Source organism: Arcicella sp. GW458-12-2-14-TSB2 (assembly GCF_059423785.1).
The window spans coordinates 1-41,735 of record NZ_JBWKYN010000029.1 but is presented as its reverse complement, the minus strand read 5'-3'; the positions used below and the strand labels follow the sequence as shown (position 1 = coordinate 41,735).

General features: G+C 35.2%; 27 protein-coding genes and 1 pseudogene. 13 read left to right on the top strand and 15 right to left on the bottom strand.

Going from position 1 to position 41,735, the window contains the following annotated elements:
* The 3 genes from AC07XN_RS06505 to AC07XN_RS06495 all read right to left on the bottom strand — a co-directional run.
* Positions 1-2,393: ligand-binding sensor domain-containing protein (locus AC07XN_RS06505; RefSeq protein WP_494742453.1), on the bottom strand; the 2,393-nt coding region annotated here is incomplete at its 3' end.
* Positions 2,394-3,042: 649 nt separating this feature from the next.
* The gene (locus AC07XN_RS06500; protein ID WP_494742452.1) at positions 3,043-3,510 is read right to left on the bottom strand and encodes a DUF6428 family protein; all 468 of its coding nucleotides are present in this window, start codon (positions 3,508-3,510) and stop codon (positions 3,043-3,045) included.
* 69 nt (positions 3,511-3,579) lie between these two features.
* Entirely contained in the window at positions 3,580-3,909 is a 330-nt protein-coding gene (locus AC07XN_RS06495) for an ArsR/SmtB family transcription factor (protein ID WP_309918198.1), read from the bottom strand.
* Positions 3,910-4,009: 100 nt separating this feature from the next.
* On the opposite strand from AC07XN_RS06495, the gene AC07XN_RS06490 reads away from it, so the two are divergent.
* The 6 genes from AC07XN_RS06490 to AC07XN_RS06465 all read left to right on the top strand — a co-directional run bounded on the left by AC07XN_RS06490 (position 4,010) and on the right by AC07XN_RS06465 (position 8,313).
* Positions 4,010-4,333 carry an ArsR/SmtB family transcription factor gene (locus AC07XN_RS06490; protein WP_494742451.1) on the top strand — a complete coding sequence of 108 codons (324 nt, stop codon included), beginning with the start codon at positions 4,010-4,012 and terminating at the stop codon, positions 4,331-4,333.
* Between the two features lie 6 nt (positions 4,334-4,339).
* A complete protein-coding gene (locus AC07XN_RS06485; protein WP_494742450.1) occupies positions 4,340-4,804 on the top strand; it encodes an SRPBCC domain-containing protein in 465 nt (154 codons plus the stop codon).
* Positions 4,804-5,190 (top strand): DoxX family protein, encoded by a 387-nt coding sequence (locus tag AC07XN_RS06480; protein ID WP_494742449.1) that lies wholly within the window; start codon positions 4,804-4,806, stop codon positions 5,188-5,190. Before AC07XN_RS06485 ends, AC07XN_RS06480 begins: the two co-directional genes overlap by 1 nt.
* Before the next feature lies 1 nt (position 5,191).
* Positions 5,192-5,776, top strand: coding sequence for a YdeI/OmpD-associated family protein (locus tag AC07XN_RS06475; protein ID WP_494742448.1), 585 nt, complete (start codon positions 5,192-5,194; stop codon positions 5,774-5,776).
* A gap of 31 nt (positions 5,777-5,807) precedes the next feature.
* A complete protein-coding gene (locus AC07XN_RS06470) occupies positions 5,808-6,374 on the top strand; it encodes a DUF4256 domain-containing protein (protein ID WP_494742447.1) in 567 nt (188 codons plus the stop codon).
* Positions 6,375-6,540: 166 nt separating this feature from the next.
* Positions 6,541-8,313 (top strand): prenyltransferase/squalene oxidase repeat-containing protein, encoded by a 1,773-nt coding sequence (locus AC07XN_RS06465; RefSeq protein ID WP_494742446.1) that lies wholly within the window; start codon positions 6,541-6,543, stop codon positions 8,311-8,313.
* 70 nt (positions 8,314-8,383) lie between these two features.
* Here AC07XN_RS06465 and AC07XN_RS06460 read toward each other — a convergent pair whose 3' ends face one another.
* Positions 8,384-9,211, bottom strand: a complete 828-nt coding sequence (locus AC07XN_RS06460; RefSeq protein ID WP_494742445.1) for an SGNH/GDSL hydrolase family protein — start codon at positions 9,209-9,211, stop codon at positions 8,384-8,386.
* Between the two features lie 197 nt (positions 9,212-9,408).
* On the opposite strand from AC07XN_RS06460, the gene AC07XN_RS06455 reads away from it, so the two are divergent.
* A complete protein-coding gene (locus tag AC07XN_RS06455; RefSeq protein ID WP_494742444.1) occupies positions 9,409-10,503 on the top strand; it encodes a Fic family protein in 1,095 nt (364 codons plus the stop codon).
* 4 nt (positions 10,504-10,507) lie between these two features.
* Positions 10,508-11,824 (top strand): glycerate kinase type-2 family protein, encoded by a 1,317-nt coding sequence (locus AC07XN_RS06450; protein ID WP_494742443.1) that lies wholly within the window; start codon positions 10,508-10,510, stop codon positions 11,822-11,824.
* Positions 11,825-11,836: 12 nt separating this feature from the next.
* Here AC07XN_RS06450 and AC07XN_RS06445 read toward each other — a convergent pair whose 3' ends face one another.
* The 3 genes from AC07XN_RS06445 to AC07XN_RS06435 form a co-directional block, all read right to left on the bottom strand.
* A complete protein-coding gene (locus AC07XN_RS06445) occupies positions 11,837-14,344 on the bottom strand; it encodes a cation-translocating P-type ATPase (RefSeq protein WP_494742442.1) in 2,508 nt (835 codons plus the stop codon).
* Positions 14,345-14,357: 13 nt separating this feature from the next.
* Complete coding sequence (locus AC07XN_RS06440; protein ID WP_494742441.1) at positions 14,358-15,452, bottom strand: AI-2E family transporter; 1,095 nt, start codon at positions 15,450-15,452, stop codon at positions 14,358-14,360.
* 107 nt (positions 15,453-15,559) lie between these two features.
* On the bottom strand, positions 15,560-16,444 hold the full coding sequence (locus tag AC07XN_RS06435) for a diacylglycerol/lipid kinase family protein (RefSeq protein ID WP_494742440.1): 885 nt from the start codon (positions 16,442-16,444) through the stop codon (positions 15,560-15,562).
* Positions 16,445-16,503: 59 nt separating this feature from the next.
* Here AC07XN_RS06435 and AC07XN_RS06430 point away from each other — a divergent pair, with 59 nt between their 5' ends.
* From AC07XN_RS06430 to AC07XN_RS06420, 3 genes and pseudogenes are all read left to right on the top strand, one after another.
* Complete coding sequence (locus AC07XN_RS06430; RefSeq protein ID WP_494742439.1) at positions 16,504-17,490, top strand: App1 family protein phosphatidate phosphatase; 987 nt, start codon at positions 16,504-16,506, stop codon at positions 17,488-17,490.
* 61 nt (positions 17,491-17,551) lie between these two features.
* A pseudogene (locus AC07XN_RS06425) lies at positions 17,552-18,238 on the top strand (CoA transferase subunit A); the annotation flags it as partial.
* Between the two features lie 12 nt (positions 18,239-18,250).
* On the top strand, positions 18,251-18,946 hold the full coding sequence (locus AC07XN_RS06420) for a 3-oxoacid CoA-transferase subunit B (RefSeq protein ID WP_494742454.1): 696 nt from the start codon (positions 18,251-18,253) through the stop codon (positions 18,944-18,946).
* Between the two features lie 84 nt (positions 18,947-19,030).
* Here AC07XN_RS06420 and AC07XN_RS06415 read toward each other — a convergent pair whose 3' ends face one another.
* The 8 genes from AC07XN_RS06415 to AC07XN_RS06380 form a co-directional block, all read right to left on the bottom strand.
* Positions 19,031-20,737, bottom strand: coding sequence for a RagB/SusD family nutrient uptake outer membrane protein (locus AC07XN_RS06415; RefSeq protein WP_494742438.1), 1,707 nt, complete (start codon positions 20,735-20,737; stop codon positions 19,031-19,033).
* A gap of 142 nt (positions 20,738-20,879) precedes the next feature.
* A complete protein-coding gene (locus tag AC07XN_RS06410; RefSeq protein ID WP_494742437.1) occupies positions 20,880-24,020 on the bottom strand; it encodes a SusC/RagA family TonB-linked outer membrane protein in 3,141 nt (1,046 codons plus the stop codon).
* Positions 24,021-24,075: 55 nt separating this feature from the next.
* On the bottom strand, positions 24,076-24,954 hold the full coding sequence (locus AC07XN_RS06405) for a carbohydrate kinase family protein (protein ID WP_494742436.1): 879 nt from the start codon (positions 24,952-24,954) through the stop codon (positions 24,076-24,078).
* A gap of 32 nt (positions 24,955-24,986) precedes the next feature.
* Positions 24,987-26,315 carry a sugar porter family MFS transporter gene (locus AC07XN_RS06400; RefSeq protein WP_309918152.1) on the bottom strand — a complete coding sequence of 443 codons (1,329 nt, stop codon included), beginning with the start codon at positions 26,313-26,315 and terminating at the stop codon, positions 24,987-24,989.
* A 196-nt stretch (positions 26,316-26,511) separates the two neighbouring features.
* A complete protein-coding gene (locus tag AC07XN_RS06395) occupies positions 26,512-29,208 on the bottom strand; it encodes a substrate-binding domain-containing protein (protein WP_494742435.1) in 2,697 nt (898 codons plus the stop codon).
* A 155-nt stretch (positions 29,209-29,363) separates the two neighbouring features.
* Positions 29,364-30,896, bottom strand: a complete 1,533-nt coding sequence (locus AC07XN_RS06390) for a glycoside hydrolase family 32 protein (RefSeq protein WP_494742434.1) — start codon at positions 30,894-30,896, stop codon at positions 29,364-29,366.
* A 312-nt stretch (positions 30,897-31,208) separates the two neighbouring features.
* Positions 31,209-34,685 (bottom strand): PAS domain S-box protein, encoded by a 3,477-nt coding sequence (locus AC07XN_RS06385; protein WP_494742433.1) that lies wholly within the window; start codon positions 34,683-34,685, stop codon positions 31,209-31,211.
* A 339-nt stretch (positions 34,686-35,024) separates the two neighbouring features.
* Entirely contained in the window at positions 35,025-37,472 is a 2,448-nt protein-coding gene (locus AC07XN_RS06380; protein WP_494742432.1) for a glutaminase family protein, read from the bottom strand.
* A gap of 277 nt (positions 37,473-37,749) precedes the next feature.
* Between AC07XN_RS06380 and AC07XN_RS06375 the strand changes: the two genes are divergently transcribed.
* A complete protein-coding gene (locus AC07XN_RS06375; RefSeq protein WP_494742431.1) occupies positions 37,750-40,815 on the top strand; it encodes a ligand-binding sensor domain-containing protein in 3,066 nt (1,021 codons plus the stop codon).
* Positions 40,815-41,603, top strand: coding sequence for a response regulator (locus tag AC07XN_RS06370; RefSeq protein WP_309918135.1), 789 nt, complete (start codon positions 40,815-40,817; stop codon positions 41,601-41,603). Before AC07XN_RS06375 ends, AC07XN_RS06370 begins: the two co-directional genes overlap by 1 nt.
* Positions 41,604-41,735 lie beyond the last annotated feature (132 nt).

The following is a 41,735-nucleotide window of genomic DNA, read 5'->3' as shown; positions in this document are numbered from 1 at the left end:
ATATAAGCATAATAAGTACGCCAAAATGGTGGATGAACATTAATAAGAATAGTTTTTTCGGGAGTTTGCCAAGTTCCATCCTCACTTTTTACTTTCAACCTAAAAATATATTTCCCAGGGTCTAGGTTAGTATAAACCGCCGTCGTCACTGAACCTACATTGTTCCACTCTTTATCAAAGCCCTCAAGCTGATAAGTATATTGGTTTTCATGCGGCGCAGTGTAATTTAAAGCGACAAAGTCTAAAGAAAAATTTTGTTTATAGCTTAAGTTGATTTCTTTGGCTAAAGTAATATCCTCTTTAAGTTCACTATTTTCAGTAGGGTTAGCTCGTTTATTATTAATTTTTATATCAGTAATTACAACCGACGGAGTTTTAGTATTTTGAAATAATTGAATAGGGTTGAAAAAATTAAAGCCATCAAGCCCCCCAAAATACATTTCTCCTGTCTTTGTTTTGATTCCAGCACCTATATTGAAGGTTGTATTTTGAATACCATTTCGATAAGTAAAATTCTTAAATCTTTTTTTACTTAAATCAAACATCGAAATTCCTTTGTTAGTACTGAGCCACAACTTTCCAGCGTTGTCTTCTAATATTTTATAAATAACATTATTAGAAAGTAAGTGTTCTTCTCCATACTGCTCAAATTTTCTTCTTTTTTTATTGTACAAGCATAATCCTTCTCCCCACACACTCACCCATGTTCTATTGCGTTTATCTGAGTAAATGCTTAGTATTCTATGGATGGGGAAATTTTCGTTCTTTTGATTAAATGCACTCAATGTCTGTTTGTCTGCATTATAAATAATAAGACCACTTCCATTTGAGCCGACCCAAATATTTCCTTCTTTATCTTCTTCTATGGCTGTAATGTAACTATTTAAGGTATACTGTTTTTTAAGGTGTTCATCAAGTATATTCTTGAAAGGAACAAATGTATTTGACTGGGCTAAACAAATATATAAGCCTGCGCCATTTGTACCAACCCATAGGTTACCCTTCGAATCTGCCTTTAGGCAATTAATCAAGACAACAGATTTATTCAATTTGTCTTTAATAGCAAACAACGGTTTTATTTGATGCGTTTTTTCATTGATACTAACTATACCATCGTTGGTAGTGCCAATAATCAAATCGTCTCCTTTTTTTTCTAAAGCCAAAATGTTTTTAATCTTCCCTTGAGAGGAATAAAGAGGAACATCATAGAAAACGTTTTTTTTAGTATCAAAGATATTAAGTCCTCCCCCATCTGTACCAACATATAGGTTCCCAGAAGCAGCTTCTGCAAATGCCATTACCGAAGACCCTTTTAATCCATATGTTTCATTGGGCAAGTGGAATCTATGCTGAAAAAAGGCTAAATTTTTATCATATTTATTTACGCCTCCATTAACGGTAGCAAACCAGTTTATACCGTCTTTCCCGATATAAATGTCTTTTACCTTATAGCCAGCAAAGCTTCCAAACGGGTTATTTTTATCTGGCAAGAGGCTTTTTATTCTTAATGCTGTGCGGGTTGTAATATCAAAAATCGACATACCATTTTCTGTACCAACCCAAAGATTACCATCCGCATCAAAAATAATTTTATTTATGATGTTGTTGCTAATCGTTCTCTCATCAGACTCAATACTTTTAAAACTCTCAATCTTTCCTGTGTTGGGGTTCATTACATCTAAGCCTAAGTTGGTACCTATCCATAGGTTCCCGTTTCGGTCTTCCGTAATGGCTCTGACGGTATTGTCAGAAAGCGAATTAGAATTATTGTTTTGATGAACATACTTTTTTATTACCCTTTGATTACGATCAAGTAAATATAAACCTGATTGCGAACCAACCCAAATCTGTTTTTTACTATCTTCAAATATACAAAAGACCAATTCATACCCTACTTTTTTACTATCTCCCTTATGTAAACTAATAGCCTTCGTTTTTCTTGTTTTAGTATCAAAATAAAAAAGTCCATTATATGTACCAACCCATATATTACCCGAATGATCAGAAGAGAGCGTATGTATCCAGCCTGTTTTTGTAAAATCAAAATTGGTGAATTTGTCTGAACTTCTATTATATAATGCCAATGTTAGCTTTGTTCCTATCCATAAATTTCTGTTTATATCTTCGGTAATAGCCATTACTTCTCCTCTTCCTATACTTTCTTTTTCATTTTGTTTATGCCTGTAAACGGTAAAATTTTGTCCATCAAATTTGTTAAGTCCGTCTTCAGTACCAAACCACATAAAACCTAATTTATCTTTATAAATAGCATAAACCGTATTTGAAGCAAGCCCATCTTTGCTATTAATATTGATAAAGTTATAGTTTTTTACTTGCCCAAAAGATTGTTGGAACAGCAAAAGTAAAAAAATAAGGAGGTATTTATTTGTCATGATTAATCGCGTTATTCATTCAATAATAGGAATACTATCTTTCTGAAAAACAGTATTTAAAAGAAGCTATATAAAACAACAAATAATTATCAAACTTAAATATTGATTACATAAACTAAAAATGAAATGTGTAAAATAGACACAAATGTAATAATACATATTAAAACACTCATCTTATTGTTTAAAATAATATTATAAAAATATAATTTTATATCTTTTCCAGAATATCCAAACCTTATTTTTTACTTTTTCTCAAGGAAAATGTGCGTTTAACCAACACTTCTACAGCGTTTTTGCTAATTAAAGCACTTATGAAGATTCTGTCCAAATCTAGCGTATTAAGGCTGGTTTAGTAAGAGTTCGGTTCGATAATGTAACACTAAATAGTGCTTTACATATATTTCTGTAGAGTAGATATGTTTTTGCGTTAAGAAAAAAACAGCGCTCTACGGAATTATAGACAGACAAATGGTGTGTGAGGCAGATGATAGAGATAGGTTTATTAGCAGTTAATGAGAATATTAAAATTCAATATGAGATTATACAAAAAAATATTCTTTATTCTTAGCGAGTTACGTAAGTACTTCGCTAAGAATAAAACTAATGGAACATAAGAAAGATAGGATACTTGATTACAAAAATCAATGCTTTAACAACAACCTGAATTAGGAGTACAACAAGCATTACTTTTTAATTCTCCTAAGTTTATTTTTTGTTTTTCAGTAGGAATTCCACAGGCATCATTTGCCAAACATGCTGTTTGTTTATTCTTTAAAATAAAATGGTTTCCATTAAATGCTAAGGCATATTTACAGATAGTTTCGGCTTGATATTCTACTTCAATTTCAGCATCCTCGATACCTAATTTTTCTTCAGAAAGCTTGATGATGTTAAGCAGCTTAGTTGGTTTCAATCTATGCTCATAATCATTTGCATCCCATAGTTGGAAATTGACTACCTTCTCATTTCTTATGGTTCCACCACAATCAATAAAATGTTTTGTAATCATGCCTATTTCTGTCACGTGAAAATGTTCTGGCACAAATGTGCCACCCTCTAATTGAAACTCCACATTATTCAATGTGGGTAAGATTTCTTTGATGTTTGATAATTTCATAAAGCGTCGATTATTAAGCATAAAATGTTATATTGCAATATTACGATATTAAAAGTCTAAAAAAATGCATTAACAGCATTCATTAACTTTTACATTTTGTTCAAAAAATAGATTAAACAACTCTTGAACCTCATGCCATTTTTTTTCTTCTATACAATAGCAAACTGATTTTCCTTCAATGGTTCCCTGAATGATACCAATATTCTTCAACTCCTTTAAATGCTGAGAAATAGTTGCCTGCGCTAATCCTAATTCATCAATTAAATCATTACAAATACAGGCTTTCTGATTGATAATATGCTGAAGTATTGCTATCCTTGCAGGATGCCCTAACACTTTGAATAGTGATGCCAAGTTGTTCTGCTCGTCTGTAAATATCTCTGTTTTAGTAAGTCCCATTGATTATATTATTATATCGCAATATTACGATATTGTTTTTAATTATGAAAATGTTTTCTTGTTTTTTTTCAAAAAAATTATGTAGCCAAATAACTACATAATGAATTTACGCAGAGATGTTTTTCAGGCAATTGCCGACCCGACTAGAAGAACCATATTGTTATTGGTGGCTTCTCAATCAATGACAGCAGGTACGATAGCCTCAAATTTTGAAACCGCCAGACCTACTGTATCAAAACACCTACAGATACTTGTCGAGTGTGAATTGCTTGAACAAGAACAAAATGGTAGAGAAATTTACTATCGCTTGAATCCAGAAAAAATAAAAGTAATCGCAGACTTTATAGAGCCATTCCGCACAATGTGGGATGATAGGTTTAATAAGTTAGAAGCTCTTATGAAAGGATATAAACCAAAGGAATAAAATAATATGGAACCCAAAACAAAAATCATTGCTGAAGAGGGCAAACAGGAGTTAATGGTTATAAGGGAATTTGATTTGCCAGTAGAATTACTTTTTAAAGCCTATGTTGAGCCTGATATTGTTGAACAATGGATGGGGACAAAAGTTTTGAAACTAGAAAATAAAAAGCATGGTAGCTGGCAATTTGTAACCACCGACCCTAAAGGAAACAAGCATGGCTTTAATGGAGTGATTCATGAGTTTAGTTTAAACCAAAAAATCACTAGGACATTTGAAATGGAAAATACCCCTTTTGATGTCCAGTTGGAGTTTTTAGCATTTGAGAAACTTACTGAAAATACTAGTAAACTGAGTATGCATATTGTGTACAAATCTGTTGCCCTTAGAGACCAGATGTTACAGCTACCTTTTGCGAAAGGCATCAACATGGCTCATAACCGACTAGAAGATATTGTAAAAAAAATGATATAATGAAGACGAAGAGAAACAAAATCATCTATTGGATTGCTACTAGCTGGTTGTCACTAGGAATGCTATCAACTGGGGTAGTACAGTTATTGAAAATGAAAGAAGAAGTAGATGCTATTACCCATTTGGGGTATCCTGTTTATTTTCTGACAATATTAGGAGTTTGGAAATTGTTAGGAGTTGTAGCAGTGCTTATCCCAAAGTTTGCATTGCTGAAGGAATGGACTTATGCTGGCTTTTTCTTTGCTATGTCAGGAGCAATACTTTCACATCTAGCATTAAAGGATGCTGTAAATGAAATATTTCCTTCGACGTTATTACTAGTGCTGACAATAGTATCGTGGTATTTTAGACCTGCCAATAGAAAAATTATTCCAACAAATAATTAAGATGAATCCAAAGGTTGATTTTTACTTTAATAAAGCCGAAAAATGGCAAAAGGAATTAGAAAAGTTGAGAATGATTGTACTTGACTGTCTACTGACTGAAGAATTGAAATGGGGTGTACCTTGTTACACTTTTCAGAAAAGCAACATCGTTTTGATACATGATTTTAAAGAATACTGTGCACTTTTGTTCTTCAAAGGAGCTTTATTAAATGATGCAAATGGTATTTTGATTCAGCAAACAGAGAATACACAGGCAACACGCCAGATTCGGTTTACGAATGTGCAGGAAATAGTGGAATTAGAATCTATCATCAAAACGTATGTTTATGAAGCCATTGAAGTAGAGAAAGCAGGACTGCAAGTGACGCTTAAAAAAACTTCAGAATTTTCTATTCCTGACGAATTTCAACAAAAATTAGATGAAGCTCCTGAGTTAAAAACTGCTTTTGAATCCTTAACCCCAGGCCGACAGAGAGCATATCTTCTTTATTTTGCTGCACCGAAACAAGCCAAAACTAGGGAATCAAGAATTGAAAAATATACGCCACATATTCTTAAAGGGAAAGGCTTAAATGATGAAAATTAGCAACGTTATTGCTGTATCAATATAAAAAAACATGAATGTCAATAAAAATGCTTTGTCTTCTGAAGAATGTACAAAATTACTCAGTGTGTTGAAAGTACGTTTTGAGAAAAATATGAACAGACATCAAGGTATTGAATGGGCTAGCATACAAGCCAAATTAGAAGCAAATCCTGAAAAATTATGGTCGCTTCATGAAATGGAAGAGACTGGGGGTGAACCAGATGTTGTTAGTTATGATGAAATTACGGGCGAATATTTTTTTTACGATTGCTCAGAAGAAACGCCCAAAGGTCGTAGAAGTATTTGCTTCGATGGAGCAGCGCTAGCGTCAAGAAAAGAACATAAACCAGCAAATAATGCTGTAGATATGGCAACTAACATGGGTATTGAAATTTTAACAGAAGAGCAATATCGTGCTTTACAAAAACTTGGAAAGTTTGATGCAAAAACATCTAGTTGGATACAAACGCCTGCTGCTATTCGAAAACTTGGGGGTGCTCTTTTCGCTGATTTTCGCTATGGTACGGTCTTCATATATCATAATGGTGCAGAATCTTATTACGCCGCTAGAGGCTTTCGTGGTTCATTGAGGGTTTAATTAATAATCATCTCCTACCCTACTCTGCCTAAAAATATATAACTAAAATGAATACCCATAGAGCCAGATAGCATAGTAAAAAGGCTAATGTGTCAATATCAAGTAAGTAAATAAGTCGAGTGTTAATCTTTTACAAAAGACAACCTTTTACTTTTATCCTTATAATATGGAACATATTACACGACAAACTTTTTTACAACAATGCTTTGGATTAGGAACATTGGCAGTGCTATCACCAATAATGACTTATGCTCAGCATGAAAGTACTTCTGACGAAAATTTTCACCAACAAATAGTTCAAGCTAATAATAAAGAAGTTGCCAAATTATTAACTGTTTTTTCATCTGATATAACGGAGATTCGTAGACGATTAGGGTTTGATTTAGCCAATTTAGCTGCAGGGTATGCTGAATCAACCTCACAATATTATCAAAAAGAGGAATTGGTCATAGCAATGACCAAAATTATCCGCTTTATCCTGAAAGCTCAGCAAACAGATGGTACGCTTAATTTAGGTAATTTGGCCTCACCACCCGACACTGCATTCATTCTTGAACCCCTTTGTGTTGCGGCTACCATTTTTAAACACAACACTACGCCCATACTTGCAACATTAAAAGAGTTACTCAAAGAATTTATCCTGAAGGCAGGTGAATCGCTAAGATTGGGGGGTATTCATACTCCCAACCATCGATGGGTGGTATCGGCAGCTTTGGCACAAATAAATGATTTATTTCCAAATCCAGCTTATGTAAAACGCATTGATGAATGGCTTTCTGAAAATATTTATATCGATAGTGATGGGCATTATCTGGAAAGAAGTATGATTTATGCTGAGGTAACGGATAGATGCTTAATTACGATGGCTCGTTTGCTAAAGCGTCCTAAATTGTTAGAGCCTGTTCGTAAAAACCTCAACCTAACGTATTTTTATATAGAACCCAATGGTGATTTAGTCACTACCGACTCAAGGAGACAAGACCAATTCATGACTATTAATGTGCTTAATCATTATCATGATTATCGCTACTTAGCCATTAAAGATAATAATGCAGCATTTGCCTCAATTACAAAATTCATTGAGAAGGTAAAAGGGTTTGACGAAAAAATCATGGTTGATTTATTACCATTTTGTTTAGAAGAACCTACCTACTTAAAACCACTTCCAACGCCTAAAGCTCCATCAGTAAATTTTGAAAAATTCTTTAAGACGACCAATTTGGTGAGAATCAGAAAGAATGATACAACTTCTACGATTTTCGGTGGAGCAGATTTCCCTATTATTATTGCTTCTGGAAGGTCGACAAATTCAAATTTATTTGCTTTTAGGAAAGGTGAAGCCATTTTAAAATACCTTCGTTTTTCTATCGATTTTTTCAGTACAGGTTATTTCCGTAGCCAAGGAATTACTTATCAAGATGGAAAGTACATATTGCATCAAAGAATCGAAGCCCCTTATTACCAACCTTTGCCTAAACAGTTTAAAAAAGCTAATGGTGATTACAAGCACTCACCAAGTACGGATGGCAGATTCTGGAATAAAATGGATTTTGAGCATCGCCCTCAAAGCAATGTCAAAATGATAGATACAACCATTAGTATTGAAGAAAAAGATGGTATTAATGAATTGATATTCAGTTCAAAAGGAACTGATGGCGTATCAGTAACGATTGAATTATGTTTTAAAGAAGGAGGACAATTGACGGGGGTGAAAGAAGTAGAAAATTCGCCTAATAATTATTTATTAGCAGGAAAAACAGGCGAATATACTTATGGTAAGGATACTATAAAATTCGGACAAGGAATAAACCAACATACTAAAATTAAAAGTTTGGAAGGTGAAATGTACAGCTCACATTTCGGAACGTTGAAAACAGATGGCTTGTATGTATACCTCACTGGTATAACTCCTTTTGAACACAAAATTACGATTGGATAAATTAAAACGGTCTGTGAACTAATTAGTTCACAGACCGTTTTTTTAACATCGTCAATCATAAATATTACAGCTATAATATACTTTTCATCACTTTAACCAATTTTTTAGTAATTACTTCATATCCTTTATCTGATGGATGCAAGCCATCGTAAGTCATATCAATGGCTTCAAGGGGATATGGATATTCGTCTGTTTCAGGATTGTAGGGGACATCTATAAAGGCTGGATAACGATAATTTTTGTATGTCCCAGTTTGTGAATCTTTCAAGCGTTTGAAATGAACGAGCTTGGCTATTTTTAATTTTTTAGTATGGTATAAATCCACTACAGGAATGTTTTCAAGCTTTCCTATGGTATTCACTGCCTCGGCAAATTGAGATAATTCTTGCCCCTTTTTCTCTCTATATGAGCCATACGCATTGTTTTTCGGATTGGCAATGTAGACAAAATCTGCGCGTTGCATGGGTGTAATCAAGATAATTTTGGCATCTTGATTTAAACTTTTGATTTTATTGATAATAATTCTGAAAGAACCATATACGGTATTAAAACCCGTTGCATTTTGATAGTCGGCCAAAGTTCCCAGTGTACGACCCTGCCACCAATCATTCGTTCCTAAAAATATACTATAAACATCTGCTTTTACCAAACCAAGCTTTTCTATTTGTTCGGCAATTCTTACAGAAGTCCAACCATTATGACCTTGGTTGATGTATTCCAACTGAGGGAGCTTTTCCACAACACCACTCATATAACCTTTGGTAATTCTGTTACCTGTTTCCTTCGGATGATCGTTTAAATAAGTAATAGAATCTCCAATGGCTACCCAAGTAATTTTTTCGGGAGAGAAAGAACTAAATATACCAATCAGCAGTAATAGTAATAATTTTGTTTTCATATTAAATTTTGTTTCTGGATTTACACAAAAGTAAGCTATCATTACAACTGTTATGTGATGTCTTATTAAGGTAAAATATGCTTGATGATAAAATTAATGTCTGAGGATGCTTAATAAAAGCTTGCGGAGAATAATAAAAACATTCTCCGCATGTTATGCGGAGAATAAATACTATATTCACCGCATAATCTATTTATATGGGCAATTACATACATCAACATATCAATTGGACAGCCTTTACATGGGACGATTCAATACTATCAATGCCCCTTGGCAAAGTTAGGAATTTGCAGGGTAAATTGATGGGCAAAATGGAGCAATTAGGTTTTGTCCTTCAACAAGAAGCCTTTTTGGCAACGCTTACTTTGGATGTCCTGAAATCAACAGAAATAGAAGGGGAGTTTTTAAATCCTCAACAGGTTCGCTCGTCTTTAGCTAGGCGTTTAGGAATGGATATTGTTGGCTTAATTCCCTCTGATAGGAATGTGGATGGCATTGTAGAAGTAATGTTGGATGCCACACAAAATAATCAAACGCCCCTTAGTGATGAACGTTTGTTTAATTGGCACGCCGCTCTTTTTCCTACAGGCAGAAGTGGTATGTACCCTATCACAATAGCTAATTGGCGAACAGGCGATATGCAGGTAGTATCAGGAGCAATGGGGAGAGAAAGAGTACATTTTCAGGCACCTGAAGCTTCGTCATTAGCCGAAGAGATGCAACAATTTATAACATGGTTTAACGGAACACAGTACATAGACCCTATCATGAAAGCAGGCATTGCACACATTTGGTTTATAACGATTCACCCGTTTGATGATGGTAATGGGAGAATTGCAAGAGCCATTACTGACATGCAATTATCCAAGGCTGATGGTAGTTCTCAGCGGTTTTTCAGTATGTCTGCCCAAATTCAATTACAGCGAAATAGTTATTATGAAATCTTGGAAAAAGTACAAAAAGGAACGTCTGATATTACACTTTGGCTTGCATGGTTTTTAGACTGCTTGACCCAAGCCTTATTGAATACAGATGTCATTTTAGAAAAAGTATTGGCCAAGGCAAGATTCTGGGAAAGATATAGAGATACTCCTTTGAATGTGCGACAAAAGCTTTTACTGAACAAACTAATGGATAATTTTGAAGGGAAACTTACGTCATCTAAATGGGCTAAAATGGCTAAATGTTCTGCGGATACGGCTTTAAGAGACATTCAAGATTTGATGGCAAAAGGGATTTTACAGAAAGAAATGGCTGGCGGACGAAGTACTAACTATGAATTGATTTTTTAAAAGCATGACTGAGGATATTATTGAAATTTTTAATGCTGGAATTAATGCTGTTCAGCCTTCGCAACTACTTGGTGAATATCTAAGAGTAGAACATGATGCTGTACAAATTTGTGGAGAACGTTTCTTGAAATGTGATTTTCAGAATATCTATGTAATTGGCGCAGGCAAGGCCGTAGCTGCTATGGCTTTTGAAACAGAGAAAATACTAGGCGACAATATCAAAGAAGGTATCGTTACCACAAAATACGGACATAGTGTAGCTACTAAAAAAATAAAAATCCTAGAAAGTGCTCATCCTGTGCCAGACGAGGCAGGCGTAATAGCCGTAAAAGCAACACTTGGTTTATTACAAAAAGTAACATCAAACGATATCGTAATATGTTTAATCAGTGGTGGTGCATCATCTTTATGGTGCGATGTACCACATGGGTTATCTTTAAATGATGTACAATCTACTTTCGACCTTTTAATAAAGTCTGGGGCAAGCATTAATGAAATTAACATTGTCAGAAAACACCTTTCAGCCATAAAGGGAGGACAATTAATTCGATATTGTAATGGAGCGAGAGTGTTTTCGTTGATTATTAGCGATGTACCCAATGATGATTTAGATGTGATTGCCAGTGGTCCGACTGTCCCTGATTCATCTACCTTTCAGGATGCATTTGAGGTGATTGTAAAATATCATCTACACTCAACCTTGCCTATTTCCATTAAAAGTTATTTAGAAAAAGGCATCTCAGGAAAGATTGACGAGACGCCAAAAGCTGGAGACGAACTTTTTAAAAATACTGTTACTAAAATCATTGCTAATAATAAAATTGCTCAATTGGCCGCCGAGAAAACAGCCAAAGCATTGGGTTATGAAACACTAATTATTCCTGAGATTGTAACAGGCGACACATCAATAGAAGCCAAGAAGTTTATAGCCTTACTCATTAATTATAAAGGAAATAAACCGATTTGTATCATACAAGGTGGCGAAAGTACCTTGAAAGTTACTGGCAATGGCAAAGGTGGACGAAATCAACACTTTGTATTAGTGGCTTTACAGGAACTCAAGAAAATGAATATGCTTGATACTGCTATTCAATTTTCAATACTAAGTGGGGGTACTGATGGCTCTGATGGCCCAACAAATGCTACTGGAGCAGTAATTGACAGAAAAACACTATTAAATACGCTAGAAAATAATTTACCAATAGAAGATTACCTGATTAATCATGACTCCTATCATTTATTTGAACAAACTGGAAATTTACTAATTACCGGTCCCACACAAACCAATGTTATGGATATTATGATTGGTATCGTACAATAGACGACGATGTTATTAAGCTATCAATGCTCGTCTTCGTTTTATCCATTTAACTACTTCGTACCAAATTACACTAATAAAACCAATAACTATACTTGTAGCAATTTGGTTGAGATTGAGGGCTTCAAAAGCAAAGAAAGTAGTAAATACTGGTACAAAAAGTAAAGCACACATCATGGCAACAGTAATACTGATGATGATGAACACCAAGTTGTTTTTGTATTGTAAAGTAGTGATGATAGAATAATAAAACGAACGATTGACTAAGGTTAAAAAGATATTAGCCGTAATTAAAACCGTAAAAATCATGGTGCGTGTAATGGCTTCGTCATAACCTAAATAAAGGGCATATTGATAGGTAAAAATTGTACCCGCACTAATGAATAACCCTTGAATAATACTAGTAGTAAGTTCTTTCCAACTAAAAAAAGACGTTGACATTGGGCGTGGTTTTTGCTTCATCAGATTTTGCTCTAATGGCTCATTTTCGTAAATAATAGAACAGGTTGGACCCATGATTAATTCAAGAAAAATAATATGAACTGGCGAAAAAATATTTGGATATAGCCAACCCAAAGCCAAAGGAATAAATACAGTAAGAATAATAGGTATATGAATAGAAATGATATACTGAATAGCTTTTTTAAGATTAGTGTAGATTCTTCTACCCATGGCTACGGCATCTACCATTTTTGACAAATCATCCTCTAACAAAATCAAAGAAGCAGCCTCTTTAGCTATTTCTGTTCCTTTTTTGCCCATTGCAATACCAATATGTGCGGCCTTTAATGCTGGTCCATCATTCACGCCATCACCAGTCATGGCCACTACTTCATTGTGAGCTTTCAGGGCATTGATGATTTTTAGCTTTGCTTCGGGGTACATTCTGCTAAATATTTGTGTTTCAATCACACTTTTTGTCAGTTCTTCATCTGATAATTGCATCAGCTCATCGCCAGTAATGCTTTTTTCATAGCCTCTAAAGCCTATCTGTTTGGCTATTGCTACAGTTGTAGCCGCATTGTCTCCTGTTACAATCTTTACGGTAATTCCTGCTTTATAAAATTCCTCTAATACTTTATGAATATTCTTTTTGGGAGGGTCATAAAATGCAACGATTCCTTTCAATACAAAATCAAAGTCCTCTTGGTTGGCAGGATAGTCATCCCCTACAAATTCAGCAATGGCGACTGCTAAAACTCGATACCCATCCTGCGAAAGTAGGTTAATGGCATTTTCAATCTCATCCTTTTCTTGTGAGCTAACATTTGATGCTCGCATGATAGCTTCAACAGCTCCTTTGGCAGCAATGATACGTTTACCATCTTGGTTTTCAAAAACATGGGTCATCATAGGTGGTTTTCCCCCTAAAGGATACTCATGTACTAATTTAAAGTTAGGTCTTTCATCATTTTCCTCAAGTTTACTATATGCTTGATGCAATGCTATTTCCATTGGGTCGAATGGAATAGGTTCACTCGCCCACATGGCTTGCTTAATAAGGTCTTTTTCTTCTTGTTTTAGCTCTTCACTTAAGTCTGTGACTTTCTGACTTGAAAGCACGAATAGTTTGGCTAATGTCATTTTGTTTTCAGTAATTGTACCTGTTTTATCTGTACAAATGACTGTAGCACTCCCAAGTGTTTCAACGGTTTTCATTTGCTTCACTACTATCCCCATCTTCATCAATCGCCATGCACCCAATGCCATAAAGGTGGTAAATGCTACGGGAATTTCTTCAGGCATGATACTCATTGCCAAGGTCAAAGCTTTCAATAAACTATCTAAAACATCCTTAGAATTCAAATAATTAATCAGCCAAACAATCAAGAAAACGACAGCTCCAATACTTACCATCTTTTTTACAAAATTGTTAATCTGGAGTTCTAAAGGTGTTTTTTCTTCTTTGATATCTTCTAAGCTTTTCCCTATTTTTCCTAATTTAGTGTCATTACCTATATAAGTAATTGTAGCAATGGCTAAGCCACTAGCTACATTTGTTCCTTTAAAAATTAGGTTATTATCAGCTGTAGAATCTTTGGTTACTGCCAATGATTCACCCGTAAGGATAGACTCGTTCACAGAAAAATCATTAGAATGAATAATGATACCATCAGCAGGAACAGAAGTGCCTTCTTCTATAATTAGGCAATCGCCCACCACTAAATCTTCACTTTTAATTTCTTTTTGTTCTCCATCACGAATTACCTTACAATTTGGTTCTGTAAATTCCTTTAGCTTTTCTAAAGCATTTCTACTTCTAGAATCCTGATATAATGAGATTGTCGCTTCAAAAACAATGGCAAATGTCAGAAAAAGTCCATCGCCACTACTTCCACTGATAAAGTAGATAATAGCTGCTACCGAAAGTAAAATAATCATTGGTTCTTGCACTAAACTTTTTAAGGCAAACCAAAAACCATTTTGTTTTTTATAGTCGAGCAGATTATAACCATGTTCTTCTCTGGCTTTTAGTACTTGCTCAGACGTCAAGCCTTTTATATCAAAATTATCTATAATCATCTTAGGAGTAGGGTTATCTATTTTTAGTTAATTTAGACATACTCTGTTTCAATTTAGTAATAAAGCTATCGGAATCTTTATTATAGTCAATTTCGCCAATTAAAAATCCATAAGGTTTTAAAGGGTCAATATGATCACAAACAATTTTCAGGATAGCTGTTAACGGAATGGCTAAAATAATGCCCGGAATACCCCAAATAAGTTCGCCAACTACTAAAGCAATGATAGTGAATAACGGATTTATCTTTACTTGTGGTCCTAAAATGAGGGGTTCGAGTACCCATCCTTGGATAAATTGAACAATTCCATAAACAACAGCGATGCCTCCTAATACAGATGGCGAAGCCCCATGTAAAGCTGTTACTAATATCGTAAGTGTAGTTCCCGTGATATTTCCTACAAAAGGAACGATTTCTAATAACCCACACAAAATAGCAAAAAATATCGCATTTTTTACGCCTAATACACTAAACCCTATGCCGTACATAATCCATAAACAGGCAATCATCTTTGAAAGACCAAATAAATATTGTTGAGAAACATTTGTGGCTTTACTAAGTATTTGTCCAACTTCATGTTGTTGACTAGGTGATGCCAATTTCATGAAAAATTGTTTTATATGGTTGCGATAGTATAATAAAAAGAATACATAGGCTAGTAATAAAACTAATGCTGTAAATAGCGCAGTAATTGATGACAACGTCAATTGCATAATGCTACTAAGGGAAGGCTGTTCTTGTTTTAATATTTTGGATTGTTCTTCTACAGATATGCCGAGGTGATTAAAGATATATTCTTGTGCATTTACTCCCCATTTAATCGCTTTTTGTTTAATTTCAGTCATGTCTTTTACTACCTCAGCAACTTTCCAACCGAGCAACGCTATTAGGCTAGCCATAATTAATACTAAAACGAGCAAACAAATAAAGGCTGATAATCCTTTAGGCAATCCTTTCTTTTCTAAATAATTGCATAGCGGTATAAAAAGCGTAGCTAGAATACTTCCAATCAGTAATGGAATCAAGAATTCTTTGGCAAAGTACATTCCTGCCAAGACTAGAAATAAGAGAAGTATTTTTTTAATGATGGAGGTATTGGTGATAGTCATGTTTAATAATGGATTATTAGAAATTGGCAAATATTAATGTACGAAATAGCAATAGACTAGTTTGCAATTTTCAAAATATTTAGGTGTTATCATACTATATTTAGTACCTACTTTAATGTAGGTACAATTATTTCAAGTGCCTCAGGCATAATAGAAGCTTTTACTTCTTTTATTTTACCCATATACTCTCCATCAATTTGAAAATGCACTTTTTTAGATGAACGCATGGTGAGTGATGTAGTCTGAAAAACCTCTATTTTATCAGGGTCATATTCCTGATGTTGAGATATCATTTTGAAAATTTCATAAGGAGATATTTTTTTGATGACTATTACCTCAAAAAGAGCATCGTCAAGTTTTCCAATAGGGTTAATGACGGCTCCACTTCCGTATTGAGTAGCATTGGCAATCACAATCATCTCGGCTTTTAAGTGATGAACTTTATCATTAGTATGAATAGTAACATCCATCAAGGGATTTTGCCACAATACCTTCAATGAAGCAATTAAATATCCCCACATCCCACGGATACCCTGTTTTTCAAACTTTTTAATGGCATAAGCATTTAGTCCTATATCACTTAGGTGGATACATAGTTGTTGATTAATTTTTGTTAAATGTATTTTTTTAATATCTCCAGTCACTAGCGTATCCAACGCTTGCTCTGGGTTGTTACTAATTCCTAATTCTTTTGCCAATCCATTTGCTGACCCTGCTGGCAATATGCCCAAAGGAATATTGGTGTTAATCAAGCATTCAGCTACTAATTTGACTGTTCCATCACCTCCAACCGCAATTACTTGATTGGGAGAAAACGCTAAGATTTTTTGATTAATGACTTCTGTGGTACAATTCTTTTGTAACTCATATATTTCGATGATATATTGTTTTAAAACAAAATATTCAGTGATTAATAAAGACCAATTTCTGGAACTACTCCCTGCACCTGTATTGACAATAAAGAGTAATTTTAGGGTGTTTTTCTCCTGCATAGGTAAATCATATATTATGCTAAACAATCTATTTAGTATCTTTCAATTTTATAATTAGAATGAGCAAAAAATCATACCAGCAGAATGCCACCGTTAAAGTATATCATGGATATGGGCATCAAGATAACCTTATTGTTTATGGTCATGTTCTAGCAGGAAAACCGCCACGTGCTGTTGTTGAAAATAATCTTATATCAAATGTAATGCATTTAATTAAGATATTTTCTGTAAAACCCATTGCGGGAGTTAGTGTGCGTTTACAGTGGGATAATCAGTATTATTATAGCAAAACAGCACAGGATGGTTTTTTTAAATTTGAATGGAAATCCACTAGCAAAATTTCAGCAGGATGGCATGCCGTTTTTATAGATTTAGTAGGCCCACATGATAAAGTATTGACTACAGGAGAAGGTAAAATTTTTGTGCCAGAAGCTACTCAATATGGATTTATTTCAGACATTGATGATACGGTATTGGTATCACATTCAGCCAAAACTGGGAAAAAATTAAGAGTGATGTTCACTAAGAATCCACTGAGCAGAAAAACATTTGCTGATGTAGTAAAGTTTTACAGATTGCTTTCCTTGGCACATACAGAACCTGCCTTATTGAATCCTTTCTTTTATGTATCTAGTAGTGAATGGAATCTGTATGATGATTTAAACGTTTTTTTTAAACATAACCAATTACCCAAAGGTGTTTTTTTATTGAACGAGATTAAACGTTGGTATCAATTATTAAAAACAGGAGCAACAAAACATCAAGGGAAATTAATGAGAGTCGTAAGACTGTTTGAAGCATTCCCAAAGCAACGATTTATATTATTAGGCGACAATTCACAAAAAGATCCTGCTATTTATGCTGCCATTGCCAATAAATATCCAGAAAAAGTGGTGGCTATTTATATCAGGAATGTGAGCCCTAAAAAAGAAGAAATTACGTTATCTTTGATGAAGTCGATAACCAACAAAAATATTCAGACTTGTCAATTTGAACATACTGACGAAGCCATTTCGCATGCTAGGGATATAGGGTTGATTGTTTAGTTACCTCAAACATAATCATACCGAATATAGTTGTAAATAATCTTCAAAAACAATCCAAAAAATGATTAATAAAGTAGTGAATTCTGCCCAAGAAGCAGTAAAAGATATTGAAGATGGTGCTGTGCTAATGTTGGGTGGCTTTGGGCTTTGTGGTATCCCTGAAAATAGTATTGACGCTTTAATGCAAAAGGGAGTAAAGGGTTTGACCTGTATTTCTAACAATGCTGGGGTGGATGATTTTGGGATAGGATTAATGCTAAAAACGCGTCAGGTAAAAAAAATGATTTCATCTTATGTGGGCGAGAATAAGGAATTTGAAAGACAATTGCTATCAGGAGAATTAGAAGTTGAACTTATTCCACAAGGCACGCTTGCCGAAAGAATTCGGGCGGGGGGTGCTGGTATTCCTGCCTTTTTCACTCCTGCTGGTGTGGGTACAGAGGTAGCAGCAGGAAAAGAAATAAGAGAATTTAATGGCAAAAAATATTTATTAGAAAGTGGTTTAAAAGCTGACTTTGCTATTGTAAAAGCATGGAAAGGTGATACGACAGGCAATTTAGTTTTCAAGGGAACGGCACGCAATTTTAATCCGATGATGGCAACAGCGGGGACAATTACTATTGCTGAAGTAGAAGAGCTAGTGCCAGCAGGAACTTTAAATCCTAACGATATTCATACGGCAGGAATATATGTTCACCGTATTTTTCAAGGGAAAGATTATCAAAAAAGAATAGAACAAAGGACGATTGCAAAACCTGTATTGCCGAAAGAGACCGAAACTAGTCTAACTGTAGGAATTGGGTTAGATAAAAATCAGATCGCCAAGCGAATAGCACAGGAGTTGAAAGATGGTTATTATGTCAACTTAGGGATTGGCATTCCTACGCTGGTGGCTAATTATATTCCAGCAGACATTAATGTGATTTTACAATCTGAAAATGGCTTGCTGGGCATTGGTCCTTTCCCGACAGAAGAACAAGTGGATGCCGATTTAATTAATGCGGGTAAGCAGACAGTAACCATGCTAGCAGGGTCTTCATTATTTAGTTCTGCTGAAAGTTTTGCCATGATTCGTGGCGAACATGTAGATTTGACTATTTTGGGAGCAATGGAAGTTTCGGAAAATGGGGATATTGCCAATTGGAAAATCCCTAACAAAATGGTGAAGGGGATGGGTGGTGCAATGGATTTAGTAGCATCTGCTAAAAATATCATTGTTGCCATGCAACATGTAAGTAAAGACGGTAAGTCTAAACTATTAAAAAGTTGCACTTTACCCATAACTGGTCTTGCTTGTGTTAAAAAAATTGTAACAGAGTTAGCAGTATTGGAAGTATTACCAGAAGGAGGGTTTAAGTTATTAGAAATTGCTCCTGGAATAAGTATTGAAGATGTACTGAAGGCTACAGAAGGGAAGTTGATTGTAGAAGGTGAAATTCCCACGATTAGCATTTAGCATATTTTATAAAAAGAAAAAAGATAGCCGTTCAAGCTATCTTTTTTGCATTATTCCAAATCTGTAAACCCAATTTATCAGATATTAGTATCCTGGATTTTGCTTGTATAAACCGTTGGTGAAGGTAATTTCTGCCTGTGGGATGGGCAAATATTCATCTCTCCCAGCGGTAAATTTAGCAGTTGCTAAAAAGGTTCTTTTCGTTTTTTCTACGTTGATATAGGCGTTTAATGTAGGCTCTGCAATGCCCCAACGCACTAAATCAAAGAAACGAGAACCTTCAGTTGCAAATTCTAAACGGCGTTCCCACTGTAATGCTTTACGAGCAAAATCTTGTGTCCAACCAGTTGTTGAATACTGTTTCACATTATATTTAGATGGGAATGTTCCATCCAATTTTTTCAATCTACCTGTACTTTCAGAAGCTCTTTTTCTGATTTGGTTGATTAATGGTAGTGCTTTATCATGCTGACCTAGTTCAATATACGCTTCTGCTTGAATTAATAGAATATCATCATAACGAAGGATATCATAGTTTTTAGCAGTTCCCATAAATGGTCCAAGTTTGAAATATGATGAACTAGTAGCCAATTGTTGGAAACGCATCGAGTGGAAATTACCATACACTCCTGCATCACGTACCCAACTATTACTGAATGGTTTTGTGTTATCATATTTATATGGATGTCCGTCGATACCTACTGTATGGTCTAGACGTGTATCAACGGTTGCGTTGGCTAAATCTACATTACCATTGTTAAAACTGTCAAATAATGGCAAGCCGTTGGCATCAGTAGCATGAGCATTTACTAAATTCTGACTTGGAGCATGGAAACCACAACAGCCGTATTGCGGAGCACCATGTGGGTAATTTAATCCATCTTCAAAACTCAAACGTCCAGCCGTGGTTCCATCATTAATCGTAAATTGAATAGCGAAAATTGATTCAGGTCCATTCTCCGTTTCTGGAAGAAAATTATCTGCAATGTCTCCACTCAAACTATATTTCCCAGATAAAATAACTGCTTGTGTTAAAGTAACGACCTCTTGCAACCTTGTTTTATTGATATTGGTTACTTTATGATTATTGTCTTGTTCATACGCCTGATATAATCTTAATTTAGCCAAATATGCTTGGGCAGCCGTTTTGTTTGCTCTTCCAATTTCTGGTTGACTAGCAGGTAAATTATCTACAGCATATTGTAAATCAGCCGCAATTTTATTCCATGATTCATCATTACTAAGAGTATTCGATACTTTCAGGATATCATCACTAGAAGCTGTCTCATCAAAAATTGGAATATTTTTGTACAAAAGTTTCATCGTGAAATAACTGTGAGCTCTCAAGAAACGTAATTCTGCCAATCGTATTTTTTTATTAGGATAACTCGTTTCTGAAAGCGTATTTACCGCACGCAAGGCGACATTACATCTTGAAATAGACTTAAATAAATTTTGCCAAGTACGTGTAACGAATGAGCCAATCGTTGGAGTAACTAAATTGTAATGCTCGATAGCATCAATTTCACCCACGTCGCCAGTACCACCCCCGCCTTTATAAGCATCGTCTGAGCGAACACTGCCATAAACCCAATTGCTATAAATGGGGCCAATCATGTCACCGTTACCGATGGCAGCATAGGCTGAAGTCACTAAGCCTTCAATGGCAGTGGGAGAGGTTAAATCTGAGGATGATAATACCCCCGTAGGCGTATATTCAAGGGCATCTTTGCAAGCGCCTAAACCAAGTAAGCCTGCAACAAATATGATTGGAAGTATCTTATTTTTCATTTTTTGAATCTGAGTTTATAAAAGCTGTCGGATTTCAGTAGTCAGCCTTCAGCTTTAAAATTTATACAACAACTACTGTTGAATAGTGTTATTTGCTAAGCGTTATCTATAAACTGACATCTGATAGCAGATAGCCGAATGCTTAGAATGACGCATTAACACCAAATGTAAAAGTCTTCGGAATTGGAACTGGGCCAAGGTCAATGCGTTCTGGGTCTGGACTTAAATAACTACTGCTTTTTATCCAGAACAAGTTTTCAGCCATGACATAAAAACGAAGTCTTGAGAACACTGCTTTCGGTTGAAGTGTATAACCAAACTGAATATTACGTATCTTGAAATAAGATGTATTTACCATGAAATAATCAGAAGTACGTCCTTCGTTGTTATTATCCTTTAGCGTTAAAGCAGGAACATTCGTGTTGGTGTTTTGTGGCGTCCAACCGTTAAATACTCCTGGTCCAACGTTTTCTCTACTCTTCATCAAATTATTGAATAACGTATATACATCAAATCCTGATCTACCTGCTACACCCGAACCAAAGATGGCTAAATCAAAGTTTTTGTATGATACATCTAGTCTTAAACCATATTCAAGTGTAGGAAGTGTTGTGCCAATCCAAGTTCTATCTAAGTCGTCAATTTTGCCATCACTGTTAATATCCACATAACGTATTCTACCAGGCCCTGCTCCTACTTGCGTTGGTGCAGCATCTACTTCTGCTTGCGACTGGAAAAGTCCGTTAGTTTTATACCCGAAAATATCGAATTGTGAATGACCGATAATGGTATTGACTAAGTTCCCTGCATAAGCTGGACGTACATTTTCAGGCAATTCTGTGATTTTATCTCTGAAATGAGCAAAATTCGCTGTTACATTATATTTAATACCATTCTCAACTTCGCCATGATAGCCTAATACAAATTCCCATCCTTTGTTAGATTTAGAAGCACCATTTACTGCTTTTGACTGACCTTCACCAAGGGCAGAAGCCACAGGAGGTGTAATCAAAATCCCTGTTGTTTGGCGAGTAAAGTAATCAAATGAACCAAAGATTTTATTGTTTAGGAATGCAAAGTCAATCCCTGCATTTATTTCTTCAGTAGTTTCCCATTTCAAGGCAGAATTTGCTGCTTGTGTCTGAACAAAACCTGATGGTAAAGTACCTGTATTAGCGCCTGATAATGAATAAGCTGTACCAATATTCATGTATTGCTCCCAGAAACCTCCAGATAATTGTGCTTGAGTAGTTCCGTATCTTGTGTCAAATAGTCCAAAACGAGCTAAATCGCCAATTTGTTGATTACCTACACGCCCTACTCCTACTCTTGCTTTTAATTCTGTAATTAGTTTACTGTCTTTCAAAAAAATTTCTTTATCAAGCTTCCATCCGAATGATGCAGCAGGGAAAATACCATATCTGTTATCAGTACCAAAACGAGAGGAGCCATCACGACGGATAGTCAGAGCCAATAAATATTTATCATCTAAATTATAATCAACACGACCAAATTGTGAGAACAAACGATGACCCGTTGAACCGCCCGATACGGTAGTGTTTCCTGTACCAGCATTCAGCGTAAAGTAATCTTCTGTCTGTAATGCATAACCTTCTTTCTTAGTAGTTTGGAAATCTAAATCCGTTTTGATGTATTCCGTACCCGCTAAAAATTTAAAGTGGTGTTTTTCGTTTAAATCCCAGTTATAGCGTAATGTATTTGACCAAGTAATGCTTAGGAAATGATTCTGGTCGAAGAGCAAGCTATTCGTTGTACGGTTAAATGCTCCTTCAGAAAACGTTGGCGTAATTACTTTGTTCAAATATCTTGAATCGTCAGCTCCAATATTGGTTTTGAAAAACAAGTTTTTAATAGGTTGAATTTCAATAAAAACATTTCCAAAAGTACTCAAACGGTTTGCATTATTCCATTTTGCAATGTCTTGCATGTGTAATGGGTTATTTCTATCAGAATAACCACCACCCGAGGCTCCTGCATAAGTAACGCCATCTTTTTGGAATACAGGAATTGTTGGCACCAAAGTAACTGCTAGGCTAGTTGTTGATGCTCCTCCCAAATCGTTAGCCGTTAATGTTTCGTTGGAATTGGCAATACGAAGGCTAAGACCCACTTTTAATTTATCATCAAAAGCACGCGTGATGGCGTTGATACTACCATTCAAGCGGTCATAATTTGTAAATCTTAGCATCCCTGTATTTTTGAGTTGCCCGAAATTCACTTCTAACGAAGACGTTTTATTACCCGTCGAAAGCGTAAAATCATTTCTAGTAACAATACCTGTTTTATACATTACATCTTGCCAGTCGGTATCGCCCACAGGAGTATTTGGGTCGCCACCTACAAAAGGTTTTACCGAAACGCCATTTAAAACGGGATTGCTATAGTTTTTATTCCAATCAAAATTATAGATTTCGCCATAACCCGCAGCAGGATCTTGTCCGTCGTTTACAGATGCTTGCCACAAGGCTTTGCCTCTATCAATCGCATTTAACATTTTAAAACGCATGGCCTTTTCAGACTGAAAAGAAACACTGCTGTTGAACTGAAATTCTATTTTACCATTGGTATTACCACCATTTTTAGTAGTCACAATAATTACCCCATTGGAAGCGCGAGCACCATAAATAGATTCAGCCGAAGCATCTTTTAATACTTGTACAGACTCAATATTAGTTGGGCTAATATTTTGAAATACTTCTGGACGAGTAGTCGGAATTCCATCAATGATATATAGAGGGTCATTATTACCTAAGGTATTTGCTCCACGAATCAAGATTCTACTGTTTGAGCCATTAGGAGAACCATCTTTTTCAATATACAACCCCGCAACACGTCCTTGCAGGGCTTGCATAGGATTTCCTGAGCTGATATTTTTGAGAGGCTTCATATCTACAATGGCTACTGCTCCTGTTAAATCTTGCTTTTTAGAAGAAGTATAACCAACGACTACTACTTCGCTAAGTTCTTTACCGGGAGTCAGAGAAACAACGATATTACTCAATCCTTTTATCGAAACGTCTTTCGTTGTGTAACCAACAAATGATATGGTAAGCGAAGTAGCATTTTCGGGTACTGTGATGGTAAAAAGTCCATCTACGTTTGTTGAAGTTCCTTTAGGCGTACCCGTAATGAGCACATTGGCGCCAATAAGCGTCTCATTTGATTCAGCCGCCACTACTTTACCAGTAATGGTTCTTTGCTGTGCAAGGGCAAGTTGTACCGTACAAAGCAGCACGGTAATGCTCAGTAAAAAGTTTTTCATGTTGAAATTGTTTAGTTATTAAAAATTCAGGGAAGGAAATACAGTTAAATTAGACTTACATCATAGCCATTACTTGGGATTCAGAAATCTGAGGGGTTGCTCCTTGATAAGTAGCTACTAACGAGCCCATTGCACAAGCAAATCGTAAACTTTCAGCAGGATTTTTTAGCTGTAACAAATTCTTGAGTAATCCAGCTAAAAAAGCATCTCCGCTACCAATGGTATCTTTTACCTCAACAGAAAACCCTTTGTTTTGGTAAAACACTCCATCTTTCAATAAAATGGCACCATCTGCTCCTAAGGTTACACAGAGTGTTTGAATATCGAAACGTTTGGCTAAGGCCAACATGGCTGTTTCTAAGGCTGGAGATTCGTCGTACCAACTGGCTATCAAAGCCAATTCGTTTTCATTCATTTTTACCATATCTGCAATTTCCAAGAAGGAAGTTACCGTTTCCTCATTATAAAAAGGCGTTCTGAGGTTCACATCAAACACTTTGAATTTTGCCTGTTTTAGTAATGCTTGTAAGGTATTGGAGGTAACCTCACTACGTGCTGCCAAACTACCAAAAATAAAAACATCTGTATTTTGTACTGCTTCTGTCAGGCTCTCTTCTGGTTGGATATAGTCCCAAGCTACAGGATGTACAATTTTATATGTTACCTCATTTTGATCACTTACATTCGCCTTTACAACGCCCGTTAAATGTGTTTTGCCATGCTGAACCAATTCGGTAGATAAGCCTTTTTGGCTTATCACCTGAATCAATTCTTCTCCTAATTCATCATCGCCAACACGACTAATAATCAATGGGTTAAGTCCTAAATTTTTTAATTGAACCGCTACGTTCATGGGAGCTCCGCCAGCTTGCTTTCCAGTAGGAAGAATATCCCAAAGCATTTCGCCAAAGCAGATTATTTTTGGATTAGTCATTGTTTAAATAGATTGAAATAATAATTGTGTACTTAATGCATTACGATTGTTTTTTCCATGCCTTCCAGAGAAGTTCCTTTGGTTTCTGGCATAATTTTCAATACAAACAATAGTTGCAAAACCATCATCGAAGCAAAGAATGTGAAGGTAACGCCCCCACCGAATGTCTCTGCGATATAAGGGAACGTAAACGTGATGATGGCTGCTAAAATCCAATGTGTAAAACTTCCTAAGGCTTGCCCATAAGCACGTACTTCATTCGGGAATATTTCTGAGATAAATACCCAAATTACAGCCCCTTGCGAGAACCCAAAGAAGGCAATAAATATGAATAAATAGAAAGAAACGTTAAGACCAATATTACCACTAAAGAAGGCCTGCGCTACTAATATCAACGAACCAATTAAGCCTATAGAACCCCAGAACATCAATACTTTTCTGCCGAATTTATCAATTAACGAAATGCCTAAAAGCGTTGATACTAAGTTGATTAAACCTATTCCTGCTGACGAAAGAAGGGCGGAGTCTTTTCCTAAACCAGCCATTTCAAAAATACGGGGAGCAAAATAAATAATGGCATTGATTCCCGAAACTTGATTGAATACGGCAAATAATACTGCCAACATTACGGGCTTGCTATACGTAGGTTTGAATAAAGTTGTAAAATTGCTTGAAACGCTAGTTGCTGCATGGCTACGTATAGCCTCAATAATTTCTTCTGAGGTTGTAGTGTCTATCTCCTCCAATGTTTTTCTAGCAGTTGCGACGTCTCCTTTTTTGAGAATTAGCCACCTCGGGCTTTCAGGAATGATAAAAACAGTTACTAAAAATAATATAGAAGGGAGTGCTTGTACACCTAACATCCAACGCCAAGCATTCTCGCCAATATCTGCTAACAAATAGTTAGAAAGATAGGCAATCAATATGCCGAATACTACATTAAATTGAAACATGGCTACCAAGCGACCTCTTTTGTGGGCTGGAGCTATTTCTGAAATATACATGGGAGCAACTACAGAAGAAACACCCACGCCTAGGCCTCCTAAAAATCTAAAAACCAAAAAGATACTCCAGTTGGCAGCATAGGCAGTACCTAAAGACGATAGTAAATAAAAGATAGCTACTAATAACAAGGTTATTCTTCTTCCGTATTTTTCAGCGGGTAAGCCACCAATTAAAGAACCTAAAACTGTTCCGATTAAAGCAATTGAAACAGTAACGCCATGTTCAACTACGTTTAGATTCCATAATTTTTGTAGCGTTTGCTCTACGCCAGAGATTACTGCGGTATCGAACCCAAAAAGGAATCCCCCTAAAGCTGCAGAGAGTGCCCACAAGAAAATTTTAATGTTTTGATTCATGGTTAACTTTTAATAAGTTTTTTGATGAACCAAAATTAGAAGAATATTATATAGATGTCTGTAAGTATTCTTTCAAAGAGTATCTGTATTGATACATTAATTTAACTTACTGAATAACAGCATTGTATGTAAAATTAACACACTATAATCAACGCTTGAATATAAGTATTGATACAGCGTTTCAATAAATGATACATCAAGAATTTCGCCATTCAGAAGGGGTTTGATTAGTCTTTTGTTTAAAGAAAGTGGTAAAGTAACTTGGATTGTTAAAACCAGTTTCATAGGCTACTTCTGCAATGGTTTTATCCGTTTCTTTTAAAAGTGCCTTAGCTTTTAATAATTTAAAATCACCGATATAATCAGTTACATTTTTATTAGTCAACGCCGAAATCTTTCGGAATAATTGTACGCGCGACATTCCCAATTCTTTACTCAATTTCTCAACGGACAACGAACTATCGTTCAGATTCTTTTCAATCAATAATTCAAATTCTACTAAAAACTTACGCTCACTTTTTTGAATTTGACTAGGATTAGTAATTTCACTTGAAAAACGGCGACGCATTCTGTCTCTGTTTTCAAGTAAACCTTTTATTTTTTCTTCTAGCAATTGTTGATTAAAAGGTTTTGAAATATAAGCATCTGCCCCAGCTTTTGTACCTTCAATCTGGCTTTCCATTTGTCCTTTTGCTGTTAATAAAATCACAGGAATATGCGAAGTCCTGAAGTCATTTTTAATTTTTTGAGTAAGTGAAAACCCATCCATTTCGGGTAACATTACGTCACTGATGATTAAATCAGGAATATTATCCAAAATTTTCTCCCACCCTTTTTCCGCTGTTTCTACCGCAACGGTATTATATGACTGATTGAGCTTTTGGGTGAGAAATTGGTTTAAATCTTGATTGTCTTCTATCAATACAATGGTATTATCATGCGTCTTTGAACTGTTTGAAACGATAGGTATAACTGGCTCTATATTTTCGCGAGAATATAGACTTTTAGTTACTTCGGTTTCACCACTTTTCAGTTGCACAAAAGGCAAAATGATTTTAAAAGTAGTTCCCTTTCCTTTTTCAGATTCTACTTGAATATCTCCTTGATGCAGAGAAACAAATTCACGTGATAACGCTAAGCCTAAACCTGTACCTAAGGAAATATTTTGATTGCCCCGATAGAATAAATCAAATGCCCGCTCTTTTTCTTCTTTACTCATCCCGATTCCATTATCTGAAATCAATATTTCGATTTTCTCAATATTCTTCAATAACGAAATATGAATTAATCCACCGTTAGGAGTATATTTAAAGGCATTAGAAATGATATTGAATAGTACTTTATCAAGTTTTTCCGTATCAAAAACCATTGGCATGATGCTAAATGGACAGATAAATTGTAAGTCGATTTGTTGAGTTTTTGCCTTTACATTGAAGTCGGATACAATTTCCTTTACAAAACTTACTAAATCTTGTTGACTTACTTCTAATTCCATTTTGCCAGCATCTACTTTCCTTAATTCAAGTAATTGGTCTACCAGACGTAGCAATCTATTCGCATTTTTATGAATTAATTGTAGCGCATATCTAGTTTCTTTGGCATCCACAGATTTCCGTTGAAGTATATCTTCTGTTGGGGTCAGAATCAGACTCAGGGGCGTACGAAATTCATGGGAAATGTAAGAGTAAAAACGTAATTTATCCTCTGTCGCTTGGCGAGCAAGTTGCGAGATACGTTCAATCTCATCTTTCTGTTCCAGAATCGCTCTATTCTGATTCCCTAGCATTTGATTCGATTTTTGTTTCTCTCGCAACAAGTACAACAATATTAACCCTAGTAAGAGTACCACTAATAAAAAAACTACCGTTAGGTAAAGCGTATTTTGTTGTGACGAAAAGATACGAGTTAGGTCTTTTATTCTTGTCGCTTGGCGTTTAATATCGTCTTCTTGTTCTTTTATTTTTTGATATTGTGCCAACATGATTCCTACATTCTCACTATCTATAATGGTAGTAAAAAGTTGATTCTCTTTATCAAATGGCTGTTTTTTCAAAATTTTAACAGCCGTTTTGATCGCCTCTTCTCCGCCAGTAGGATACAATATAGTAGCCGATAAAATACCTTTACTGACCAAATCAATTCCTTGATTATCGCCGTATAGGCCATCGACACCAATTATTTTTTTATTCAAACCCAAGCTTTTACAAACATCCGCTACCATTAGTGCAAGCCTATCATTATGTGCAAAAATCAAATCTATATCAGGATGTTGACTGATAATAGCATATACTTGATTCTGGAAATTTTGAGGTTTACGGGCTGAAAAGACTGATTTAACAAGCTTTAGGTTAGGATAATGATTAATCGTTTTTACAAATCCTTGGTGCCTGTCGATAGTCGGAGAGGTTTTTGCACCTTCTCCTACTACAAAAATATTACCTTTACCATTTAAAATAATGTTAGCGTATATCCCTGCATTTTGACCTATCAATTTATTATCTGCCCCTACAAAGGCCGTATATTTTTCTGATGCTGTTTTACGGTCAACAATTACCACAGGAATACCAGCATCATATGCTTTTTCTATGATAGAAGTCAGGGGTTTGGCTTCATTAGGCGATACAATGATTAAATCTACTTTTTGATTAATAAATTGTTGAATTTGTAAAATCTGCTTATTACTACTTCCATTTGCATTAGAGATAACCATATCAATATTATTATGGAAAGTAAGTTCACGTTCCATTCCTTCAATCATTGTCTTCCGCCAATTGTCGCTCATAGTACACTGCGAAAAACCAATATGAAATGTTTTTTCATCTTTACTGCTCTTACAAGCATACAGCATCAAAACTATGCAGATTGGCACTAATATTTGATATATTTTTCTCATGTATTTAAGATTAAGAGATGGTATAAGCTGATTTTGTTTCAACAATAAAGTATTTAAAAGGCGTAAAAATAGCTAGGCTTTATAAGCAGAAAAAGATAAACTGCTGGATTTTATTATCCAACAGTTTATCTAGTTGTACGCTACATCAATGAATTTTATTTCCAGCTTCTTTTTAAGTTCCAGACTTTCAGTGATTTTACCTTAATAGGTGCTCCTGAAGTTTTAATGTTCATTTTTGTATAATCTTCGTTCGGAAAGAAAATTTCCGTCATAACTGTGGTACCATCATCCGCAAATAATTCGGCTGAGGATACATCAAAAAATAAATGCATTTTGATGATATTACTGTCAGACAATCTTGGAGCGATATGAATTTTTGCTGCAAAATCATTAGAAAAATCCTTTTTACCTGACTTTGTTCTATCGCTAAAAAAGGTATTCTTTTCGCTGTTATAGCCAATTATATATTTTTCGCCTTTAGCATTAGATATTTCAATACTAACGATGTCATTTGGCTTAGGTTTTTCAAATGCTAATTCCACTTCTGATAAAGTCGGAACAAAACCTAACTTAGTGTTTAAATCTAAAGAATCTTTTATCGTTACATTACTTACCTGCAAAGGTTTTTTTGCCAAATTTCTTAGTGATTGAAGTTCTTTGACTGGTGTTGACGCAAGTCTATATCCTTGGCTTGTCGCTTTCAAGGTCAATTCTCTTGGTAATGTAGTAGCACTTCTCCATTGAGTAGTTGGAACAATATTAGCATATTGCCAGTTACTCATCCAGCCGATTAAGATTCTTCTACCATCCGTTTTAGGAATATCTGACCACGTCACGCCTGCATAATTATCTTTGCCATAATCTAACCAAACTCCATTTCCATTCATCACACTAGGCTTGAAAGACTCGTCCAGTACAAATGTTTTGCCATCAAATTCACCAATAAAATACTGTGTTCCTGAACCACCGTTTAGGGCACCAGGATTAATATTGACAATCAATACCCACTTGGTAATCTTACCGTCTTTTAAAGGAAATAAGTCTGCACATTCCCAAACACCACCATGATTTCCCCATTCTTTGCCAAAGCTTCCTGATTTCGACCAGTCTTTTAAATTCTTTGATACCCAAAATTCATGATGATCTTGTACGGCTAAAGCCATAACCCATTGCTTACGCGCTTCATCCCACGATACTTTGGGGTCTCTAAAATCACGGATACCTTGATTTTTGATGACAGGATTGTTGGCATATTTTGTCCACGTACGACCTTTATCATTACTATACGCTATGCCTTGACTTTCAAAATCATTTTTCCCAGCTTTTTCAGCTGCCATATTATGATAAGTAAAAATAGCAATTAGTGGCGGCTGATTGTTTTTGCCAAAACCACTCGTATTATTCCAGTCTACTACAGCACTTCCAGAAAAAATATAGCCTAAACTATCAGGATATAGGGCAATTGGAAGGTTTTCCCAATGTGTTAAATCTTTACTAATAGCATGCCCCCAGTGCATTGGTCCCCAAACACTTTGGTCTGGAAAATGTTGATAAAACAAATGATATTCTCCTTTATAAAAGAACAGCCCATTGGGGTCATTCATCCAAGCCTTTGGTGGAGAAAAGTGATAATTCGGGCGGTGTTTTTCATGATATAAATCCTTATTTTGTCCTAATCCTTTCTGCATAACAAGTAACATTAGGGCAACACAAAATATAGTTATACGTTTAAAAGTTTGAAAGTAACTCATTTTTTCCATTATTAAATAGTGAAGTAAACGTAAGACATAGATTTATGCCTTTGACTGATTCAAAATTATCACTCTTGTTTTTTAAAATGATGTATTAATCTTTCCAAAAATTCCAAATTTGATACAATTTATAATACATTGTAAATCAACCTATTGTCAATATGCAAAGCCGCAACGATATAACTATTGTTACAAAAAATTAAATAATGTTACTATAAAACAAAACGGTTGTTGAGTTTTATCAATATCTTAATTTAGCCGAGGGGTAATACTCAGTGCTTCATAAGGAAATTTCAACGTAAAAGTTGTCCCGATTCCTTCTTGACTAACAAATGAAATCTGCCCGCCCAACTTATTAGTAAACTCTTTAGTGATAGTCAGTCCAAGCCCTGTGCCTTCGATATGTAAAACATTGTTTGCCCGATAAAACAATTCAAACAAATGTTCTTGGTCACCCAAAGGAATTCCCAAACCATAGTCTGTGACAACAATGTGATAACAATCAGGATGAAACAATAATGTCAGACTTGGATTCTTTGAACCCGACGAATATTTAAAGGCATTATTTACCAAATTGCTAATAATATGATTTAGAAACGAGGTATTTGAAAGAATCTGTTTATGCTCTTCTGGCAAATGTATTTCTAATGTTCGATTATCGTTTCTATCCGAATAATATTGTTGATTGATATCATTAATCAACTGGACAATATCAATGAGTTCAAGGTTATATTCTTTGGTATTTACGGCGGTTTTTTCAAGCAATAATATATCTCGCAACATTTCGGTGAGGCGATTTGACTGAGAAACAATCTTATTGAGATGAAGTTTTATTTTTTCTTTCAATTTTTCATCCTGCATCATATCTACATAGATACCTAATATGTCAATCCCACTTACAATAGTAGCGATAGGTGTTCTGAACTCATGAGAAGCGAGAGCTGTAAATCTAGTTTTTAGGCTATTGATCTCTTTCTCTTTTTCTAATGATAGTTCTAATTGTTTAAGCTGTTTTTGGGCTTCTTCAGCAATTTTTATTTCAGTAACGTCTCTTTCTATTGCTATCCAATGAGTAAACCACCCTGTTTCGTCAGCCACAGGAATGACAGTAAAGTTTATCCAAAACTTCTCTCCATTTTTCTTATAGTTAATAATAGTAATTTCAGCAGTCTCCCATTCTCGCAATGATTTGCCTAAACGAGACAACTCATTTTTGTCAGATTCTGGTCCCTGTAAAATACGAGGACTTTTTCCAATTACTTCTTCGGCCGTATAGCCTGTCATTTTTGTAAAAGCCTCGTTTACATATATTATTCTTGGGCCAGGAAAATCAAAAGGCTCTGCTTCTGTAATCATTACTGCATCCTTGGTATTTACCACTACAGATTCCAGTAATTTTAATTGTTGTTCCTTTTCTTTTTGCAAAGTAATATCCCTCATTGCACCTACCATCCTGATGGCTTTTCCATCAGTGTCTCTAATGGTAAAACCCTTGTCCATTACATACGCATAACTTCCATCAGCGCGTCGATAACGATATTCATCTTCCCAATTATTGATATTATCATTATTTTCAATAACTATCTTAATGCCTTTCGTAACCCTCGCTACATCATCAGGGTGAATGTTTTTAATCCAAGAGTTAGCAATAGAAGAGAGCTGTTCATAGGTATGTCCAAATATATTCAAATAGCCCTCTCCCCAATATATAGTTTGATCTCGTAAATCCCAATCCCAAATTGCATCAGATGTTGCTTTTGAAACAAATTTGTATCGCTCATTGCTTTCAACAAGTGCCCTTTGTGCATTTTTCTGTTCGCTTATATCTTGAACCGTTCCTTCAAATGAAATAATTTTTCCTGTATCGTCTTTAATAGGTTTACCAATTTCATGTATCCATTTTATCTGTCCATCAGGTAATATGATTCGATATGCTATATCAACTACCTTAATTTCATTCAATGCTTCTCTCTGTTTTTGAAGGAACATTGCTATATCGTCTGGATGTATAGTATTGACAAAAGATTCAAAATTTAGGTCAAAAGAGTTTTTGGAAACTCCCCAAAGTGTATAGACTTCATCAGACCAATATAAATGTTGTTGCTCGATATTGACTTGCCAATACCCTAATTTGGCGATGTTCGTTGCAGTACGAAGTTTTATTTCGCTGTCTTTTAATTCTTGTAATACACCTTCTTTTTCTGTTACGTCATTTATTTGTACAAACGAAACCCTTCTGCCATTATAATCCATTAAATGACCAATGACTTCTACTTTTAACAACTCATTATTTTTTGTTTTATGAATCCAGATTCGTTTGTGAATTTTACCATACGTTTCTTCCTTTTGAGTTGCAGCATATAATAATGGTTTTTCAGATTCGGGCCTTATATCTAAAATAGTTAGCGACAACATCTCTTCGCGAGTATAACCATATTTTAGGAGTGCTTCCTCATTACATTCAACAATTTTTAATGTCTTGAAATCCCAGATAAACATGGGCGAAGGATTATTATCAAATAGATATTTGTATTGTTTAGCAGATTCTACTAAGGCAGCTTCACTAGCTTTTTTCTCTGTAGCATCTTTGGCAACACAATAATGTATATTCTCTACGGCATCCCAACGACTAGACCAAACCATCGGAACGATACTACCATCTTTTCTGACGTAACGGTTTTCGAAATTAGTAGTTTCGATACCGCTTTTAATATCAATACCACTTTGATTGGTAACATCACGGTCATCCTCATGAACAAGATTCATGAAATTAGTGCCAATAAGTTCTTCTGGTTTATAACCCCAAATTTTAAAACAAGCAGCACTTATTTGTACAAAATTACCGTCTCCATCTATCGTACAGATAATATCAAGCGAAGAATCCATGATTTTGTTCAATTCATCTTTTGCTTTCTGTAAGGCAATTTGCTGTATTTTTTCATCTGTGATGTCTTGAAATACACCAAACAATTTTAAAGGATTTCCTGCTACATCTTTAATAATACTTCCTCTGGAAATGATATGTTTTATGGTATTATCTTCTAACAAAAATCTTTTTTCAATCCTATATTCTTTCCCCGATTGCATAGTAAGTTGCATTTCTTCGATAGCCATTCCTCTATCATCGGGGTGAATTATGCCTAATCCTTTTTCTAAGGTTACTTCAAATGCCTGAGGTTCATAACCACAAATACTAAACACTCCATCAGACCATTGCAAATCATTAGTAACGAGGTCTAGTTCCCAAGTACCAAATTTTGAAATAGTTTCAGCTTTTCTAAGTAGTTCATTTCTTTTGTCAATGATAATATTTGCCTCTGCTAGTTGCTGATTTAGAATAAATTGCTCCGTAACATCTATCACTGAATGCATGATAGAAATAATCTCCCCTTTATCATCAAATACGGGGGCATGTTCTATCTCCCAATATTTATTTTGGGTAGCTGAATCATTTTCCTGAAAGTCATATTGTTTACCAGTTATTTTATGAGGCACTTTATACTTGATAGCTTCTTGCAATGACTGCTTTAATTCAGCTATCGTGGTAGCATCCATAGAAAATATTTCATAAACGCTCTTGCCTATTAAATCAACAGCTTTTAGCCCACAAATTTTGGTGTATGCATCACTTATTTCAATAATATTAAAGTCTTGATTATTACTTGATAATAACAAGATTGGCAAAGGAAGAGTTTTGAGTAGATGGCGGGCGAGAATGGTACTCATATATTTATATATTAATATTAAAAAATGGTCAAAATAAATAATATTGACGGTTATTATACTATTCCAAGAATAGTGCCATTATGGACAATAAAAATAAATAATTGTATTATTTTATTATTTTGTTTCTATCTCAAAAGTAGTTGATTGTTTTGTAAAATCAGCATATAATCTGTTCCTTGGAAAAACAATTAATAATATATATCACAATGTTATAAAAAAAGATAGGGACTTATTCAGATTTGAATAGTCCCTATGCTTAGGTTAAGTATAAAATGGTTAATTGTTTCTAACTACGGGTAATTTTAGCCATGCTAAAAATTGTTTATTGCTAGGCTATTTTTACTTATTCTTCATTTTTTGCTCTAGCACCTTCATAAAGTAGCCCCCCACAACGCTTCTTGCTTGAAAGCCAACCATTTTTCCAGTAGTGGTTTGGTGCCAGTCGCTAATAGGAACCCTAGACGATGTTTTGATGACATAATCAAACATTGGGTTTACCAAGGCCTCAAAATCTTTGTAGTCGTTTGCCAATACTGATGTCCAGATTACCCAGTCAGATTTAGTATAAGTAGCTCTGCTATCAAGTGGCAATCCAAACTCATTTTGCTTAGTTAAATAAAACTTCACTTCCGTATCAAATACTTCTTTCGGGAAATAATTTAAGTTCAAAACCTTGTCCCAAACCAAGTTATACTTTTGGCTCCATGTCCCTTTTTTATCAAAAGTTAAGGCATAGTGGTCGCCATCCTTTGCCATCTCCATCCATTTTACCACAAAACCTTTGGTAATTGAATCGTATTTTTGGAAAGTAGTTGTTTCGCCCATTTGTTTGGCCAACTGTGAAAAAGTTTCAAGTGCTACAATCGCCTTAGCAGAAAGGTTGATATTGCGTGCTAAATGACCTGCAAAATCATCTGTACACAACTGATTAGCAGGGTCGAAACCATCTTTGGCTAGAAAGTCAGCCCAAATATTCATTGTTTTCCAATGTTTTTTGGCATAGTCTATATTCCCTTCAGCTTTACAAATAGCCCCTACCAGAATCATCATGTTGCCACATTCTTCTACAGGCATATCTTCACCATAGGTTTGTCCGTTAGCAAGTGGATAAGTCCCTAAATCGTGAGCTGGGAAAGGTTTTGTCCATTTGCCACTTTCGCTGTAATAAAAAATTCCATTTAACATCCCTTTCAATAATTCAGGATTATAAACCAAGAAAAGAGGAGCAGAAGGATAAGTTACATCAACAGTATTGATAGATCCATTACTAAAATTCTCTTTTGATAAAAATAAAGTTTCTCCTTCTGGGCTTTTTAATAATTTATGTGCGGCAATACTCTGCCGATAGGCCAATTCGCATAATTTGGCATATTTTTCTCCTCCTGCTTTCAAAGCATCATTATGAATCATCTCATTAATACTTTCGCATTTTTTGATGATTGAAGTATATTCTTGTGATGCCAAGGTAAGTTGCTGTTCCATAGTTGTCTGTCCATTTGTATTCCACCAAGGACGTAGATTTTTACCAAAATATTGAATTGAATACAAATCGTCATAGCCTAACATAATCAGCTGTTCTTTTCCTGAACTTGCGATTTTACCCATGTCTACGATAGTATTGAGTACCAGTTTTTTACCTGTCAAAATGTCCTTAGTAGCTGCTTGAAACGGATTTGGTAAAGTATTGGTGATAGATTGTTTCACATTCGTTCCTGTGGGCGTTGCTACATACATATAGCCCCAGTCAATACGAAGGTCATCCCCTTTTTTCTCTAAAACAGGTTGTTCTATTGTCCCAGCTTTTAGAATACTCAGGTTGTTACTGTTGTATTTCTGAGCATTAATTTGTTGCGAACTTGTATTTGCTGCAATATTAGTAGAAGTGCCTAGATACAGTTTCACCTGATGTACAGCATTATCATTCGACTTTACTTTGGCACTAATGTATGACACTGGTCTGGCTAAAATATCTAGGTCGTTAATTAATAAAGGAGATGTGAAAGTAAGCGTAAGGTCTGTTTTACCACAAGTAAATTCATAAATAGTCTGTGTGGCATTTAGTTTTACACTTTTTTGTTGCGCAACGTGCATGCTCGTATTAGCAACAGGAATATTCTTCTGAACAATACCGAAGTCCAATAAGGCTTCCCCGCCAGTATTGATTACATGAATTGCAAAAACGTTTTTCCCTTTCTTCAATTTACTTTTCATGTCATTCGACATAGGCAAGTATAGATATTTACCTGCGCAACAACCTGCATCAAAAATCAATTCCCCGTTCATATATACTTTTACGTTGTCATCGTGTTGAAGTTTCAAGATGGGGTCTTTTAGGTTAAGCGTTTCTAAGGTAAATTCACGACGAACCCAAATGTCCTTACTCAACCATAAGGTTTTGGAAACCCCTTTGGTATTTCCAAAAGGTGCTAAACCATTCTTCCATTGACTATCGTCAAAATCTGGACTCATCCAATTTGCAGACGGAGTGGTTTCTGTATATTTTGTAGCATAATTTACTTCATCACCAGCAGGAAGTATTGCTTTGTAGCTAATAGGTTCGTCACCTAAAAAACGGTAGGTTTGTCCATCTACATTCAACATACCGATTAGCGAATGGTCAGTGCCTGTCCAGTGTTTGGTAGGCGAAGCATTCAAATTGTCGGTGGTTGACCAAATACTAAAATACGGATCGTGTGTAATGAGAGGATAGGCTGGAGCTTTGGTACTTTGGGCAAAAGTCAAGGCTGTTTTACAAAATACCAAGCCTAAAAGAATCAGTTTTTTCATTATGTTAAATTATTGAATATATTAGTCAGCTACCTAAACAAAGGACATGAAGAGATGAGTACAAAATTAGACTTTCAATCTTCCATACCCAATTCAATAAGTATCATTATTTCTTCAAAATGTTTCATTTCATATTGCCTGTCTTATAATTTCTTACCTTTATATCACAAAGACAATCTTTCATTATTAGCGTCTATTTTACTATTTGAAAAAACAAAAACATATATCATTCCTTTTACGAGCCATCGCAATTTTGTCGTTTTGTTCATACCATGGTATGGCTCAATCCTATTTTTTTAGGCACTATCAGGTAGAAAATGGTCTTTCAAACAATACTGTTTATTGCACTACCCAAGACAAAAATGGCTTTCTGTGGTTTGGAACCAAAGACGGACTAAATCGTTTTGATGGGTATCATTTTAAAATTTATAAAACCACCGAAGGGCTACATGATTTTAAACCAGACTTGATTAATTGTTTAAAAACAGATAAAAAAGGAGTGCTTTGGGTAGGTTCGACAAAGGGATTATTCTATTTTGATAATCAAAAAGAGCAATTAGTGCGTTTGTTAGATTCAGGAAAATTTAATGAAATAAATAGGTTAGAAATAGATGGGAAAAACCAGCTTTGGTTTATTACCCAATTAACACTCTGTAGGTATAACTTTGAAACCAAAACTACTACGGTCTTTCCTTTGTCTAAGTTTTTCCCTGTTACTTCATTGGCAATCGATGATGATGGAGAAGTATGGACTTCTACAGACAAGGGGGTAATTAAAAAATTTAATGCAAAAACGGGTGCTTTTGAAAGCTATGATGTTTTTAAGCATTCGCCTAAGGTTTCTTCACACTGGATACATAAAATGTATTTTGTGGGCAAACATACCATGTATATTGGCACAGCGAGCCAAGGATTAAAAGAATTTGATATACCAACGGCCACCTACAAAGATGTATTGAGCATCAACCCCGATAAAACCAAAGTACATGTACGCGATATTCAACAATATACTGCTCATGAATTATGGATTGCTACAGAATCGGGCATTTTTATCTTGAATACCAATAGTAAACAATTTACGAACCTTAAAAAGAAATTCCTCGACCCTTTTTCATTGTCTGATAATGCTGTTTACTCTCTTTGTAAAGATAAGGAAGGGGGTGTTTGGGTCGGCACCTACTTTGGCGGTATTAACTATTATGCCAAAGAACATTCACTGTTTCAGAAATATTTTGCAGATAATTCAAAGAAATCTATCAGTGGTAATGCTATCAGGGAGATTTGTGAAGACCGTTTGGGAAATATTTGGATTGGTACAGAAGATGTAGGACTGAGTAAGCTGAATCCTAAAACGGGAGACATTACACAGTTTATGCCTACTGGAGAAAATACAAGTATTGCCTATTCAAATATTCATGGATTATTGACGGCAGGCAATGATGTATGGATAGGCACATTCGAACATGGGTTGGATATTATGGATATCCGCACAGGAAAAGTACGAAAGCATTATGATGAAGGGACAGGGAAAAATGATTTGAGGAGTAGTTTCATCGTTAGTTTTTTACAAACAAAATCTGGAGATATTTACGTAGGTAATTCTAATGCTTTGTTAAAATATAATCCTACAATTGATGGCTTTGAGGCAGTACCAGAAGCCCCTGCTAATATTTGGGTTTCTTCGTTGATAGAAGATTATAACCATACTATTTGGATGGGGACGCATGGGGGAGTATTCTATTTTAATCCTATTACCAAAGAAAAAGGATCTTTCAAACACGACCCTCATAATAAAAACAGCCTGACCAATAATGACATCAATGCTATTTACGAAGACAGCAAACATTGTATATGGTTTTCTACGGAAGGTGGCGGACTTTGCAAACTGAGTAAGGACAGAAAAACCCTTACGAGTACTACCACTAATGATGGACTTCCTAGCAATTTTATTTACAAGGCGCTGGAAGACAATAATCATAAAATGTGGGTGACGACCTCGAAAGGATTAGTACACCTAAACCCTGACAATAAAGAGATTGTGACGTATACTAAAGACAATGGTTTATTGAGTAATCAATTCAATTATAATTCGGGCTATAAAGATGCTGCAGGGAAAATGTATTTCGGAAGTGTAAAAGGAATGATAACCTTTGAGCCTGATAAAATTGTAAAAACCAACAGTACAGCCCCCATTTATATTACTGATTTTCGGGTAGAAAATAAAGAACAAACCATTGATGGAGCACATTCATTTTTGAAGAAATCTATTATTTATACCAATGAAATCACCCTGCCTTATGACAAATCGTCTTTTAATATCGACTTTGCAGCCTTGAGCTATGTCTCGCCGGAAATGACGGAATATAGCTATTTTATGCAGGGATTGGACAAAGAATGGACAGCTATTAAGCCCAATCGTAAAGTATATTTCACCAATCTTTCGCCAAGAAAATACACTTTTCGTTTAAAAGCATTTATCAATGGCAATTGGAGTAAAGAAGAAAAGTTATTGGTAATCAATATCTTACCTCCGTGGTGGGCTACCATCTGGGCTTATCTCTTATATGCCATTCTTGGATTATCGCTGATTTATTACTTGTTACGAAGCTATCTTACCATTATAGAAGATAAAAAAGCAAAGGAAATATATGAAGCTAAGATTGACTTCTTTACCAATCTAGCCCATGAAATCAGGACTCCCCTTACTTTAATAAAAGGGCCAGTGGAAAACCTGCTTGAGCAAGTAGATGGTATTCCTGATATTAAAGATGATGTAATGATGATGGACAGGAACACGAATCGCCTCATTGCACTAGTAACACAAATTCTGGATTTTAGGAAAGTAGAAACGAATAGCTTTACGGTAGATTTTGTACGAGTAAACATCACTGAAATGTTGAAAGACGCTTATTCAAATTTTGCTTTATTAACCAAAAAACGAAAGCTGGATTACACCATAGCGTACCCTCCCAATGATATTTTCGTATTGGTTGATGAAGAAGCACTGAACAAAATCCTCAGTAATCTTTTCAGCAATGCTATTAAATTTGCCAAAAAGAAGGTAGCCATTCGATTATTACCTTTAGCTGAAAATCCCGTTTATATTACGATTGAATTTGAAAATGATGGTTTGAGTATTCCTTTTGAGATGAAAGAAAAGATTTTTGAGCCTTTTTATCGCCTGAAAGAGTCGAAACAAGAAGGGACAGGTATTGGCTTAGCCTTGGCGAGGTCGTTGACAGAATTGCTTCATGGAGATTTATTTTTGAAGGAAACGATAGATGGCTCAATTGTATTTGTATTAAAATTACCAGTAGAAACCAACTCAACGCTTAGAAATTAATGACAAACGATATGCAACCCATCATTTTACTTGTTGATGATAATGAAGAAATTCTAGAGTTTTTAGAAAGAATGTTAAGAAATAAATATACTATTTTGAAAGCTGAAGATGGAGCAGAGGCATTGAAAATATTGGAACGAGAGGCTATTCAATTGGTCATCAGCGACGTAATGATGCCCGTGATGGATGGGTTTGAATTATGTAAAAGAATAAAGTCTAACTTTGAATTTTCACATATTCCAGTCATACTACTTACGGCAAAAAACTCAATACAAGCAAAGGTAGAAGGATTAGAATTAGGGGCAGATGCCTACATTGAAAAACCTTTTTCCAAAGAATACCTCCAAGCTCAAATGGCAAGTTTGTTGAACAATCGAAATATTATTCGTGAATACTTTGCTAATTCTCCCTTGATTCATATTAAGAGCATGGCACATTCCAAAGCGGATGAATTGTTTCTGGAAAGTCTACATGATACGATTACCAAAAACATTGAAGATACTGATTTGGATGTAGAAAAACTGGCTGAAATTATGAATATGAGCCGTATTACTCTTTACAGAAAAATTAAAGCTATCTCTGTCTTAACTCCCATCGAATTAATCAATATTACTCGCCTCAAGAAAGCAGCAGAGTTGTTAGCCCAAGGAAATCATCGCATTTTCGAAGTTTCTTACATGGTCGGCTTTAGCTCACAAAGTAACTTTGCCCGCAATTTCCAAAAGCATTTTAATATTACACCCACCGAATACATGCACTCAAAGCAGTTGGAAAAAGAGAAAAAGTAGCCTTTGATTGAACAGAAATATTTTACGGGAAATAGAACTATATGATAATCATATAGTTTTTTTTATATTTTTTGGGGTCAATAATACTACAAAAAGGCGAATTATTTTGTTCAATCAGCCTTATTATATAAT

Excerpts from the sequence above, each read along its gene's own strand:
- AC07XN_RS06500 (WP_494742452.1), bottom strand. The coding sequence starts at position 3,510 with ATGAAATTATCAAACATCAAAGAAATCTTACCCACATTGAATAATGTG.
- AC07XN_RS06495 (WP_309918198.1), bottom strand. The coding sequence starts at position 3,909 with ATGGGACTTACTAAAACAGAGATATTTACAGACGAGCAGAACAACTTG.
- AC07XN_RS06490 (WP_494742451.1), top strand. The coding sequence starts at position 4,010 with ATGAATTTACGCAGAGATGTTTTTCAGGCAATTGCCGACCCGACTAGA.
- AC07XN_RS06485 (WP_494742450.1), top strand. The coding sequence starts at position 4,340 with ATGGAACCCAAAACAAAAATCATTGCTGAAGAGGGCAAACAGGAGTTA.
- AC07XN_RS06480 (WP_494742449.1), top strand. The coding sequence starts at position 4,804 with ATGAAGACGAAGAGAAACAAAATCATCTATTGGATTGCTACTAGCTGG.
- AC07XN_RS06475 (WP_494742448.1), top strand. The coding sequence starts at position 5,192 with ATGAATCCAAAGGTTGATTTTTACTTTAATAAAGCCGAAAAATGGCAA.
- AC07XN_RS06470 (WP_494742447.1), top strand. The coding sequence starts at position 5,808 with ATGAATGTCAATAAAAATGCTTTGTCTTCTGAAGAATGTACAAAATTA.
- AC07XN_RS06465 (WP_494742446.1), top strand. The coding sequence starts at position 6,541 with ATGGAACATATTACACGACAAACTTTTTTACAACAATGCTTTGGATTA.
- AC07XN_RS06460 (WP_494742445.1), bottom strand. The coding sequence starts at position 9,211 with ATGAAAACAAAATTATTACTATTACTGCTGATTGGTATATTTAGTTCT.
- AC07XN_RS06455 (WP_494742444.1), top strand. The coding sequence starts at position 9,409 with ATGGGCAATTACATACATCAACATATCAATTGGACAGCCTTTACATGG.
- AC07XN_RS06450 (WP_494742443.1), top strand. The coding sequence starts at position 10,508 with ATGACTGAGGATATTATTGAAATTTTTAATGCTGGAATTAATGCTGTT.
- AC07XN_RS06445 (WP_494742442.1), bottom strand. The coding sequence starts at position 14,344 with ATGATTATAGATAATTTTGATATAAAAGGCTTGACGTCTGAGCAAGTA.
- AC07XN_RS06440 (WP_494742441.1), bottom strand. The coding sequence starts at position 15,452 with ATGACTATCACCAATACCTCCATCATTAAAAAAATACTTCTCTTATTT.
- AC07XN_RS06435 (WP_494742440.1), bottom strand. The coding sequence starts at position 16,444 with ATGCAGGAGAAAAACACCCTAAAATTACTCTTTATTGTCAATACAGGT.
- AC07XN_RS06430 (WP_494742439.1), top strand. The coding sequence starts at position 16,504 with ATGAGCAAAAAATCATACCAGCAGAATGCCACCGTTAAAGTATATCAT.
- AC07XN_RS06415 (WP_494742438.1), bottom strand. The coding sequence starts at position 20,737 with ATGAAAAATAAGATACTTCCAATCATATTTGTTGCAGGCTTACTTGGT.
- AC07XN_RS06410 (WP_494742437.1), bottom strand. The coding sequence starts at position 24,020 with ATGAAAAACTTTTTACTGAGCATTACCGTGCTGCTTTGTACGGTACAA.
- AC07XN_RS06405 (WP_494742436.1), bottom strand. The coding sequence starts at position 24,954 with ATGACTAATCCAAAAATAATCTGCTTTGGCGAAATGCTTTGGGATATT.
- AC07XN_RS06400 (WP_309918152.1), bottom strand. The coding sequence starts at position 26,315 with ATGAATCAAAACATTAAAATTTTCTTGTGGGCACTCTCTGCAGCTTTA.
- AC07XN_RS06395 (WP_494742435.1), bottom strand. The coding sequence starts at position 29,208 with ATGAGAAAAATATATCAAATATTAGTGCCAATCTGCATAGTTTTGATG.
- AC07XN_RS06390 (WP_494742434.1), bottom strand. The coding sequence starts at position 30,896 with ATGCAGAAAGGATTAGGACAAAATAAGGATTTATATCATGAAAAACAC.
- AC07XN_RS06385 (WP_494742433.1), bottom strand. The coding sequence starts at position 34,685 with ATGAGTACCATTCTCGCCCGCCATCTACTCAAAACTCTTCCTTTGCCA.
- AC07XN_RS06380 (WP_494742432.1), bottom strand. The coding sequence starts at position 37,472 with ATGAAAAAACTGATTCTTTTAGGCTTGGTATTTTGTAAAACAGCCTTG.
- AC07XN_RS06375 (WP_494742431.1), top strand. The coding sequence starts at position 37,750 with ATGGCTCAATCCTATTTTTTTAGGCACTATCAGGTAGAAAATGGTCTT.
- AC07XN_RS06370 (WP_309918135.1), top strand. The coding sequence starts at position 40,815 with ATGACAAACGATATGCAACCCATCATTTTACTTGTTGATGATAATGAA.